At 59.5% G+C, this 56,627-nt stretch carries 51 protein-coding genes and 2 pseudogenes (1 of these 53 cut by a window edge); 27 read left to right on the top strand and 26 right to left on the bottom strand.

The window, feature by feature from the left end:
* Positions 1-43 precede the first annotated feature (43 nt).
* The 5 genes from PSEBG33_RS16825 to PSEBG33_RS16845 all read left to right on the top strand — a co-directional run bounded on the left by PSEBG33_RS16825 (position 44) and on the right by PSEBG33_RS16845 (position 6,015).
* On the top strand, positions 44-1,666 hold the full coding sequence (locus PSEBG33_RS16825; protein ID WP_005786943.1) for an MFS transporter: 1,623 nt from the start codon (positions 44-46) through the stop codon (positions 1,664-1,666).
* 166 nt (positions 1,667-1,832) lie between these two features.
* A complete protein-coding gene (locus PSEBG33_RS16830; RefSeq protein ID WP_005786941.1) occupies positions 1,833-3,782 on the top strand; it encodes a DNA topoisomerase III in 1,950 nt (649 codons plus the stop codon).
* Positions 3,783-3,912: 130 nt separating this feature from the next.
* Positions 3,913-4,353, top strand: a complete 441-nt coding sequence (locus tag PSEBG33_RS16835) for a CBS domain-containing protein (protein ID WP_005786938.1) — start codon at positions 3,913-3,915, stop codon at positions 4,351-4,353.
* Between the two features lie 8 nt (positions 4,354-4,361).
* Positions 4,362-5,216 carry an NAD-dependent protein deacetylase gene (locus PSEBG33_RS16840; protein ID WP_005786935.1) on the top strand — a complete coding sequence of 285 codons (855 nt, stop codon included), beginning with the start codon at positions 4,362-4,364 and terminating at the stop codon, positions 5,214-5,216.
* Between the two features lie 469 nt (positions 5,217-5,685).
* Complete coding sequence (locus PSEBG33_RS16845; RefSeq protein ID WP_003190335.1) at positions 5,686-6,015, top strand: hypothetical protein; 330 nt, start codon at positions 5,686-5,688, stop codon at positions 6,013-6,015.
* Between the two features lie 55 nt (positions 6,016-6,070).
* On the opposite strand, the gene PSEBG33_RS16850 is transcribed toward PSEBG33_RS16845, so the two are convergent.
* Positions 6,071-6,973: a LysR family transcriptional regulator gene (locus tag PSEBG33_RS16850; protein WP_005786932.1), complete on the bottom strand. Its 903-nt coding sequence runs from the start codon at positions 6,971-6,973 to the stop codon at positions 6,071-6,073.
* Between the two features lie 133 nt (positions 6,974-7,106).
* Between PSEBG33_RS16850 and PSEBG33_RS16855 the strand changes: the two genes are divergently transcribed.
* From PSEBG33_RS16855 to PSEBG33_RS16865, 3 genes are read left to right on the top strand one after another with little or no spacing between them, the layout of a single operon-like run.
* Complete coding sequence (locus PSEBG33_RS16855) at positions 7,107-7,805, top strand: CoA transferase subunit A (RefSeq protein WP_005786930.1); 699 nt, start codon at positions 7,107-7,109, stop codon at positions 7,803-7,805.
* A 31-nt stretch (positions 7,806-7,836) separates the two neighbouring features.
* Positions 7,837-8,496: a CoA transferase subunit B gene (locus tag PSEBG33_RS16860; protein WP_005786928.1), complete on the top strand. Its 660-nt coding sequence runs from the start codon at positions 7,837-7,839 to the stop codon at positions 8,494-8,496.
* 11 nt (positions 8,497-8,507) lie between these two features.
* On the top strand, positions 8,508-9,689 hold the full coding sequence (locus PSEBG33_RS16865; RefSeq protein WP_005786925.1) for an acetyl-CoA C-acetyltransferase: 1,182 nt from the start codon (positions 8,508-8,510) through the stop codon (positions 9,687-9,689).
* A 166-nt stretch (positions 9,690-9,855) separates the two neighbouring features.
* Here PSEBG33_RS16865 and PSEBG33_RS16870 read toward each other — a convergent pair whose 3' ends face one another.
* On the bottom strand, positions 9,856-10,275 hold the full coding sequence (locus tag PSEBG33_RS16870) for a PaaI family thioesterase (protein ID WP_005786923.1): 420 nt from the start codon (positions 10,273-10,275) through the stop codon (positions 9,856-9,858).
* A 157-nt stretch (positions 10,276-10,432) separates the two neighbouring features.
* Here PSEBG33_RS16870 and PSEBG33_RS16875 point away from each other — a divergent pair, with 157 nt between their 5' ends.
* Positions 10,433-11,227 (top strand): DUF4349 domain-containing protein, encoded by a 795-nt coding sequence (locus PSEBG33_RS16875; protein ID WP_005786921.1) that lies wholly within the window; start codon positions 10,433-10,435, stop codon positions 11,225-11,227.
* Here PSEBG33_RS16875 and PSEBG33_RS16880 read toward each other — a convergent pair whose 3' ends face one another.
* Positions 11,228-12,313: a DUF1615 domain-containing protein gene (locus PSEBG33_RS16880; protein ID WP_005786919.1), complete on the bottom strand. Its 1,086-nt coding sequence runs from the start codon at positions 12,311-12,313 to the stop codon at positions 11,228-11,230.
* A gap of 273 nt (positions 12,314-12,586) precedes the next feature.
* Between PSEBG33_RS16880 and PSEBG33_RS16885 the strand changes: the two genes are divergently transcribed.
* Together PSEBG33_RS16885 and PSEBG33_RS27160 are read left to right on the top strand one after the other, a co-directional pair.
* Positions 12,587-17,239: an RHS repeat-associated core domain-containing protein gene (locus PSEBG33_RS16885; RefSeq protein WP_232289414.1), complete on the top strand. Its 4,653-nt coding sequence runs from the start codon at positions 12,587-12,589 to the stop codon at positions 17,237-17,239.
* Complete coding sequence (locus PSEBG33_RS27160; protein WP_032803409.1) at positions 17,236-17,565, top strand: hypothetical protein; 330 nt, start codon at positions 17,236-17,238, stop codon at positions 17,563-17,565. Before PSEBG33_RS16885 ends, PSEBG33_RS27160 begins: the two co-directional genes overlap by 4 nt.
* 80 nt (positions 17,566-17,645) lie before the next feature.
* On the opposite strand, the gene hemB is transcribed toward PSEBG33_RS27160, so the two are convergent.
* From hemB to PSEBG33_RS16900, 3 genes are all read right to left on the bottom strand, one after another.
* The gene (gene hemB, locus PSEBG33_RS16890) at positions 17,646-18,620 is read right to left on the bottom strand and encodes a porphobilinogen synthase (protein ID WP_005786915.1); all 975 of its coding nucleotides are present in this window, start codon (positions 18,618-18,620) and stop codon (positions 17,646-17,648) included.
* Between the two features lie 116 nt (positions 18,621-18,736).
* Positions 18,737-19,579: a PhzF family phenazine biosynthesis protein gene (locus PSEBG33_RS16895; RefSeq protein WP_005786914.1), complete on the bottom strand. Its 843-nt coding sequence runs from the start codon at positions 19,577-19,579 to the stop codon at positions 18,737-18,739.
* Between the two features lie 3 nt (positions 19,580-19,582).
* Entirely contained in the window at positions 19,583-20,281 is a 699-nt protein-coding gene (locus PSEBG33_RS16900) for a glutathione S-transferase N-terminal domain-containing protein (RefSeq protein WP_005786912.1), read from the bottom strand.
* A 252-nt stretch (positions 20,282-20,533) separates the two neighbouring features.
* Here PSEBG33_RS16900 and PSEBG33_RS16905 point away from each other — a divergent pair, with 252 nt between their 5' ends.
* Positions 20,534-21,235: a hypothetical protein gene (locus tag PSEBG33_RS16905; RefSeq protein ID WP_005786910.1), complete on the top strand. Its 702-nt coding sequence runs from the start codon at positions 20,534-20,536 to the stop codon at positions 21,233-21,235.
* Between the two features lie 58 nt (positions 21,236-21,293).
* On the top strand, positions 21,294-22,349 hold the full coding sequence (locus tag PSEBG33_RS16910; protein WP_005786908.1) for a permease: 1,056 nt from the start codon (positions 21,294-21,296) through the stop codon (positions 22,347-22,349).
* Between the two features lie 109 nt (positions 22,350-22,458).
* Here the strand turns inward: PSEBG33_RS16910 and mnmH are convergent, their stop codons facing one another.
* From mnmH to PSEBG33_RS16930, 4 genes are all read right to left on the bottom strand, one after another.
* Positions 22,459-23,562 carry a tRNA 2-selenouridine(34) synthase MnmH gene (mnmH, locus tag PSEBG33_RS16915; RefSeq protein WP_005786906.1) on the bottom strand — a complete coding sequence of 368 codons (1,104 nt, stop codon included), beginning with the start codon at positions 23,560-23,562 and terminating at the stop codon, positions 22,459-22,461.
* Entirely contained in the window at positions 23,562-24,596 is a 1,035-nt protein-coding gene (selD, locus tag PSEBG33_RS16920; RefSeq protein WP_005786904.1) for a selenide, water dikinase SelD, read from the bottom strand. The genes mnmH and selD overlap by 1 nt, the downstream gene beginning before the upstream one ends.
* Before the next feature lie 94 nt (positions 24,597-24,690).
* Entirely contained in the window at positions 24,691-25,440 is a 750-nt protein-coding gene (locus PSEBG33_RS16925) for a TerC family protein (protein WP_005786902.1), read from the bottom strand.
* A gap of 31 nt (positions 25,441-25,471) precedes the next feature.
* The gene (locus PSEBG33_RS16930; protein WP_005786899.1) at positions 25,472-25,723 is read right to left on the bottom strand and encodes a hypothetical protein; all 252 of its coding nucleotides are present in this window, start codon (positions 25,721-25,723) and stop codon (positions 25,472-25,474) included.
* 134 nt (positions 25,724-25,857) lie between these two features.
* Between PSEBG33_RS16930 and nhaR the strand changes: the two genes are divergently transcribed.
* The gene (gene nhaR / locus PSEBG33_RS16935) at positions 25,858-26,760 is read left to right on the top strand and encodes a transcriptional activator NhaR (RefSeq protein WP_005786897.1); all 903 of its coding nucleotides are present in this window, start codon (positions 25,858-25,860) and stop codon (positions 26,758-26,760) included.
* Between the two features lie 22 nt (positions 26,761-26,782).
* On the opposite strand, the gene PSEBG33_RS16940 is transcribed toward nhaR, so the two are convergent.
* The gene (locus PSEBG33_RS16940; protein ID WP_005786895.1) at positions 26,783-27,937 is read right to left on the bottom strand and encodes an MFS transporter; all 1,155 of its coding nucleotides are present in this window, start codon (positions 27,935-27,937) and stop codon (positions 26,783-26,785) included.
* Between the two features lie 240 nt (positions 27,938-28,177).
* Between PSEBG33_RS16940 and sstT the strand changes: the two genes are divergently transcribed.
* Complete coding sequence (gene sstT / locus PSEBG33_RS16945; RefSeq protein WP_005786893.1) at positions 28,178-29,398, top strand: serine/threonine transporter SstT; 1,221 nt, start codon at positions 28,178-28,180, stop codon at positions 29,396-29,398.
* Between the two features lie 77 nt (positions 29,399-29,475).
* Here the strand turns inward: sstT and PSEBG33_RS16950 are convergent, their stop codons facing one another.
* The gene (locus tag PSEBG33_RS16950; protein ID WP_005786891.1) at positions 29,476-32,736 is read right to left on the bottom strand and encodes a hypothetical protein; all 3,261 of its coding nucleotides are present in this window, start codon (positions 32,734-32,736) and stop codon (positions 29,476-29,478) included.
* 177 nt (positions 32,737-32,913) lie between these two features.
* Positions 32,914-33,423, bottom strand: a complete 510-nt coding sequence (locus tag PSEBG33_RS16955; protein ID WP_005786889.1) for a DUF1993 domain-containing protein — start codon at positions 33,421-33,423, stop codon at positions 32,914-32,916.
* Positions 33,424-33,539: 116 nt separating this feature from the next.
* Between PSEBG33_RS16955 and PSEBG33_RS16960 the strand changes: the two genes are divergently transcribed.
* Positions 33,540-34,190 carry a YceH family protein gene (locus tag PSEBG33_RS16960; RefSeq protein ID WP_005786887.1) on the top strand — a complete coding sequence of 217 codons (651 nt, stop codon included), beginning with the start codon at positions 33,540-33,542 and terminating at the stop codon, positions 34,188-34,190.
* A 69-nt stretch (positions 34,191-34,259) separates the two neighbouring features.
* Here the strand turns inward: PSEBG33_RS16960 and PSEBG33_RS16965 are convergent, their stop codons facing one another.
* Positions 34,260-35,078: a shikimate 5-dehydrogenase gene (locus tag PSEBG33_RS16965; RefSeq protein ID WP_005786885.1), complete on the bottom strand. Its 819-nt coding sequence runs from the start codon at positions 35,076-35,078 to the stop codon at positions 34,260-34,262.
* Positions 35,079-35,234: 156 nt separating this feature from the next.
* Between PSEBG33_RS16965 and PSEBG33_RS16970 the strand changes: the two genes are divergently transcribed.
* The 3 genes from PSEBG33_RS16970 to PSEBG33_RS16980 all read left to right on the top strand — a co-directional run bounded on the left by PSEBG33_RS16970 (position 35,235) and on the right by PSEBG33_RS16980 (position 36,297).
* Positions 35,235-35,609, top strand: a complete 375-nt coding sequence (locus tag PSEBG33_RS16970; protein WP_087945233.1) for a hypothetical protein — start codon at positions 35,235-35,237, stop codon at positions 35,607-35,609.
* Positions 35,610-35,828: 219 nt separating this feature from the next.
* Entirely contained in the window at positions 35,829-36,023 is a 195-nt protein-coding gene (locus PSEBG33_RS16975) for a hypothetical protein (protein WP_003190284.1), read from the top strand.
* Positions 36,024-36,114: 91 nt separating this feature from the next.
* Entirely contained in the window at positions 36,115-36,297 is a 183-nt protein-coding gene (locus tag PSEBG33_RS16980; protein ID WP_005786881.1) for a hypothetical protein, read from the top strand.
* 3 nt (positions 36,298-36,300) lie between these two features.
* On the opposite strand, the gene PSEBG33_RS16985 is transcribed toward PSEBG33_RS16980, so the two are convergent.
* Positions 36,301-37,368 carry an AI-2E family transporter gene (locus PSEBG33_RS16985; RefSeq protein WP_005786879.1) on the bottom strand — a complete coding sequence of 356 codons (1,068 nt, stop codon included), beginning with the start codon at positions 37,366-37,368 and terminating at the stop codon, positions 36,301-36,303.
* A 172-nt stretch (positions 37,369-37,540) separates the two neighbouring features.
* Between PSEBG33_RS16985 and yegQ the strand changes: the two genes are divergently transcribed.
* On the top strand, positions 37,541-38,854 hold the full coding sequence (gene yegQ / locus PSEBG33_RS16990) for a tRNA 5-hydroxyuridine modification protein YegQ (RefSeq protein ID WP_005786877.1): 1,314 nt from the start codon (positions 37,541-37,543) through the stop codon (positions 38,852-38,854).
* 4 nt (positions 38,855-38,858) lie between these two features.
* Here the strand turns inward: yegQ and PSEBG33_RS30120 are convergent, their stop codons facing one another.
* The 3 genes and pseudogenes from PSEBG33_RS30120 to PSEBG33_RS17000 form a co-directional block, all read right to left on the bottom strand.
* Positions 38,859-39,614 carry a methyl-accepting chemotaxis protein gene (locus PSEBG33_RS30120; RefSeq protein ID WP_420066315.1) on the bottom strand — a complete coding sequence of 252 codons (756 nt, stop codon included), beginning with the start codon at positions 39,612-39,614 and terminating at the stop codon, positions 38,859-38,861.
* 102 nt (positions 39,615-39,716) lie between these two features.
* Positions 39,717-40,538, bottom strand: a pseudogene (locus PSEBG33_RS30115) (cache domain-containing protein); the annotation flags it as partial.
* A gap of 125 nt (positions 40,539-40,663) precedes the next feature.
* Complete coding sequence (locus tag PSEBG33_RS17000) at positions 40,664-41,983, bottom strand: Na+/H+ antiporter family protein (protein ID WP_164366002.1); 1,320 nt, start codon at positions 41,981-41,983, stop codon at positions 40,664-40,666.
* A 236-nt stretch (positions 41,984-42,219) separates the two neighbouring features.
* On the opposite strand from PSEBG33_RS17000, the pseudogene PSEBG33_RS30110 reads away from it, so the two are divergent.
* Positions 42,220-43,509 (top strand): annotated as a pseudogene (locus tag PSEBG33_RS30110) (HAMP domain-containing protein); the annotation flags it as partial.
* A 102-nt stretch (positions 43,510-43,611) separates the two neighbouring features.
* On the top strand, positions 43,612-44,367 hold the full coding sequence (locus PSEBG33_RS30105) for a methyl-accepting chemotaxis protein (protein WP_420066314.1): 756 nt from the start codon (positions 43,612-43,614) through the stop codon (positions 44,365-44,367).
* Positions 44,368-44,495: 128 nt separating this feature from the next.
* Here PSEBG33_RS30105 and PSEBG33_RS17010 read toward each other — a convergent pair whose 3' ends face one another.
* From PSEBG33_RS17010 to PSEBG33_RS17025, 4 genes are read right to left on the bottom strand one after another with little or no spacing between them, the layout of a single operon-like run.
* A complete protein-coding gene (locus tag PSEBG33_RS17010) occupies positions 44,496-45,809 on the bottom strand; it encodes a sensor histidine kinase (RefSeq protein ID WP_005786869.1) in 1,314 nt (437 codons plus the stop codon).
* Positions 45,806-46,474 (bottom strand): response regulator transcription factor, encoded by a 669-nt coding sequence (locus PSEBG33_RS17015; RefSeq protein ID WP_005786867.1) that lies wholly within the window; start codon positions 46,472-46,474, stop codon positions 45,806-45,808. The genes PSEBG33_RS17010 and PSEBG33_RS17015 overlap by 4 nt, the downstream gene beginning before the upstream one ends.
* Positions 46,474-46,785 (bottom strand): PepSY domain-containing protein, encoded by a 312-nt coding sequence (locus PSEBG33_RS17020; RefSeq protein WP_005786865.1) that lies wholly within the window; start codon positions 46,783-46,785, stop codon positions 46,474-46,476. Before PSEBG33_RS17020 ends, PSEBG33_RS17015 begins: the two co-directional genes overlap by 1 nt.
* Entirely contained in the window at positions 46,785-47,087 is a 303-nt protein-coding gene (locus tag PSEBG33_RS17025; RefSeq protein ID WP_005786863.1) for a PepSY domain-containing protein, read from the bottom strand. The genes PSEBG33_RS17020 and PSEBG33_RS17025 overlap by 1 nt, the downstream gene beginning before the upstream one ends.
* 159 nt (positions 47,088-47,246) lie before the next feature.
* On the opposite strand from PSEBG33_RS17025, the gene PSEBG33_RS17030 reads away from it, so the two are divergent.
* The 5 genes from PSEBG33_RS17030 to codA all read left to right on the top strand — a co-directional run bounded on the left by PSEBG33_RS17030 (position 47,247) and on the right by codA (position 52,158).
* Positions 47,247-48,326, top strand: coding sequence for a hypothetical protein (locus PSEBG33_RS17030; protein WP_005786861.1), 1,080 nt, complete (start codon positions 47,247-47,249; stop codon positions 48,324-48,326).
* Between the two features lie 84 nt (positions 48,327-48,410).
* Positions 48,411-48,767, top strand: coding sequence for a 6-carboxytetrahydropterin synthase QueD (gene queD / locus PSEBG33_RS17035; protein ID WP_003190259.1), 357 nt, complete (start codon positions 48,411-48,413; stop codon positions 48,765-48,767).
* Between the two features lie 63 nt (positions 48,768-48,830).
* Positions 48,831-49,454, top strand: a complete 624-nt coding sequence (locus PSEBG33_RS17040) for an NUDIX hydrolase (RefSeq protein ID WP_005786854.1) — start codon at positions 48,831-48,833, stop codon at positions 49,452-49,454.
* 149 nt (positions 49,455-49,603) lie between these two features.
* Positions 49,604-50,872, top strand: a complete 1,269-nt coding sequence (gene codB / locus PSEBG33_RS17045) for a cytosine permease (protein WP_005786852.1) — start codon at positions 49,604-49,606, stop codon at positions 50,870-50,872.
* Between the two features lie 50 nt (positions 50,873-50,922).
* Positions 50,923-52,158, top strand: coding sequence for a cytosine deaminase (gene codA / locus PSEBG33_RS17050; protein ID WP_005786850.1), 1,236 nt, complete (start codon positions 50,923-50,925; stop codon positions 52,156-52,158).
* Between the two features lie 8 nt (positions 52,159-52,166).
* On the opposite strand, the gene PSEBG33_RS17055 is transcribed toward codA, so the two are convergent.
* The 4 genes in view from PSEBG33_RS17055 to tssI are tightly spaced (at most 14 nt apart) and all read right to left on the bottom strand, a layout consistent with a single transcriptional unit that may run on beyond the window.
* Positions 52,167-54,311 carry a lipase family protein gene (locus PSEBG33_RS17055; RefSeq protein ID WP_005786848.1) on the bottom strand — a complete coding sequence of 715 codons (2,145 nt, stop codon included), beginning with the start codon at positions 54,309-54,311 and terminating at the stop codon, positions 52,167-52,169.
* A gap of 14 nt (positions 54,312-54,325) precedes the next feature.
* A complete protein-coding gene (locus PSEBG33_RS17060; protein ID WP_005786846.1) occupies positions 54,326-55,105 on the bottom strand; it encodes a hypothetical protein in 780 nt (259 codons plus the stop codon).
* Entirely contained in the window at positions 55,098-55,934 is an 837-nt protein-coding gene (locus PSEBG33_RS17065; RefSeq protein WP_005786844.1) for a DUF4123 domain-containing protein, read from the bottom strand. The genes PSEBG33_RS17060 and PSEBG33_RS17065 overlap by 8 nt, the downstream gene beginning before the upstream one ends.
* On the bottom strand, positions 55,934-56,627 hold the 3' portion of the coding sequence (gene tssI / locus PSEBG33_RS17070) for a type VI secretion system tip protein TssI/VgrG (RefSeq protein ID WP_005786841.1). The gene runs 1,322 nt beyond the window's last position; the window shows 694 of its 2,016 coding nt (coding positions 1,323-2,016); the start codon falls outside the window, past its right edge — the gene reads right to left on this strand; it ends in the stop codon at positions 55,934-55,936. The genes PSEBG33_RS17065 and tssI overlap by 1 nt, the downstream gene beginning before the upstream one ends.

Here is a 56,627-nt window from a genome sequence, read left to right as displayed (position 1 = left end):
CGACAGTGGGACAACAATAAATAATCACTGTGAGGGACACCCAATGTCAGAACATGCTCAACCCCTGGGCTCGGCGGCCAGTGCAAGCACTGCCAACGAATCAAGAAAAGTCATCTTCGCCTCGTCCCTGGGGACGGTGTTCGAGTGGTATGACTTTTTCCTCTACGGCGCCCTGGCGGCGGTGATCAGCAAGCAGTTCTTTGCCGGGGTCAACGACACCACTGCGTTTATCTTTGCCTTGATGGCCTTCGCCGCAGGCTTCGTGGTGCGCCCGTTCGGAGCATTGGTGTTCGGCCGCCTGGGCGACATGATCGGGCGCAAGTACACCTTCCTGGTCACCATCATTTTGATGGGCGTGGCAACCTTCTGCGTCGGGCTGCTGCCGACCTACGCCAGCATCGGCATTGCCGCACCGATCATCCTGATCGTACTGCGTATGTTGCAGGGCCTGGCGCTGGGCGGCGAGTACGGCGGCGCCGCCACCTATGTGGCCGAACATGCGCCACCCGGCAAGCGCGGCCTGCATACCAGCTGGATTCAATCCACCGCCACCCTCGGCCTGCTGCTGTCGTTGCTGGTGGTGCTGGCCTGCCGTTACTTCACAGGCGATCAGTTCGAAGTGTGGGGCTGGCGCATCCCGTTCCTGTTTTCCATCGTGCTGCTGGGCATCTCGACCTGGATCCGCATGAGTCTGCACGAGTCGCCGGCCTTCCTGAAAATGAAAGAGGAAGGCAAGGCCAGCAAGGCGCCGATCCGCGAATCGTTCGGTAAATGGGAAAACCTCAAGGTCGTATTGATCGCGCTGTTCAGTATCAACGGCGGGCAGGCCGTGACCTTTTACGCGGCGCAGTTCTATGTGCTGTTCTTCCTGACCCAGTTCCTGCGCATGGACCCGGCCCTGGCCAATATGTTGCTGATCATCAGCGTGGTGATTGGCGCGCCGTTCTTTATCCTGTTTGGCTGGCTGTCGGACAAGGTCGGGCGCAAGCCGGTGCTGATGCTCGGCCTGCTGCTGGCGACCGCGCTGTACTTCCCGATCTTCAAGGGCCTGGCGCACTACACCAACCCAGCGATGGACCAGGCCAGCCGACAGGCGCCGATTACCGTGCTGGCCGACCCGGCCACCTGTACTTTCCAGTTCGACCCGGTGGGCAAGGCGCGTTTTGACAGCCCATGCGACAAGGTCAAGACCTTCCTGGTCAAGCAGGGCCTGCCCTACAGTAGCGCCGCCGCTCCGGCAGGCAGCCCGGTGCAGGTGAGCGTGGGCGATGTGCGCATCGACGGCTTTGACGAGGCGGCACTGCGTGGTGCCGTGACCCTGGCCGGCTACCCGTCTTCGGCGGACGTGGCCCAGGTCAACAAGGTGATGGTGGTGGTGCTGATCGTCGTGCTGATCCTGATCGCGGCCATGTGCTACGGGCCATTGGCGGCGCTGATGGTGGAGCTGTTTCCGACGCGTATCCGCTACACCTCGATGTCCCTGCCCTACCATATCGGCAACGGCTGGTTTGGCGGGTTCCTGCCGACCGTATCCTTTGCCCTGGTGGTGTACACCGGCGATATCTTCTATGGCCTGTGGTATCCGGTGGTGGTGACTGGGGTGAGCTTGATCGTCGGGTTGTTCTGCCTCAAAGAAACCCGGCATGTGGATATCGATAACAACTGAGTTCGTTTGAACACCGAAGATCCCTTGTGGGAGGGAGCAAGCCCCCCTCCCACATTTTGGTTGTTGTTGCTCACACATATTGCTGTACATCCATACAGATAATGGTTGCTCAAATCCTTCTGACTAAGCATCCTGCAAGGCATCAACCCGATCTGATGTGATGACCATGCGGCTGTACCTCTGTGAAAAACCCTCCCAGGCCAAGGATATCGCGGCCGTGCTCGGCGCCACGCGCCGCGGCGACGGCTGCTGGCTGGGCAACGGGGTTACTGTCACCTGGTGCATCGGGCACCTGTTGGAAACCGCCCCGCCCGACGCCTACGACGCCAAATACAAACGCTGGGTGCTGGCCGACCTGCCGATCGTGCCGGACAAATGGAAGATGCTGGTCAAGCCCAAGACCGCCAGCCAGTACAAGGCGGTCAAGCGCTTGCTGGGGGAAGCCCAGGAGCTGGTGATCGCCACCGATGCTGACCGTGAGGGCGAGATGATTGCCCGTGAACTGGTGGAGCATTGCCGCTACCGTGGGCCGATCCAGCGGCTGTGGCTGTCGGCACTGGACGAGGCCTCCATTCGCAAGGCCCTGGCGGCGCTCAAGCCGGGTGCCGAAACCTTCAGCCTGTATCACTCGGCCCTGGGCCGCTCCCGCGCCGACTGGCTGATCGGCATGAACATGAGCCGCCTGTTTACCCTACTGGGGCGCCAATCCGGTTATCAGGGCGTATTGCCGGTAGGCCGGGTGCAAACCCCGACCCTGCGCCTGGTGGTGGACCGTGATCGCAGCATCGCCGATTTCGTACCGGTGGCGTATTGGGCCATTGATGTCGACCTGCGCCACGAGCGCATGACCTTTACCGCCCAGTGGCGCGCCCATGAAGATGCCTGCGACGACCAGGGCCGCTGCCTCAACCCGCAACTGGCGCGGGACGCGGCCGACGCCATGGGCAACGCGAACGCGGCGCGGCTGGTAAAGCTGCGCACCGAACGCATGCGCGAAGTCGCCCCCCTGCCCTTCGACCTTGGCACACTGCAGGAAATCTGTTCCAAGAAGCTCGGCCTGGGCGCCCAGGAAACCCTGGATATCGCCCAATCCCTTTACGAAACCCATAAGGTCATCACCTACCCGCGCAGCGATTGCGGCTACCTACCGCTGAGCCAGCACAGTGAGGCGCCGAAGATTCTCGCGGCCCTAGGCCGTGCGGATGCGGCGGTCAACGAATTGATGCCGCACATCGACCCGCAACGCCGCTCGCGGGTCTGGAATGACGCCAAGGTCAGCGCCCACCACGGCATCATCCCAACTGGGGCGGGCAAGGATTTAAGCCAACTGACCGGTAAGCACCGTGCGGTCTACACCTTGATACGCGCGCGTTACCTGGCGCAGTTCCTGCCCAACCATGAATACGACCGCACCCAGGCAGATTTCGACTGTGCCGGCCAGGCGTTGCGTGCGGTGGGCAAGGTCATCATCGAAGCGGGCTGGAAACGCGCCTTGCCCGAGGCACTGGCGCCCGCCAAAGGCCGTGAAGCACCCGCCCCCCAGGCCTTGCCGACGCTGGTACAGGGCCAGGACTACGCCGTGGCCAAGGTCAACCTCAAGGACCTGTGGACCCAACCGCCCAAGCCCTTTACCGAAGGCGACCTGATCAAGGCGATGAAAAACGTCGCCAAACTGGTGCAAGACCCGCTGCTCAAGCAAAAGCTCAAGGACACCACTGGCATCGGCACCGAAGCCACTCGCGCCGGGATCATTCAGGGCTTGCTGGACCGCGGTTACCTGGTGAAAAACGGCAAAGCCCTGTCGGCAACTCCAGCCGCGTTCAGCCTGATTGACGCGGTGCCCCGCGCCATTGCCGACCCAGGCACCACCGCCATCTGGGAACAAGCGCTGGACATGGTGCAAAGCGGCGAAATGAGCCTGGAAGAATTCGTTGCCAAGCAGGCGGCGTGGATGAGCAAGCAGGTGGCGCGCTGTAACGGTATGCGCATGACCATCACCGGCCCCGCCAGCCCGGCAGGTCGAGGTGCCACGCCCTGGAAGAAGAAACGCAAGAGCGCTCCACGCAAGGCTGCGGCCAGTCCAAAGCGCACAAAGAAACCGACAACTGTGGGCTAGAACACGTAAAAATCCGGCAAATGACGTTTTTCGACAGGTTTAACGCCGCTTTGGGTCTTGCCCTGCCGCAGGCCGTCTAGGATTCTTTAGGGGACCCTGACTACCTAAAAACAACACCGGAGTGGCCGCCATGAAAACCGTCGCACAATTGCTCAAAGCCAAGGATCAGAAAAACCAGGACGTCCACACCATTCAATGGGACCACACGGTGTTCGAAGCTCTGGTGCGGATGTCTGAGAAAAACGTCGGTGCCTTGCCAGTCGTCAAGGAAGGTGTGGTCGTAGGGATCATCAGCGAGCGTGATTACGCACGTAAACTCATTCTCAAAGGCCTGTCGTCGGTGACCACTCGGGTCGACGATGTTATGAGCTCTCCCGTCATCACCGTCGACACCCATAAAAGTGTCGAGGAATGCATGAACATCATGACGGACAGTCACCTGCGCCACCTACCGGTGGTCGAAGACGGCGAACTGTTGGGCCTGCTGTCCATCGGTGACTTGGTGAAGGAAGCCATCGCCGAACAGGCTGATCTGATCAAACAGCTGGAGCAATACATCCGCGGCGAATAGGAGACACCATGCTCGACACGCTGGAACATCAGGCAGACCACCTCGAAATCCTGCACCGGGCTATGGCTGAACGACGCTTTTTAGCCTTGACCGGCGCAGGCATCAGCACCTCGTCGGGCATCCCGGATTACCGCGACAGTGAAGGTGTACGCCGGGGCAAAGCACCGATGATGTACCAGGAATTTCTTGCCACCCCAGAGGCGCGGCGTCGTTATTGGGCGCGGGCGATGCTGGGCTGGCCAAGGGTACGCATTGCGCAGCCGAACAAGGCTCACCTGGCACTGGCGACACTGCAACACCGTGGCTATATCAGCGGGCTGATCACACAAAACGTCGACACCCTGCATGACCAGGCCGGCAGCCACGACGTGATCGAACTGCATGGCAGCTTGCATCGGGTGCTGTGCCTGGATTGCCAACTGCGCAGCGCACGCGATGTGATCCAGCGGCAGATGGAAGTCGATAACCCGCATATGGCGCAAGTCCACGCCGTGCAAGCGCCGGATGGCGACACCTTGCTCGATCCGGCGTTTGAACAACACTTCCAGGTGCCCCACTGCCCCCATTGCAACGGCGAGCGGCTCAAACCTGACGTGGTGTTTTTTGGCGAGAATGTCGCACCGGCGACGGCGCTAAAGGCGATGGCGGCGGTAGAACACGCTGAGGGCCTGCTGGTGGTGGGGTCGTCACTGATGGCCTATTCGGCGTTCCGATTGTGCAAGGCCATGGTCGAGCGGGGTAAGCCGGTGATTGCGATCAATCTGGGCAAAACACGCGGGGATAAGCTGCTGCAGGTTAAAATCCAGGCCTCCTGCGAGCAGCTACTGCCGTTGCTCGTCGACCGGCTCCTACAGGAGGGTTGAAACGCCCGACCTGCACCTCCAAAAAATGACGCCCAAGTCACGTTTTCCCGCATTCCCCAGCCCCCACAACAAATTATGTAGTGATAAAAAATAATCACTACATAATCGTTGACGTAACCTTTTTGTCCTTGCATGATCTAGACGTCTCCCGGATCGGGAGCGTTGGTAACAAGCGTTTTGAACAGGCTCGTCTGACCGCCGAGCTGTTTTTCCGGATGTGCACTGCCCACAAGGCAGATTGATGAAGCTGACCAGGCCCGAAAGGGTCCGGTACAAGGAGCTAAAACGCTGCTTGTCTTCGTTATGAAAGCGTTGCGTAGCAGTTCATCAGCAAGACTACATGCATCAGGTTCAAGACCCTGCCCGTATTCGGCAGACCGTCACTGACGCCCGGTTTTCGGAACCGGAGACAACTACGCAGTTTTAACGAATCAATTGATAGATCGCCAACTGGTCAAGGGGCTTACACATGAATCTGAACAACCAACCAACTATCGATGAATTGGCTGAGATGTTCGCAGCGCAGAAAGACACACTCGACGACCATATCCTGTGGATTGGCAAATCGGGCGAAGTGCAAATTGACTGCCTGGCGCCCCATACCGAAGAAGCCGAGTTCGACCGCAATAACCGCGAACTGGCGGCGCGCCTGAAGATGTACCGCCGTGGCCAGGGCTATGTCGGAAAGAAGGCTGCGGCTGATCGCAACTTTATCGAGCAGGTGTTCGATACACTCAACAATGCCTGGGCATCTTTCAAAGACAGCTCGCAAGTTAAAGTGATCGACCGCTACTACTAAGTATTACTCAATCAATGCGGGAGCTGGCTTGCCAGCTCCCGCATTTTTTATAACGTTAGAAAGTTGGAAACCTGCCCTTCCCCGCCTCATCCCGAAAAATATCGAACAACACTTGCGCCGCCGCCGACAACTCATGGCCCGGTTTGGTCAACACGCCAATTGGCCGCTCGATCACCGGGCCGGTCAAGGTAATGCAATGAGCACCCGCCTCCTCCATCTGCCGGGCACATAACGCTGGCACGGCGCTGACGCCCAGCCCGCTGGCGACCATCTTCCCCACGGTCGCCAGTTGATGGCTTTCCAACGCTACGGGCAATTTCATCTGCAAGGCGCCAAGGTGTTCTTCCAACATCACACGTACCGTGGAGGGGCGTTGCAACGTGATAAACGGCTGCTCCAGCAAGGTTTTCCAATCGATCTCGGCACGCTGAGCCAACGGCGAATCCACTGGCACCACGGCGATAAAGCGATCCAGATATAACGGCGTAAATGCCAACGATGACCCTTCGGACGGCTCGAATGCCACGCCCAACTCCACCTGACGGTCGCGCACCATCTCCAGCACTTGCTCGTTGATCAGGTCATGCACCGTCACGTTCACCTGAGGGTAACGTGCGCGGAAGATCTTCAGGATCGGCGGCAACAGGTTACCGGCAAACGACGGCATGGCCGCCACCGTCACGCGCCCGCGTTGCAGGGTAAAACGCTGGCGCAGTTCGTCCTCGGCGTTATCCCAATCTGCAATCAACCGGCGCGCCAGGGGCAACAGCGATTCGCCCTCGGGGGTCAGCGCGACGTTACGGGTATTGCGGCTGAACAGGCGCCCGCCCAACCCTTCTTCCAACCCCTTGATGGTCAAGCTCAGTGCCGACTGAGAAAGGTGCAGGCGCTCGCAGGCAGCAGCGAAACTCAGACTCTGAGCAACGGCGAGAAAGGCACGCATCTGTTTGACGGTCATGAGGCAGCTCCAGACAGCAGTTGGACTATGCTGTTTTCTAAATCAATCAACCTTAAAAAACAACTTAACAAATCAATCCACTGGCGCAACACTCAACGCACTGGCTGGACCACAAACAATAAAAGAGGTGCATATGGCAGGTTTCGATAAACGCGTGGCGTCCTATGAAGAAGCACTGGCAGGCCTGGAAGACGGCATGACCGTGCTCTCCGGCGGTTTTGGCCTGTGTGGCATTCCGGAAAACCTCATTGCCGAGATCAAGCGCAAAAGCACCCGCGACCTGACGGTGGTTTCCAACAACTGCGGCGTCGATGGCTTCGGCCTGGGCGTGCTGCTCGAAGAAAAACAGATCAGCAAGGTGATCGCCTCTTATGTGGGTGAAAACGCCTTGTTCGAGAAGCAACTGCTCAGCGGCGAAATCGAAGTAGTCCTCACCCCTCAGGGCACCCTCGCGGAAAAAATGCGCGCAGGCGGAGCCGGCATCCCGGCCTTCTTCACCGCAACCGGCGTCGGCACCCCAGTTGCCGAAGGCAAGGAGACCCGCGAATTCAACGGCCGCCCGTATTTGATGGAAGAATCGATCACCGGCGATTTCGCTATCGTCAAAGGCTGGAAAGCCGACCACTTCGGCAACGTCATCTACCGCCATACCGCCCAGAACTTCAACCCGCTGGCGGCCACCGCGGGCAAGATCACCGTGGTCGAAGTCGAGGAAATCGTCGAACCGGGCGAGCTGGACCCGGCGCAGATCCACACCCCTGGTATCTACGTCGACCGGATCATCTGCGGCACCTTCGAGAAGCGCATCGAACAGCGCACCGTCCGCAAATAATCCACGTCCAGAACAATAAGAGGAAACAACCATGGCTCTTACCCGCGAACAAATGGCTCAACGCGTCGCCCGCGAAATGCAGGACGGTTACTACGTGAACCTGGGCATCGGCATTCCGACCCTGGTGGCCAACTACATCCCCGACGGCATGGAAGTGATGCTGCAATCGGAAAACGGCCTGCTCGGCATGGGACCGTTTCCTACCGAAGAAACCATCGATGCCGACATGATCAACGCCGGCAAGCAAACCGTCACCGCGCGTATCGGTGCCTCGATCTTTTCTTCCGCCGAGTCGTTCGCGATGATCCGCGGCGGCCACGTCGACCTCACGGTACTCGGCGCGTTTGAAGTGGACGTACAAGGCAACATTGCCTCGTGGATGATCCCCGGCAAGCTGGTCAAGGGCATGGGCGGTGCGATGGACCTGGTGGCCGGTGCGGAAAATATCATCGTGATCATGACCCACGCATCCAAGGACGGTGAGTCCAAACTGCTCAGCCAATGCAGCCTGCCGCTGACCGGCGCCAACTGCATCAAGCGCGTGCTCACGGACCTGGCGTACCTGGAAATCGAAAATGGCGCTTTTGTCCTCAAGGAACGCGCACCTGGCGTCAGTGTTGAAGAGATTGTGAGCAAGACCGCCGGTAAACTGATCGTCCCGGACCACGTTCCAGAAATGCACTTCCAGTGAGGACAGATTCCATGCAAGACGTCGTGATTGTTGCTGCCACCCGCACCGCCGTGGGCAGCTTCCAAGGTTCGCTGGCGAACATCCCGGCCCCGGAACTGGGTGCCGCCGTGATCCGTCGCCTGCTGGAGCAGACTGGCCTGGACCCGGCCCAAGTCGATGAAGTGATCCTCGGCCAGGTGCTCACTGCAGGCAGCGGCCAGAACCCGGCGCGCCAGGCTTCGATTCTCGCCGGCCTGCCCCACGCCGTGCCGAGCCTGACCCTGAACAAGGTTTGCGGCTCGGGCCTCAAGGCCCTGCACTTGGGCGCACAGGCCATTCGTTGCGGCGACGCCGAGGTGATCATTGCCGGCGGCATGGAAAACATGAGCCTGGCACCCTACGTACTACCCGCCGCGCGCACCGGTTTGCGCATGGGCCACGCGAAGATGATCGACAGCATGATCACCGACGGCCTGTGGGACGCATTCAACGACTACCACATGGGCATCACCGCCGAGAACCTGGTAGACAAATACGGCATCAGCCGTGAAGCCCAGGATGCGTTCGCCGCCGCCTCCCAGCAAAAAGCCGCCGCTGCCATTGAGGCCGGACGTTTTGCCGACGAGATCACCCCGATCCTGATTCCCCAGCGCAAAGGCGACCCGGTGGCTTTCGCGGTGGACGAACAGCCCCGCGCCGGTACCACGGCCGAGTCCCTGGCCAAGCTCAAGCCGGCGTTCAAGAAAGACGGCAGCGTCACCGCCGGCAACGCCTCCAGCCTCAACGACGGCGCCGCCGCCGTGCTGCTGATGAGCGCCGACAAGGCCCGCGCCCTCGGCTTGCCAGTACTGGCGCGTATCGCCAGCTACGCCAATGCGGGCGTGGACCCAGCCATCATGGGCATCGGTCCGGTATCGGCTACTCGCCGCTGCCTGGACAAGGCCGGCTGGCAGTTGGCAGACCTGGACCTGATCGAAGCCAACGAAGCCTTCGCTGCGCAATCTTTGGCAGTGGGCAAAGAGCTGGAATGGGACGCCGATAAAGTCAACGTCAACGGCGGCGCGATCGCCATCGGCCACCCGATTGGCGCCTCAGGCTGCCGCGTGCTGGTGACCCTGCTGCATGAAATGATCAAGCGCGACGCCAAAAAAGGTTTGGCGACGCTGTGCATCGGCGGCGGCCAAGGCGTGGCCCTGGCGCTCGAGCGCAGCTGAATCGGATCGCTATTGTGGCGAGGGAGCTTGCTCCCGTTGGGCTGCGTAGTTGCCCCATGCCAATAAGAGCAACACAGAAAAGGCCCGGTTCCACGAAAAGCCAGGCCTTTTCTTTTATCGATTCCCTACCTGTAAGCACTCGGTCAGCCAGCTCCCACATTTGATCTCACTGCCTGTCAGCTTGCGGCACCGCGAACACCGCGCTCGCCCGTAGTACCACCCGCTCCTCCACTTGCAAACTCAGCGTCGCAAACGCCATCTGCCGCCCGCGCTTGTGGCTTTCCAAACGCACCACCATCCACTCCCCCACCTGCACGGCGCCCAGGTAGTCCACGGTCATGCTGGCAGTAATCAACGGCAGCGGTGGCTCACTGGAAAACGCCATGGCGTATCCCATACCAATATCGGCCAGCGTCGCCAGCACCCCGCCATGCACCGTACCGCGCCCATTGGCGTGACGATGATCGGCGCGCAGGCCGACTTCCAATTGCAAGCCTTCACCGCGGCAATACGCCGGGCCGAGCAATTCCAGCAAGGGGCTGCTGCGCGGCAATGGGACAAAACCCTGGGGTACGTGAGCGGTCATGGCGGAGGCTTCCCTGGTGTGAGGCTTGAGGTGTACGCCAGGCCCGCCCCGGCAGCCACCACCATCAGCCAGGCAAATCCCGGGCAATGCTTTGCGTTAATGGACCAGACCGGCTTTAATCGCGATCAATTTCTCCTGCACATTTCAAGGAAACGCAATGCGCCACCTGGACGGCAATTCCCACCCGCTTCGCGCGCTGCTGTTGATTTTGCTCGCTGGCCTGGCCTTGGCCGGTTGCTCACCCAAGGACCACTCTCGCGCCACGGTCATCAATGGCGAACAGGGCAAGGCCGGGGCGCAACTGGCCTATGAGCATGACTTGACCCTGGCCCTGCCCGGCGCTCTGCTCGCGCCGCGTATGCAGGCCACTCGTGAGGCGTGTGAAACGGCGCGCTTTGGTGCCTGCAATATCCTTGGCATTACCGAAGATGGCCAGGGTGGCCAGGTCATCCTGCGGATCGCACCCACGGGTGTGGAACCGATGGTCGCCCTCGCGGCTGAAGGCGGCAAACTCGGCCAGCGCATCACTACCGCCGAAGACCTGGCCGATGCGGTCGACGATGTGCGCCGCCGCCAGCAGCGCCTGCAAGCCCAGCAGCAACGCCTCGACGAACTGGCCAAGCGCAAGGACATCAACGTCAGTGACTTGATCGTTCTGAGTAAGGAGCAAGCAAGTATTGAAAATGAGTTGCAGGCATTGGCCCAGGTTGCCGCCGGCCAGCAACGCCGCCTCGATACCAATCGCGTGACCCTGAATTTCCGCTCTTCTGACGGTGCGAACCAAGCGTCACGTTTCAGCCGGATGTTCAGCCACCTGGGAGACAACCTGGTGAACGGCACGGCCGACGCCCTGGAGCGTGCCAGCTATGTGCTGCCATTTGTGATCCTGGCGTTCCCGGTGGTGTGGCTGTGGGTTGGGTTGTGGCGCCGCTTCGTCAAGCGCCGCAGCTGATCAGCGCTTGATACAGCGCTGATAGCGCTCATCCACACGCTTGGCAAACCAGGCCGTGGTCAGGTTGCGGGTGATCTTCGGGCTCTTGAGCACAATGCCCGGCAGGATCGCCCGTGGCAGCGGTTTGCCGGCCGCCTGGTCGGCCAGGCTGAAGACGCGCTTGTATAACGTAGTGTCCTCGAAATCCAACTGGTCGCCCTGCTCCAACTGGCTGCGGATGCTCGGGTTGCGCATGTCCAGCTTCGCCCCCAGTGAGCGCACTGCCAGTTCGGTGGTGCCGGGCAGCAGGGAGCCATAGCGGATCAAGTCCCCATCCAGCGCCAACTCTTTACCCGTCACGCGGCTGACCGCGGCCTGGAACGCAGCATTGCGGCTGGCGTACCAACCGGCATTGAAATCGGCAAAGCGGTACAACGGCTGGTCGTAGCTCACCGGGTAGCCGAGCAAATGGGCGATGCCGAAGTACATACCGCCGCGACGGGTGAACACTTCACGGCGAATCGTACCGTCCACCGTGTAGGGATAACCCCGCGCCTGTTTTTGTGCAAAGTCGATACTGACCTGCATCGGGCCTGCGGTGTGCACCGGGTTGAAGCCGCCAAACAAGGTATTACCCAGGGGCACCATGCTGATGAAGTCATCGAAGATCGCGCTCAAGTCCTTCTCCGTGCGTGCGGCATTCAAGCGGTCGGCGTAGGTTTTGCCGGTGGGCGAACGCAATTGCAGGGCGCTGCGTACCACGAACGCGGGCACATGCACCTTGCCGGCGCGACGCAGGATTTCATCCTGGGCGATCTTGCCCATGCCCGGCACAGGCGGGTCGACCTGATAGGTAGACTCCTGCTCGGTCACCGCCAGCACGGCGCAGATGTTTTCGGTGCTGGGGTAGATTTTCTGGGTGTCGAAGGCGGTGTAGATGTCCTGGGCCCAACCGTTGCGGTCCGACACCTTGGCCGGCAGCAGGCGCACGATCTGCGCCTTCACCTCGGCCTCACTGCGCTCGGGTTGCTGCGGGCCACGGGAGGTGGAACAACCGGCCAGCACCAGTAAAGGCATAAGGCAAAAGAGCAGACGACTTGTATACATGAGGCTTCCTTGGTTAACGACAGGCCGGGCAGTGCAGATATCGACAGGTAAGTCTAACCGGGGTTCGTCGGTGAGCCGAAGCGGATGCCTGGTCTTAGCTGAAACATCCCACATAACTGCCGGATAAGCGCTACTCCCCTGCCCTGTGAACCGCTGCAAAGTCCCTCGCCTGATCAAACAGTGCGAGGGATTGCAGATGGTTGTTTTCGTTACGCCCCCGATTCATGGGGTTGGCGCTTGAACCCGGTCATTGGCAGGCTGGCCCTAACCCCAATGAACGTGAAAACGGTCGACGTTGAAAGCGTCTTCCGTGACTTTCGCGATTGCCTGAACACCTTTGACGATTGGGCCGATAGCTTCTGGAGCTTCTCGGCGCTGGAGCTTGAGCAGGTGTTCAAGGTCGGCGATGAGGTAACGCTCGTTGCCCCGATCAATCGCTCCCTGTTTCCCAGCAGCACCGTCGCCACCTGCCAGGCCAACGGTACGTTGACCCTGGTGCATATGTTTCAGAGCACGCGGTTCGTGCCGATCGGCGACACGGCGGTGATGCTGCAACGCGTTGATCCAAACGGCGGCCCGTTGGGCGAGCCCATCCACAAGACCATCGGCCCGAGCGGCATCCTTGAGATCACCGAGTGTGATCGCAACCAGCAATATCGGGTGAGCTTTTACCCCAACGTTTCCCAGGATCACCTCAAGGCGCTGTATGCCTCCTACCAGTCGGTGATCGCAGCGCTGGAAGCCCGGCTGCGCAAAGAGTGGACCGACACTTTCCAAGCCCAGTGGAAAAGTTACGCAGACGCTCGCCCGCTTGAGCGGCGCCGCCTGCTGGAGGCGGCCTTTGCCAGCGGCATGGTCAAGGCGCTTTACAGCCTGTGGGACAACATTGGCGAGCTGTCGGCGCTGCTGGCGGACCTCAAGCCCAACAGCGAAAAACTGCTGCAATACCTTTCTCAAACTGAGCTCGATGAACTGCTGACACTGAGCAGTGACGCGATCGCCCAGGGCTTGCTGGTGCTCAGTGATGAACCGCTGTTGTTTATCTATCTATCGGCGCTGGTCAGCTGGATGCGCATGCTCCCGCCGCCGGAGATGGCTGAACTGTGGGGCGAAATTACCGGTGAGGTCCTGATCAATCTGCTGCTGATTCGCGTCTTGGGTGCGATGGGCGTAGTGGTGCGATTGGGGGCTGGTGTGCTCAGTCACGTCAAATCCGGGCGCGCACGAGCGTTGTTGGAATTGCTGGCCAAGCAAGTAGTGGGGCCAGGGTTGGGGCCGCATGTCGAGGTCGCCAAGCCGGTGTTACTGAGCAGTGCCGCGACACCGGTCAAGGCAGTGCCGGCGGTGCCGTTGAAGGCAGGCGACACGCTGGTTTCGAACCCGGTGTCGATGGTGCGCAGCAAGACCCAACGCACCACGTTGGTCCGCCAGGAATCGGTGGATGATGCGCCTGCCGTGGCGTCGAATCCGAAGGGAGATGCGGCGGCTACAGCAGATAAGACGGTCACTCATGGTTGCCCGGTGTCGATGTTCACCGGCGAGGAATTGCTGACCCTTACCGATGGCGCGCTGGACGGGATTTTGCCGTTTGATTGGACGCGGCTGTATCGCACCAGTGCGGTGGAACTGGATTGCGGGTTGGGGTTTGGCTGGAGTCATGCGCTGGCGCACAGGCTTTGTGTGTCGGGCGATTCGGTGGTGTGGACCGATCATGAGAACCGCTCGACTACCCTGCCCTTGCCGACTTCTGCTCGGCCTGCGATTACCAACAGCCTGGCGGAAGCGGCGATCTACTTGGACTCGGCTCCTGATGAGTTAGTGCTGGCCCAGGCGTCGCGGTTCTATCACTTTCGCGACGGTGTACTGACTGCGATCAGCGATGCGTATGACAACCGCCTGCGCATTTGCCGTGATCCTTCCGGGCGGATCGAGCGGCTGGATAACGGTGCTGGTCGCTCGCTGCTGCTGCGTTATGAGCTGGATCGAATCGTGGCGGTGGACTACCAGGTGCATCGCGCCAAAGGGCGTGAGCCCTACGTCTGGGAAACCGAGCAGAACGTTGTTTCCTACGCCTATGACGAAGACGGACGACTGGTTTGCGCGACCAATGCCGTCGGTGAAAGCGAGCGTTATCGGTACGACGATCAGCACGTCATTCTTGAGCGGCAGCTGGCCGGTGGGGCGAGTTTCTTCTGGGAGTGGGAAGGCTCCGGCAAGGCGGCGCGTTGCGTCCGGCACTGGGCGAGCTTTTCGCAGATGGACACGCGCTATGCCTGGGGGGATGACGGCCGTGTCACCGTGCATAACGTCGATGGTAGTCAGGAGGTGTATGTCCACGACGACCGGGCGCGGTTGGTGCAGCGCATCGATCCGGACGGCGCGCAGCATTTCAAATCCTACGATAAAAAGGGCCGGCTGACCGTCGAGCAAGACCCGCTGGGCGCGGTGACGGCGTATCAGTACGACGAAGCCGGACGCTTGGTGGCGTTGTTTCCGGGAGATGACGAGCCGACGTCCTACGAGCATGACAACGGTTTTGTTCGGGTTGTGAGGCGTGGGGAGGCAGTCTGGAAATACGAGCGTAATGAGCAAGGCGATGTTACGCGTAGGACCGATCCTGACGGCGAGGTTACCGATTACAGCTACAACAAACACGGGCAACTGACCGGGGTTTGGTACCCGGATCACAGCTGCCATCGGCTGGTGTGGAATGAGCGTGGGCAGTTGCTGGAAGAGCAATTGCCCAATGGCGGGATCAAGCGTTATCGCTATGACGATCTAGGGCGGCAGGTTGCACGTGAGGATGAGCATGGCGCGCGGACTCTTTATGAATGGGACGCCGTAGGACGTCTGCTGAAACTGACCCAGCCCGGCGGCGCTTGCCGGGAATTCAGCTACAACCCCTACGGCAAAATCATCGCTGAACGCGATGAACTCGGTCACGTCACCCGCTACGAATACGCCGATGGCCTGCACCTGATCAGCCGCCGCATCAACGCCGACGGCACCCAGGTCAAGTATCGCTACGACAATGTTCGGTTACTGCTGACCGAAATTGAAAACGAAGTCGGCGAAACCTACCAGCTCGCCTACCACCCCAATGGCCTGATCAAACAGGAAACCGGCTTCGACGGCCAACGCACCGCCTACGTCTACGACCTCAACGGCAACCTGCTGGAAAAGACCGAACACGGCGACGACGGCAGTCAGCTCATCACCCGCTACGAGCGCGACCACGCCGGTCGCCTCGTACGAAAAACCCTGCCCGATGCCAGCGTTGTCGACTATGGCTACGACCGTCAAGGCAATCTCCTCAGCGTCGAAGACGGCCACTGGGCGTTGGCCTACGAATACGACCGCCAAAACCGCCTCACTGCCGAGCACCAAGGCTGGGGCACCCTGCGCTATGGCTACGACGCCTGCGGCCAGCTGAAAAACCTGCGCCTGCCGGACAACAACCGTCTCGTCTTCAACCACGACAAAGGCGGCCACCTCGCCACCGTCGAACTCAATGGTGAAGTGCTCACCTCGCATCTCTTCAAGAGCGGCCGCGAACACCAACGCCAACAAGGTCAACTGCTCAGCCACTATCACTACGACGAGCAAAACCGCCTACACGCCCACGCCGTTACGCAGCAGCAAAACTACCTCTACCAACGCCAATACGACTACGACAAAAGCGGCACCCTCACCCGCCTGCTCGACACCCGCAAAGGCGAACACCTTTACCGCTACGACCCACTGAATCGTCTGACCCGCGCCGATCATTCCCAAGACGTCCAGGAGCGCTTTGCCCACGACCCAGCGGGCAACCTGCTGATGCAAGACCGCCCCGGCCCGGACATCGTTGCCGGCAACCGCCTGATGATCCAGGGCGACCGCCATTACGACTACGACGCCTTCGGCAACCTGATCCGCGAACGGCGCGGCAAAGGCCAGCAACTCGTTACTGAGTACCGCTACGACTGCCAGCATCGGTTAATCAGCATCACAAAACCGAACGGCGAAACCGCTAGTTATCGCTATGACCCGTTTGGGCGACGTGTCAGCAAAATCGTCGATGGCAAGACCACGGAATTTTTCTGGCAAGGCGACAAGCTGATTGCCGAGCACCATGCGGAACGCCATCGCAGTTACCTCTACGAGCCCAACAGCTTCCGCCCGCTGGCGCTGCTGGAAGGCTATGGACCACAAGCCACAACGCCCTACCACTACCAACTCGACCACCTCGGCACACCGCAGGAACTGACCAGCCCCGAGGGCGAAATCGTCTGGTCCGCCCACTACCGCGCCTACGGCCAGATTGCGCGGCTCGACGTAGGCAAAATCGACAACCCGCTGCGCTTCCAAGGTCAGTATTTCGACCGGGAAAGCGGCCTGCACTACAACCGCCATCGCTACTACAATCCGGATATCGGTCGTTACCTGACGCCGGACCCGGTGAAGTTGGCGGGTGGGGTCAATGGGTACCAGTACGTGCCCAGCCCTACTGGCTGGATTGATCCACTTGGCCTGAGTAGATGCCCTGGTGAATGCGGTCCCGCTGAAGGCGTCGAAGATCCTGCAACCAGTGCAAAAACCAAAGACAGCCAGCCGACGCTGCCTGCTCCTGAAGAAATTCAGTGGACCGCTCATGGTTATAAGCACAGCCCGTCTAAGAAAATGCCTTGGAAAGATATTTTGGCAACAACAAAGTCCGGCCCGGCAAAGTACAAACCGGGTATAAATATTGAAAATCTGGAAAGAGAAGCCTATAAAAATGGCAGAGCGACTACTAATGGAAAACCTTGGAAAGTGATGGAGTACTCTGAGAGCATTGGGGCCAGCGAAGGAGCATCCAGCCGCTGGATACGCATAGAGTTGAGTGCAAAAACCATTCACGGCCACCCTATTTCAGAAAGAGAATTTCGGAGGTTAACTAAATGATCTCGTTAGATTTCCTGAAAGGCAAAATCACTTACGATGAGCTATCAATACTGCAGAATTCCGGGATTGAGCACCAAGCCCATAACCTAAAGGAGGACATGCTTCAGGTTGAATATCCAGACGGCTTTCTTATTGATGTAGGTTGGTATCCTTCATTCGATGCAAAAGGGCATTTTCAAATAAAGGTGATTAAAGACTACGAATGGGACTCTCCCACTTTAAAACTTACCGCACAATCAATTAGCACACTAAGCGAGCTGCTGCTGCTCGCTCAAGACTCGATTAATACAAAACTTCAAAAAACCACCACTTCGTTGATCGCTTGATAACGTCTAACGAAGTGTATCTGCGCAAGCTCGCCCCTGTGAAAAGCAAACCCACTCACCACAGGGGATAAACGGCGCCGTTAGATCCCCGCCAACGCCAAATCCATCGCAAAATACGTAAAAATCAAATCCGCCCCCGCCCGCTTGATCGACCCCAAGGTCTCGCGCACCACCCGGTCCTCATCAATCGCCCCGGCCTGGGCGCCGAACTTGATCATTGCGTACTCACCGCTCACCTGATATGCCGCCACCGGCAGGCGTGACGCCTCGCGGATGTCGCGGATGATGTCGAGGTAAGCGCCGGCTGGCTTGACCATCAGCGCATCGGCACCTTCCTGTTCGTCCAGCAGCGATTCGCGCACGGCTTCGCGGCGGTTCATCGGGTTCATCTGGTAGCTTTTGCGGTCGCCCTTGAGGGCGCTGCCGCCTGCTTCGCGGAAGGGGCCGTAAAGGGCCGAGGCGAATTTGGTCGAGTAGGCCATGATCGGGATATGGGTGAAACCGGCGTCGTCGAGGGCGCGGCGGATGGCCTGGACCTGGCCGTCCATGGCGGCGGACGGAGCGATCACGTCGGCGCCGGCGCGGGCAGCGGCCACAGCTTGTTTGCCGAGGTTGACCAGGGTTGCGTCGTTGTCGACATGGGCACCGTGCATCACGCCGCAATGGCCGTGGTCGGTGTATTCGCAGAAGCAGGTGTCGGACATCACAATCATTTCCGGCACCGCGTCCTTGATGATCGAGGACATGCGCGAAACCAGGCCGCGCTCTTTCCAGGTATCGCTGCCGTTGGCGTCGAGGTGGTGGGACACGCCGAAGGTCATTACCGACTTGATGCCGGCACGGGCGTAACGCTCGATCTCGCCGGCCAGTTTCTTCTCCGGGATACGCAGCACGCCCGGCATACTGGTAATCGGCACGAAATCGTCAATTTCTTCTTCAACGAAGATCGGCAACACCAGATCGTTAAGGGTGAATTCGCTTTCCTGGAACAAGCCGCGCAGCTGCGGGGAGCGGCGCAGGCGACGTGGGCGGGCTTGGGGGAACTGACTGGTCATGGCTTTCCTGAAAAATGGCTGAAATCTTTGGGGCCAAAGCTTATGCCCCCAAGTCCCGGCAACACAAATGCCAAGGGGCCAATAGTGTATTGCCAGGCGCGTAACAATTTATTGATCTAGAGCTGTAGCTGCCCTTGGATACACAGCGCTACGACGCCGCCGACCCACACCTCATCGCCTTGGCGCTCGATGTGAATACGCCCTGCTCGCCCCATCGCCGTGCCCTGGCTGACCACATAACGGCTGGGCGCCAAGCCCTCGGCAAGCAGCCATTGGGCAACACCTGCGTTCAAACTGCCGGTGGCCGGGTCTTCAGGGGCGCCTTCGCCAGCGATAAAGGCGCGCACTTCAAATTGTGCGTCTACCGCGTCACGCAACGGATCACAGGGGGCGATCACCCCCACGGCCAGGCCCTGCAGTTGCGCATAGTCCGGTTGCAACGCGAGCACCGCGTCACGATCAGCCAGCATCACTGCCAGCCACCCGGCACCATTGTCGACCCACTGGCTGCGCACAATCGCCTCGGGCGCCAGCTTCAATGCCAGACGCACGCGTTCCAGCAACGGCGCCTCCACGGCCCCTGCACGCAACAACGGCGGCGCGATAAACGCCAGTTCGTCACCTTGGCGGCGGATGCGCACCAGACCGATTTCGCACTCCTGAACAATCTCCTCGCCTCGGGGTACGCCACCGGCCTGCAACCAGGCGTGGCAACTGCCCAACGTCGGGTGGCCGGCAAACGGCAGCTCCGTGAGGGTGGTGAAAATGCGTACGCGGTAGTCGGCCCGTGGATCCCTGGGTGTGAGCAAAAACGTGGTTTCGCTGAGATTGGTCCAGTTGGCAAAGTCCGCCATCTGTTGGTCAGTGAGGCTATCGGCGCTGAGCACCACGGCCAACGGGTTGCCTTTAAGCGGTACGCGGCTGAATACATCCAGTTGTTGGAACTCGAAAGTCGGCATGCTTCAGCTCGGAATATTCAGGCCACGGATGACCGCCGGACGTGCGACAAAGCCGTCCAATGCGCGCAGTACGTTAGGGAAATCGGCAATGCCCACCAGGTCGCCGGATTCGTAGAAACCGATCAGGTTGCGAATCCAGGGGAAAGTGGCGATGTCGGCGATGCTGTAGTCATCGCCCATGATCCAGGTGCGGCCCAGCAGGCGTTTTTCCAGAACGCCCAGCAACCGCCGGGCTTCAGCGGCGTAGCGGTCACGCGGGCGCTTGTCTTCATAAGCCTTGCCGGCGAACTTGTTGAAGAACCCCACCTGGCCGAACATCGGGCCGATCCCGGCCATCTGGAACATCAGCCACTGCAGGGTTTCATAGCGGGTGGCCGGGTCTTCGGAAAGCAACTGGCTGGTCTTTTCCGCCAGGTAGATCAGGATCGCGCCGGACTCGAACAGCGCCAGCGGTTGCCCGCTCGGGCCGTTAGGATCAATGATCGCAGGGATTTTGTTGTTGGGGTTCAGGGACATGAACTCCGGGGACATCTGGTCCTGAGTGTCAAAACTGACCTTGTGCGCTTCATAGGGCAGCCCCAGTTCTTCGAGCATGATCGACACCTTGACGCCGTTGGGCGTGGGCAACGAATACAACTGCAGGCGATCCGGGTGCTGGGCAGGCCATTTGCTGTTGATCGGGAAAGCGGCGAGTGCGTTCATCGAGAACCCCCTGGACGGAAAGCCCTCATGATAGTCATCTGCCCGCCACCGTGCATGGGTCATCGTTGCGCAACATTTGCCCGCTAGTATCCCCTCTGGGCGAACCAAAGCGCCTGATTGCACTCTTAAGAGCGCCCGAAGGGTAAATGGAAGCACCTTGCTATATCGACAGGGAATACCCCAGGACGCTTGCCGCGTCACTGGGGCCGGGCCTGTCCGCCTTAACCCGACGCACGAAGACTCGAACCTATAATGAAGATCAAGCCTCTGCGCCTTGTGCAACGATTCAAACGTTATTCATACATGATGTTGCCGCTGCTGCTGGTCAGCGCGGCCATCGTCACCGCTCTCGACGCCCGTGAAAGCCGTGCCCAACCCGTGGACGGCGTGCAAACCCTGGTATTCCTGCGCCACGGCGAAAAACCGGCCGGTGGCCTGGGCCAGCTCAATTGCCAGGGCCTGAACCGTGCCATGAACCTGGCTACTGTCCTGCCGGAGAAGTTTGGCAAGGCCAATTACGTGTTTGCCGCCAACCCGACACGCAATGTCGAGGAAGGTGAACTGGACAATTCCTACAGCTACATTCGCCCACTGATTACCATCAGTCCCAGCGCGATCAAGCTTGGCCTGCCGGTGAACATCGAATTCTCAGCGAATGACACCAGCGCCCTGGCCGAAGAACTGGTCGAGGACAAGTACCGCAACGCGACGATCTACACGGCCTGGTCCCATGGTTACTTGCCGGAACTGATCAACAAAGTCGCCAGCGAAGCGTCCGGCGAAAAGCACACCCTCACCGATGACTGGTCTGGCAATGACTATGACTCCCTGTACGTATTGACGCTGACCTGGCACAACGGCAAGGCCTCGCTGCTCAGTCGCAACTATAAGCAGGGGCTGAATAACGGCGATGAAACCTGCCCGGATCCGACCCAGGTCAGTGCAGATATCTGAAGCGTGAGCCGCAGGGGCGTATGATGCCCGGCTATCGACTCACCTGCGGATCCTCTTCATGTCCAACCTCGCGTCCTCCCAGCCCAATCGGGGCTGGTCGTTCTGGTGCAAGCCTGCCCTGTTTCTGCTGGTGGCCTGCATCGGCCTCTACTATGTGAAATGGTCGCCCTACTACCTCAAGGCGTTTGTAGCGGCGGACAACCACAGCATTGGCGCCTCGATTCTCAATGACCAGCAAAGCTCGCCCCTGGCGGCGGCGCTGGCCTACGCCCAAGTGTATTTCCTGGCGATCTGGAAAGCCGCTGTGCTGGCGGTGATCCTCGGTTCATTACTGCAAGTACTGATCCCTCGCGACTGGCTGCTGCGCCTGTTTGGCCGTGCCGGGCTGGGCTCGACCCTGCGCGGCGGGCTGTTTGCCTTGCCGGGGATGATGTGCAGTTGCTGTGCAGCGCCAGTGGCGGCGGGCATGCGCCGTCAGCAGGTGTCGGTGGGCGCGGCGCTGGCGTTCTGGATTGCCAACCCGGTCTTGAACCCGGCCACGCTGGTGTTCATGGGGTTTGTGCTGGGCTGGGACTTTACCGCGCTGCGGCTGGTGGCCGGGATTGTGCTGGTGGTGGGGGTGTCTCTGGTAGCGCAGCGTATCGCGCGCCCTGATCAAGTGCCGGAAGCGGCGCTGGAGGCTGTCGCCGAAGTCAGCACCCTGGAGTCGCAACCCTTCCTGAGCCGTTGGTTGCGCACCTTGTGGCAACTGTTCTGGAGCACCATCCCGGTGTACATCCTGGCGGTGTTAATCCTCGGTGCAGCAAGGGTGTGGCTGTTCCCCCATGTGGACGGGGCGATGGCCAACAGCCTGGTATGGCTGGTGCCGCTGGCGATCGTCGGTACGTTGTTCGTGATTCCTACGGCGGCAGAAATACCCATCGTACAAACCATGATGACCCTGGGCATGGGCACCGGCCCGGCCGTGGCCCTGCTGATGACCCTGCCGAGCGTGAGCCTGCCGTCGCTGTTGATGCTGCGCAAGGATTTCGATGCGCGGGTGCTGGTGACAGTGGCCGGGTTGACCATGCTGGTGGGGGTGGTGTGTGGGTTGATTGGGGCGGTGATTCTTTAGATTTTCAGTGGGGCTGATGGCCTCATCGCAGGCAAGCCAGCTCCCACCTTTGTATGTATTCACACTTCAAAAGGTGGGAGCTGGCTTGCCTGCGATGGCGTCCGAAAGATCACCCCACCCGAGATGCTCGTTCACGCAAATATTCCACCACCGCCTCTTGCTCCCCGGCAAACTCGATCCGTGCGCCTTTGCTCTCGCGCTGGAACGCATACATCGGGTCGTAATACTCGCGCAACAAGCCTTCGATCCACACGCAGTGCAGCTCCACTGCACCGCTGCGCGCCTGTTCCGCCAGGGCGTCCTGCAAAATCGCCTGCAGCCGCTGGAAACGTTCGCCGCCCAGACGCTTGTGAATATTGACCAGGCTTTGGGTCAGGCGCTCGGCAAATAATAGCTGGCCGCCTTCACCAAACACGTCAATGAACTCGGCGCACAGGTCGACCACGTAATCCTTCAGGATGCGCTCGACGCGGCCCTCAACGCTGTCTTCCAGCCACACCATCGGAAACGTCTGCATCCCCTTGTGCAATGGCAATGGCAGCGCACAGCTGCCGATCATGCGGCTCTCGTCTTCGACCACGAACTGGCCAATGCCCGCTGCGCGTTTCTTCAACAGGTCCACCGCCAGGCGATTCTCGAAGTCGATATTGGACGGTTGCGCGGTGGCACGCTTGCCGAAGCTGGAACCGCGATGATTGGCATGGCCCTCCAGGTCCAGGGCGTTGCGCAGTTGACCCAATACCTCGGTCTTGCCGGTACCGGTCATACCGCCAAGCAGCACGAAATCACACTGGGCGGTCGCCTGCTCCAAAGTATCCAGCAGGAAGGTACGCATGGCCTTGTAACCACCGCCGACCCGGGGATATTCGATCCCCGCTTCGGCTTTCAACCATTGCTGCACGATTTGCGAGCGCAGCCCACCGCGAAAGCAGTAGAGGTAGCCATCCGGATTAGCCTGGGCAAACTGCGCCCATTGCTCGATGCGCTTGGTCTTGATCGCTCCAGAGACCAGCTCATGGCCCAGGACAATTGCAGCTTGCTGGCCTTGTTGCTTGTAGCAGGTGCCCACCCGCTGGCGCTCGTCGTCGGTCATCAGCGGCAGGTTGACCACGCCGGGGAACGCGCCCTTGACAAATTCGACCGGCGCGCGGGTATCCATCATCGGCCGGTCATTGAGGAAGATGTCGCGGTAATCGGTGATGTCAGTTGCCATCAAATCACCTCTACCGCGTTGGTCTGTCGCTCAAGCAGTTCGCCGATTGGCTCAAGGTTCAGGCCCAGTTCGGCGGCTACCGCATGAAACTCGGCATCGCCTTCGGGGGTGACGGCGATCAGCAGGCCACCGCTGGTCTGTGGGTCGCACAGTACGCGCTTGTGCAACTCCTGCACGCGCCCGAGCTTGCTGGCGTAGCTGTCGAAGTTGCGCAAGGTGCCGCCCGGTACGCAGCCCTGGTCCAGGTAGTACTCAACCCCTGGCAGGCGTGGGACTTTTGCATATTCAATGCGGGCCGTCAGGCCACTGCCATCAGCCATTTCCACCAGGTGGCCGAGCAGGCCGAAACCGGTAACGTCTGTCATCGCAGTGACACCGGCCAACTTGCCGAAACGGCTGCCAGGCTTGTTGAGGGTGCACATCCAGTCACGGGCCAGGCCGACGTCGGCCTCGCGCAACTTGCCCTTCTTTTCGGCGGTGGTGAGGATACCGATGCCCAAAGGCTTGGTCAGGTACAGCTTGCAGCCGGCAGTGGCAGTGTCGTTGCGCTTCATGTGGCGCTTTTGCACGATCCCGGTAACGGCCAGGCCAAAGATCGGCTCCGGGGCGTCAATGGAATGCCCACCCGCCAGCGGGATACCGGCGGCGTCGCACACTGAACGGCCCCCGCGGATCACTTCGCGGGCAATCTCCGGCGCCAGCACGTTGACCGGCCAGCCAAGAATAGCGATGGCCATCAAGGGGTCGCCGCCCATGGCATAAATGTCGCTGATCGCATTGGTGGCGGCGATGCGGCCGAAGTCGAAGGGATCGTCGACTATCGGCATGAAAAAGTCCGTGGTGGAGACCACGCCGCGCTCGTCGTCAATGGCGTAAACCGCCGCATCATCACGTGAGGCGTTGCCCACCCACAGGTTGGGGTCCAGGTTCTGTGCGCCGCTGCCGGCAAGGATCACCTCCAACACCTGGGGCGAAATCTTGCAGCCGCAACCCGCACCGTGGCTGTACTGGGTAAGGCGAATCGGCTCGTTCATGGAAGACCTCAAGCTATCAAGTGGGCCGATTCTAGCAGACAGCAAAAGGCCGGCAGGGCTCTTGTGAGCGCAGCCGGCCTGTTTGGGTCAGGGGTTACTCGCGGGCAGCGAGCAAACGCTTGTGGCGGTTACGCCGTGCGATGTTCAGGCATTCGATAGCCGCCGAGAACGCCATGGCCGCATACACGTAGCCTTTTGGCACGTGGGCGCCGAAGCCTTCGGCGATCAGCGTCATGCCGATCATGATCAAAAAGCCCAGGGCCAGCATCACCACGGTCGGGTTGTCGTTGATGAACTTGGCCAACGGCTCGGCCGCCACCAGCATCACGATCACCGAGGTCACCACGGCAATGATCATGATCGGCAAGTGCTCGGTCATGCCCACGGCCGTGATGATGCTGTCGATGGAGAACACCAGGTCGAGCAACAGGATCTGCCCGATGGCCGCCGCGAAGCCGATGGCCACGGTGTTGCCAACCGTTGCTTTCTCTTCAGGCTCCGGGTCCATGCTGTGATGGATTTCGGTGGTTGCCTTCCACACCAGGAACAGGCCACCGGCGATCAGGATCATGTCCTTCCAGGAGAACGCCTGGCCGAACACTTCAAACACCGGCGCCGTCAACTGCACGATGAAGGCGATGGTGCTCAACAGGCCCAGGCGCAATACCAGCGCCATGCTGATACCGATGCGCCGCGCCTTGGCCCGGTGCTGCTCGGGTAGTTTGTTGGTGAGGATCGAGATAAAGATCAGGTTATCGATGCCCAGCACGATTTCCATGACGATCAAGGTAGCCAGTGCGACCCAGGCGGTGGGGCTGGCGGCCAGTTGTAAAAGGTAATCCATAGGTCAGTCCTGACGTGGTAGTGCTGGGAAATTAGGTTTCTTGGGTGTTCGATTCGGCGTCTTTTTCTTCCTGATCATCTTTCTTCTGCGGATTGATCAAGCCCTGGGTCGCTTCACTCAATGCCTGCTCGGCAGCCTTCTGGGTGTCATCGATCGCTTGCTTGGCCGATTCGCTGGCTTTGCCCAACACTTGCTGCGCGCTTTTCTCGACCTGATCACAACCGCCGATCATCACCAATGAAAGCGCAAGCAGCGACGCCGCGCCCAGGGAATTGAGTTTCATGCTGTATTCCTCATTAGAACCATTGGGTCCAAATAGTGGCCCCGCGATAGCGATGCATTCTATGCAGGTGAACAGTTCAGGAAAATTCGTATTTTTCTCGCGTATACTTCGATTTTTACGAAGTGTAGACCGCGATGCTCAATTATCGACAACTGCATTACTTCTGGGTGGTAGCCAAGACTGGGAGCATCGTGCGTGCCTGCGAACAACTGAACCTCACGCCCCAGACTATCAGCGGGCAGATCAGCCTGTTGGAACAGACCTTTGGCATTGCTCTGTTTCAGCGGGTGGGGCGCCAGCTTGAGCTGACCGAAGCCGGGCGCCAGGCGCTACCCTACGCCGAGCAGATGTTCCAGACCGGCAACGAACTTGAGGCGATGTTGCGCGCCCAGCCCGATGAGCAACAGATCCCGTTCAGGGTCGGCGTGGCGGATGTGGTGCCAAAATCCATCGTCTACCGCCTGATCGCCCCCACCATGGAGCTGAGCGAACCGCTGCGCATCACTTGCCGCGAAGACAAACTCGAACGTTTACTCGCCGACCTGGCGATCCAGCGTCTGGACCTGGTGATTTCCGACAGCCCGATGCCGAGCCATCTGGACATCAAGGGCTACAGCCAGAAGCTGGGGGAATGCGGCATCAGTTTTTTCGCCACCCAGGCGTTGGCTGACCAGCATGGCGGCGATTTCCCACAGTGTTTGCACGGTGCGCCGTTATTGATTCCGGGGGCAGAGACCGTAGTGCGCAGCCGATTGCAGCGCTGGTTTGCCGAGCAGCAGATTCAACCGCGGATCATCGGTGAGTTCGACGACAGTGCGTTGATGCAAGCGTTTGGGCAATCCGGCAGCGGAATCTTCATCGCCCCCAGCGTGATCGCCGATGAGGTGGTGCGCCACTACGGCGTGGTGCTGATCGGCCAGACCGACGCGGTGACCGAGTCGTTCTATGCGATCTCGGTGGAGCGCAAGGTCAAGCACCCCGGTATCGTGGCGATTACCGAAGGGGCAAGGCGCGAGTTGTTTACCGCCCTGCCCTGAAAAAACTGCGCGCCCCCTTTGATCAGGCGTTGGCCGCGGTAGGTTTGGCGGTCATCAACCACAGTGCGAGCAGGATCGACACCAGGATAAACCCCGATGCGGCAAAGCCAAGGCTGCCCAGGCCCAGGGTGTCAATCACATGCCCACCCACCATTGCACCCAGGCCAATGCCGAGATTGGCCCCGGCGATATTCAGCGAGGCGGCAAACGCCGGCGCGTGGGGCGCCGCCTTCATCAATCGCACATGGCTGACCAGGAACATCGCCGCCTGGGTCACGCCCCATACCGCCATCGCCGCCGCCAGGCCAATGGTCGAATGAATCGCCGGCACCACTGCCATCATGCCCGCGATCATAAACCCGCAGAACACCATGGACGCAATCAAGGGATGACGATCCACCGCGCGCCCGCCAAGGGAATTGCCGATCAGCCCGACCGCGCCGAAGCCCATCAGGCACCACCCCACCAGCGTGCCGTCGAACCCTGCCAAGCGCTCAAGGATATCCGCCAGGTAGGTATAGGCGGTGAACATGCCGCTGAAGACCAGGATCGACAACAGGATGTGGCCCTGCATCACCGGGCTGCGCAGGATCTTGAATTGCGAGCGCAAGGTGACTTGCTCGTTCTTTGCCTGGGTCACCGGCAGGTAAATGAACAGCAATAACGCCTTGGCCAGGGCAATCACCGCAAGCACTGCAAAGGCGGTGCGCCAACCGAACATATCGGAAATCAGCGTGCCTACCGGAATCCCGAACACGGTGGCGCAGACGATGCCGAAGCCGATTTTTTCAATTGCACGCCCGGCGAATTCAGGGCCGACAATGTCCACCGCCGTTTCGCTGGCCAAGGCCCAAAACACCGGCAAGCCCAACGCCGGAATCAAGCGAGCCAGGGACATTATCCAAATATTGGGCGCCAATGCCGCCACGGTATTGGCCACCGCAAACATGATCAGGATGCTGATAAACAGACGCTTGCGCTGGAACCGCGCGCAGTAGGCGGTCAGGAAGGGGCCGAACGCCGCCACGGTAAACGCGAAGAGCGTCACCAGCAGCCCGGCCTGGGACACACTGACATTCAGGTCCCGGGCGATCGAGGGCAACAAGCCGACGATCACGAATTCTGTGGTCAGCACGGTAAAACCGGCTGCCGACAGCAGCAAGATAGGGAACAACATGCAAACTCCAGAAACAGCGACATCAACGACAGCCCGAAGGGCTCGCTGATAGAGAGGAAAGATGAGAGGGGTGAATCTTAACAGAACATGTCCGGATTTGACCTAATCCCACGTATACAGGTGACGGAATGCCGCAGCGAACGAGACGCGTCCTACAGCATGCTAGACTTCGCGCCTGCTTCCTACAGTACTTCTGCCTGCAATGCTGTGCCCTACTAAAAAAACTAGAGACAACTCTTTATGACTGCTGCCCCTTCCCTATTACAACGTTTAATGCGCGTCAGCCTGGTCACCCAAATTGTCATCGGCCTGATTGCCGGGATCGTGTTGGCCCTGCTGTTCCCCGAGGCCGCGCGCGCCACGGGCTTTATCGGCAAGGTGTTTGTCACGGCGCTGAAGGCCGTCGCACCGATCCTGGTGTTTGTGCTGGTCATGGCCTCGATTGCCAACCATAAGCATGGCCAGGAAACCCATATCCGCCCGATCCTGTTCCTGTACCTGCTCGGCACCTTTTCCGCCGCCGTGGTCGCAGTGGTCGCCAGCACGTTGTTCCCCTCCTCTCTGGTACTGGCCACCCATGACGCCACGGTGAGCGCTCCCGGCGGCATTGGCGAGGTGCTGCAAAGCCTGTTGCTCAGCGTGGTGGATAACCCGGTCAGCGCACTGATGAATGCCAACTTCATCGGTATCCTGGCCTGGGCCATCGGCATGGGCGTTGCCATTCGCCATGCCGGTGAAACCACCCGCACGGTGCTGGACGACCTGTCCAACGGCGTGACCCTGATCGTACGCGTGGTCATCCGCTTCGCCCCGCTGGGCATCTTCGGCCTGGTGGCCTCAACCCTGGCCACCTCCGGTTTCGGCGCCCTGCTCGGCTATGCGCACCTGCTGGTGGTACTGATCGGCTGCATGGTGTTCGTGGCGCTGGTGATCAACCCTGCCATCGTGTTCTGGAAACTGCGCCGCAACCCTTACCCGCTGGTGCTGATGTGCCTGCGTGAAAGCGGCATCACTGCTTTTTTCACCCGCAGCTCGGCGGCCAACATTCCGGTCAACCTGGCGTTGAGCAAGCGCCTGGGCCTGCATGAAGACACCTACTCGGTGTCGATCCCGCTCGGTGCCACCATTAATATGGCCGGTGCGGCAATCACCATCACCGTGCTGACCCTGGCGGCTGTGCACACCCTCGGGATTGCCGTGGACCTGCCGACCGCCGTTCTGTTGAGTGTGGTCGCCGCGATTTGTGCCTGTGGTGCATCGGGAGTGGCAGGCGGCTCGCTGCTGCTCATCCCATTGGCGTGCAGCCTGTTCGGCATTCCAAGTGAAATCGCCATGCAGGTAGTGGCCGTCGGTTTCATCATTGGCGTCCTGCAGGATTCAGCCGAAACCGCGCTCAATTCGTCTACCGATGTGCTGTTTACTGCGGCGGCGTGCCTGGGCAAGGAAGAACAAACCGCTTGAATGAAAAAAGAAAAGCCCGAGCGGCTCATTGCTGAGCCGACTCGAGCCTTTTCTAACGAGGGTTGAAAGTATTGAGCTTAAGACGGGGAGTTTTCCGGAGTGAATCCCTGAAGAGGTGTCCCATATCGCTTGTTAGTTTTCGGATCGACTCGGTACCACTTACCGGTGATTTCATCTAACTGAGCCAAGATCTTTGATGTATCAACGCCCTGATAAATGCCTGCTATCACGTCTTTGGGCTTGTTCTGATACACCCTATCCACACTGGCAGTAGCCGCATACACTTTCCAGATAAGACTCCCTTTGCCCGCGAACGAGGAGAAAGCTGTGAGGCCTCTGGTTCCAATGGCAGCCCCCCCTGCAAACGGGTTGGCCGCACTGATAAATGCCCGACCCAACCTGCCTCCAACGCCTCCTTTTCCTAGCTTCTCGCCCACCTTCACTATCTTGGAAACTTTACCGAGCGCCCCGGCACCGGCGACAACGAAGCCGAATATATCGAATGCAAGAAACGCAAGCCCTTCACCCACTCTGCCCTGCTGAAAACTATGAAGCGCCGCTGCACCTGGTATCAGCGCACGGGTAACAGCTTGTATTTTTTCGAACTCCGTCACTTCAGTATCGAATGTGGTCACGCCTCTGGCTCCGCTAGCCAACTGTTCACGCTCTTTAGTACTGAAAAAATGGCTCGTAACTGCATCGGCTATGTGCTGTGTTCTCGCCGAGGTAAACGTGTGTGTGGGTGTTGAGGTTTGAGGCTTGGGTTCTCGTTCCTTAGTGTCTGTCGAGTTGTCGGCTTTCATTTCTCTAAGTGTGGTGTTTGAAATAGCTCTCACCCCTTCCTCACCCGTAGCAATGTCAGCCCAATCGCCCTGTAGACCAACCTTCAGGCCATCGGTCAAATCAGCTCGATGCCGCAGCCCCCCTGCCGATGGATTGAATTCATAAATTCGCTTACTGCCTTTATGCAGGGTTTCGAAAAATACGGAGCTGCTTTTGACGTCCTCAACTTTTTTGATACGGCGCTGAATACCAGTGCCTGTATCGGCAATGGTCCGAGTGATCATCCCTGCCCCATAAATTTTCAGCTCACCATACTGCAACGCCTCCTTATCCTCCGCAGGCAGCAGTGACATTTGGTGTTGTACGGTAACCTTCATAGCGCCTTTAAGCCCGTCGTAATAATCAACAACGTGCTTTTCAAACAGCTCATTGGGCGACGGCATAAACTTGAGCTCATGGAATATCTTTTCGATAGGAACGGCAGGGTCATTGGAATACCACTCCACATGCTGCTGCGGCTGCAAAAAGATATCCAGTATCGAGTAAGGGCCTTGTAAACCACGATCCCGTACTTTTGGATAGATTGCTTGCTTCTCAAAATCTATCACCCCGTATTCTTTTACGGGACACTTCTCCTTCAGCGCATTGAGCGCCAGTGCTTTACGGGTGGCCAACTCGGTGCGTTGAGCTTCTGAAGCTTGCATCAAGGTGTCGAAACGCTCACTGGCGAGGGTCGTAGCACGTTCAACTTCTTCTTCCGTGTAATTGTTATCTGCCCGTTTTTCAACGGCTTCATCCGCCACAGCCCAGTGAATCAGGCCCTCCTTCCCAGCCAGCGCTTCCACTTTTTTTTCGGCATCGGTAATCGGGGCCAGATCGTCTTTGAGCAGTGGCTCATAAGTTTTAGTCGCCGCCGCCCCTGGATTGCGCATCTCGGATTTGGCAACGATGGCTTTCAAGCTGACCCAGGCCGCAGAGCCGTAAGTCACACTGTCAGGGATGTTTTTGACCAATAACTCCGGAGCGTGATGCGACAACAGCAGGTAGGCTGCCACCGCAGCGTTGTTGCCATATGACTTGCGCAAATGCTCGGTTAGCCCCTCAAGGACAAAAGACAACGGCTTACCCCAATTTTCGCGCGCCGACAAATCAAACCCGGCCACCTTGTTCTTTTCTTCTGGCTTCCACAGTGCGTCCTGATTGAGGCCTATCTGAAGCGCCGCAAGCGCCCAATCTTCGGTACTGCCCGCGCCCTCGAACTTGCTGCGCAAGGCTTCGCCTATAGCCTGCGCAGTGGGGCCTTTCAAAAGCCTGAGGATCGCTTGCCGGGGATCTTTGAGCTCTGCTTCGGACCACTCGATGGTTTGCGTCAGATACCCAAAGGCGCTTTGGCTCAGCTTCAACTTGTCGAACTCAGGCAACTTCATCGAGTTATAACTGACGGCATCATAGATGGCCTGCTGTTGCTGTGAATCAAGCGCAGTTGGCCACGATAACCCGCCCCCGAGATCGCCATGCAGTTGCCGGTACTCGGTTGGACGGAGCAACTCCATGATCATGTTCTTGACCTGCGCTTGATCAAGCGGGTGATCCAAACCAGTGCCAGTCATGAACTGCAAGAGGTTCACTTGCTTACCTGCCATTGGTTGATTATCCAGATGGAAGCCAGAGTCAGGATCAAGTGTGATGTGTCGCGTTTGCAGAAAAATTTTCAGCTCGGCACTACGGTCATAAGCTGCAGCGTCATGGGGTAAGCTATTGAAGGCCTGCAATGCTTCTTGCTTATTCAGATAATCGTCCGCCTCCACATGCGCCACGAGCAGGGCATCCCTGAAGGTTTGCAGGTCGCGTTTATTAGCCAATTGTCGTTTTTGCTCCACCAGCGCTTCTTCACTGCGCTCCTTACCAGCTCCCGCCGTTGAGAATGCTTTGTTTTCTTGCAACGCTTGGGCGCGTTGTCGATCTTTGAATGATTCGTTATGGATCGTTTCGCCATAGAACTGGGCGACCCACTTGAGCGGCGCACTCTCCTCATACAGCGCCGACCAGGTGATCCCATCGGGGGCATAGGCTTTTACCGCCGCCAGAATCGGCCCAGCGAAAGTCGCCCAAGGGGAGTTATCTTGCAAAGTAAACAGCGTAAGCACCCCCTGTTTGTTCCTGACACTCAGGAACCCGTCCTCAGTAATCTTGAGGGAAGATGGATCCAAGCCATCCGACTTAAGCCAATCTAAAAACCCCTTGTCCTTAAGTGCATTACGCAACTGTGTACGCCACTGGCCGAAAGATGAAGCGTGTGGAATGTTCGCGATAACAGCGTCCTCATCACGGGTACGCTCCATCAAAACGTCGGCATAACTGGCTGCCAGGTCACTGTTGGCTTGTTCACGCTGAGAAGTTTGAGAGAATGCGCCATCGCCCGGCACCTCACGCTTGGTTCGGGTCACAGCATTGGACTTTGAAGAAGACAGGGTTTGACTGTTGGACGCCTCCAGTGCCGAGTCGAAATGAGCGTTTCCGAGAGGTTTAATTACCGCGGTGGAAGAAATATTCATATCGTTTGTAATCTCTAGGCACTTCAATTGAAGGTTGTTTAGGCGCTCCTAAGTGGGGAATATTCGAAAACGCGTTGCACAGAAATATGTAACGAAACATCAGACTGATGTAAAAACCCACACATAAAAAAAACCGGGGCTGTTCATTCAAGAACAACCCCGGGCTGTGTTTAGAGCTTAGAACGCGCCCATGTAATCGCGCTTGCCCACTTCAACACCGTTATGACGCAGCAGGGCGTAAGCGGTGGTGACGTGGAAGAAGAACTGCGGCAGGCCGTAGGTCAACAGGTAGGACTGGCCGCTGAAGCGCTTCTCTTTCGGGGTGCCTGGGCGGGTGACGATCTCGATACCTTCCTTGCCGTCAATCTGCTCGGGCTTGATGGTGTCGACAAACGCCAGGACCTTGGCGATCAACGCTTGCAGGTCGGCGAAGGTGACTTCAGTGTCTTCGTACTTGGGCACTTCGATCTCGGCCAGGCGTGCCGACACGCCTTTGGCGAAGTCGACGGCGATCTGTACCTGGCGCACCAGTGGGAACATATCCGGAAACAGGCGCGCTTGCAGCAGGGCATTGGGCTCGATGTTCTTTGCAGTAGCGTGGGCTTCGGCTTTGTTCAGCACATCGCTCAATGCGTTGAGCATTTGCTTGAAGACTGGGATAGAAGCGGCGTACAGGGAAATAGTCATGTCAGTCTCACGATAATGGCAGGGTTGGAACCAGCGGCGATTATAGCCATGCCCGGCGCTTGTCTTTTATTTTTTGAGGATTACGCTGGTGACCTTCACTGCATAGGGAACGCGCGATGACCGCCGAACATGACACCGACACCCCTGAGCCGCGCCTGAACAGCACGGAAATCCGCATCCTCGGCTGCCTGATCGAAAAACAGGCGACCCACCCGGAAACCTATCCCCTGACACTCAACGCCCTGGTGCTGGCCTGCAATCAGAAAACCAGCCGTGAGCCAGTGATGAACCTCAGCCAGGGCCAGGTCGGCCAAAGCCTGCGCGCGCTGGAGGGCCAAGGCTTTACCCGCCTGGTGATGGGTAGCCGTGCCGACCGCTGGGAACACCGTGTGGACAAGGCGTTGGAACTGGTGCCGGCCCAAGTGATCTTGACCGGGTTGCTGTTTCTGCGGGGGCCGCAGACGGTCAACGAGTTGCTGACCCGTAGCGGGCGTATGCATGACTTTGAAGATGCCGAGCAGGTCGTTCACCAGTTGGAACGCCTGATTGCCCGGGGGTTGGCGGTATTGGTGCCGCGCCAGGCGGGCCAGCGGGAAGATCGGTATACCCACGCGCTGGGGGATCCGGCGGATATTGAAGCGATCATGACCGCACGAGGCAATCCAGTAGAGCGTAGCGCGGGGGCTGTTTCGGTGGAACGGATCGAAGAGCTGGAGGCGCGGATTGCCGCACTGGAAGAACGGCTGGCGCAGTTGGAGCAGACCTGACACAGATAATAATCTGTAGGAGCTGGCTTGCTCGCTCCTACAGGCATTAGGGCTTGCCCCCTCCCACCATTAGCTTCGGGCGAAGGCTACTGCCGCCTCGAACTGCTCCTGCGTTGGGCGCACGCCTGTATAAAGCACAAACTGCTCCAGTGCCTGGATCGCGATGACCTCCAGCCCGGTAATCACCCGCTTGCCCTTGGCACGGCCACGCACGATCAATGGTGTTTCAGCCGGAATTGCCACCACATCAAAAACAGTTTCTGCCTGATCAATCGCGTCGGCATCGAACGCCAATGCATCCGCCTCGGCCCCGCCTGTCATACCAATGGGCGTCACATTGATCAGCATTTGTGGGCGCAGGTCGCCCAGGTCCGCCTGCCACTCATACCCCAGGTTGCTGGCCAATGCCCGGCCCGCCACCTCATTGCGCGCTACGATCACACCGTTGGCATAACCGCCATCACGCAAGGCGCTGGCCACCGCCTTGGCCATGCCGCCGCTGCCACGCAGGGCGAAGGTGGAATCTTTTGGCACGGCGTGCTTCTTCAGCAGTTGCTCGACAGCAATGTAATCGGTGTTGTAAGCCTTGAGATGACCGTTGGTGTTGACGATGGTGTTCAGCGAGTCAATGGCTTGAACCGAATCGTCGAGTTCGTCCACCAACGCGATGGCCGCCTCCTTGAACGGCATGGAAACCCCACAACCCCGCACGCCCAAGGCTCGGATGCCACCGATCGCGCCGGGTAAATCCTGGCTGCTGAAGGCTTTATAGTAGAAATTCAGCCCAAGCTGCTCATACAAATGGTTATGAAAACGCAGGCCAAAGTTCCCGGGCCGCGCCGACAGCGACATGCACAGTTGGGTGTCCTTGTTGGGGTGCATCTGCATGGGTAACTCCTTGAAGTAAGCAAATCGGTACAGACCTTACACAACCTTTACCTAATGGCCGTGCTGTTTTTTTGAAATACGTTGTCTTAAAAGTATCCCCGCGACAATCCTTGGGTCTATTGATTGCAGACCACAAGCGCAGGGGCTAACCGAGGAATGACCATGATGCGTAAAATCCCCAGAATCGCCTTGCTTATCGGCGCACTTGCGATGGCCGGCCAAGCCTCCGCCCACGGTGGTGGTTGGGGTGGTCCGGCAGTGTTGGGTGCACTTGTGGGCGCAGCTGTCGTCGGCTCCGTGGTTGCCAGCCAACCTCGTGAGGTCTATGTGCAACAGCCGGTGTATGTGCAACCGCAGCCGGTGTATGCCGCCCCACCCCCGGTCTATTACGCGCCACCACCACCGGTGTACGTGCAGCAGCAGGTTTACTACCGCCCGGCGCCGGTCTACTACGGGCCTCCCCGCGGCTATTATGGCCCGCCTCGCGGCTACTACGGCCCTCCCCAGGGCTACTACCGCCACGGTTGGTAATTTTCAATTGAGTTGAGTGGAACAGGCCCCGCCCACATACGGGGCCTTTTTTTGCCTGGAACGTCCGGTTTTATCCTGCCAATGTCGCTATGACGACAATCCCACAGTACAAGAGTCGCATATCCTCTTGATCGGCCCAGGCGTGCGCTGTCATGGTTGCGTCATAAAACAGTCTCACTATCGACCCGGTCCACCAATAACAATTAAGGACGAACGAACATGCCCACCCAGAATCCGCACCGCACCGCCGGCCTCTGCACGTCCAGCAAGGTCTACAGCGCCTTGACCGAGCTCAAGCACCTTGAAGGCCATCGCAGCGCGAAGTTCCTGGCGCTGTTGGCTGAAAACCTGGTGCGCAAGGGGCTGCTCAGTGAGCACGAAGTGGTGAACATGCTCGACCAGGTGGTGGATTAACGCCTGGCGTTGATGTCGACTATCGAGCCAGGTGATTTTTCCTGGATAGCGACACCCCTTAAGGTGACCTCCATAGCGATTGGAGGTCCTTATGCCCACTGTTCAAATCATGTCTGTCATCGGTAGCGCCGTTCCCACCCCTCTGCGCAAGCTCGGCTTGCTTGCCTGCTGGTACGTGGTACGTGATGGCGAGCCTATCAGCGGCCCGCTCACTTCGTTGTCTGACGCCGAAACACAACGCCGGCTGGCAGCCGACTTCAGGCTCCAGGCCTGAGACCTAAGGCAAGGGCAACTTGACCCGCGGCTTGGTTTCGGCGAACAACGCCCAGCACGACATGAACAAGGCCGCCACCAGCGGCCCGATCACGAAGCCGTTGAGGCCAAACACCGACAAGCCGCCCAGGGTCGAGATCAGGATCAGGTAGTCCGGCATCTTGGTGTCTTTGCCCACCAGGACCGGGCGCAGCACGTTGTCCACCAGGCCAATCACGAAGACGCCAAAAAGCCCCAGCACCACGCCCTGCCAGATGGCGCCGCTCAACAGGAAATAAACGGCCACTGGCGCCCAGACAATCCCTGCGCCCACCGCCGGCAGCAAGGACAGGAACGCCATCAGTACCGCCCAGAGCAACGCACTGGGGATATCCAGGAACCAGAAGATCAAACCACCCAGCGCACCCTGGGTCACGGCCACCAGTACGTTGCCCTTGACCGTGGCCCGCACCACCCGGTTGAACTTGAGTTGCAGGCGGCGCTTTTGCGGCTCGGCCAATGGCACCGCCGTGCGCACCTTGCGCACCAGCTCGGGGCCATCGCGCAGCAGGAAAAACAGCAGGTACAGCATGATGAAAAAGCTCACCAGGAAATCAAAGGTGCCCTGGCCGAAGCTGAACGCCTGGGAAGCGAAGAACTGACTGCCCTGCATCGCGCCCTTGACTACCTTTTCACGTAGCCCTTCCAGGTTGCCCATGCCAAAGCGATCGAGCAGTTGCTGGAAGTACGGCGGCAGGAAGTTCTTGAACTGCTCGATATAACCGGCCACGTCGAGCTTGCCGCTTTCGACGTTTTTATACAGCGTGGCCCCCTCTTGAACCAGCAACGCACTGGTAATGATCACGGGCAGAATCGCGATCACCAGGCACACCATCAAGGTGGTCAGGGAGGTCAGGTTGCGGTTCCAACTGAAGCGTTGCTGCAGGCGGCGCTGCATCGGCGCGAAGATGATGCCGAGGATCACTGCCCAGAACACCGCACCATAGAACGGCAGCAATATCCAGATAAAGGCGATGGTCACCAGCGCCAGCAATAGCAGCAGGGTTTTGAATTGCAGGTTGGTTTGATTCATGTCCGGTCCATATGAGAAAAGCCGGGCCGGTGTCAGCCCTGTTGCTTAGTCCGCGGCGAAACCTGGGAGTGCCCTTGTTTATCGAACAAGCATAGATCGGCTTGTTTAGACCTGGGTCAATAAACCGTGACCGCCCGTGCACTACCCTCGCGCCTTTTTGCGACCCACGCCCATGCCTCCGATGATTGCCCCCGAACTGCTCGCTCCCGCCGGCACCCTGAAAAACATGCGCTACGCCTTCGCCTACGGTGCCGATGCGGTTTACGCCGGCCAGCCGCGCTACAGCCTGCGCGTGCGCAACAACGAATTCGACCACGCCAACCTCGCCCTCGGCATCCAGGAAGCACATGCGCAGGGCAAGCGTTTTTATGTAGTGGTGAACATCGCGCCGCACAACGCCAAGCTCAAGACCTTCCTCAAGGACCTGGCGCCGGTGATCGCCATGGGCCCGGATGCGCTGATCATGTCCGACCCTGGGCTGATCATGCTGGTGCGCCAGCATTTCGCGCAGATGCCGATTCATCTGTCGGTACAGGCCAACACGGTGAACTGGGCCAGCGTGCAATTCTGGCAGCAACAAGGCATTGGCCGGGTGATCCTGTCGCGGGAACTGTCCCTGGAAGAAATCGGCGAGATCCGCCAGCACGTACCCACCATGGAACTGGAGGTGTTCGTACATGGCGCCCTGTGCATGGCCTATTCCGGGCGCTGCCTGCTGTCGGGCTACATGAACAAGCGCGACGCCAACCAGGGCACCTGCACCAATGCCTGCCGCTGGAAATACCAGGCCACGCCGGCAGTGGAGAACGCGACCGGCGACATCGTCCAGCACCATCAGCCGACGCTGGGGGTCGGTACACCCACCGACCAGGTATTCCTGTTACAGGAAGCCAACCGTCCCGATGAGCAAATGCCGGCCTTTGAAGACGAACATGGCACGTACATCATGAACGCCAAAGACTTGCGCGCCGTGCAACACGTGGAGCGCCTGGCGCAGATGGGCGTGCACTCATTGAAGATCGAGGGCCGCACCAAATCCCATTTCTATTGCGCACGCACCACCCAGGTGTATCGCCAGGCGATCGACGACGCAGTGGCCGGGCGCGCGTTTGATCGCGGCTTGATGACCAATCTGGAGTCCCTGGCCCAGCGCGGCTACACCGAAGGTTTCCTGCGTCGACATGTGCACGACGAATACCAGAACTACCAGAACGGCAGCTCGGTGTCCGAGCGCCAGCAGTTTGTTGGGGAATTGACCGGCGAACGTCGCGGGGAGTTGGCCGAGGTCAAGGTAAAGAATCGCTTTGCCGTGGGCGATCACCTGGAATTGATGACGCCCGCCGGCAACTTTCACTTTGACTTGGCCACCTTGCACAACGCCAAGGGGCAAGCCATTGAGGTGGCGCCGGGGGACGGGCACACGGTGTATGTGCCCTTGCCGACCGAGATGGACCTGCGTTTTGGCCTACTGATGCGCGATTTGTAGAACCTCAGATCCTGAATTGACCGACCAACTGCCCCAACCGTTGGCCAAGGTCCGCCAGGCTGCGCGAGGTCTGGGCGCCGAGCTGGGTTTCATCCGCTACGCTGTCCACCGCCACGGCAATCTGATGCACGCTGCGGTTGATCTCTTCGGCCACAGCAGTCTGCTCTTCGGCGGCGCTGGCGATCTGCGCATTCATCGAGTTGATGGTGCCGATCAACTGGGCCATGGTATCGAGGGACGCCCCGGCTTCGTTGGCCTGGGCCGAGGTGCCTTCGCCCGCATCGCTGGAGCGGCGCATGGCGTCCACGGCGGCTTCGGTGCCCTTTTGCAGGCGATCGATCATGCCCTGGATTTCCTGGGTGCTGGTTTGCGTACGGCTTGCCAGGGCGCGCACTTCGTCGGCGACCACGGCAAACCCGCGACCGGCCTCCCCGGCCCGCGCAGCCTCGATGGCCGCATTGAGCGCCAGCAGGTTGGTTTGTTCGGCAATCGAGCGGATTACGCCAAGCACACTGACAATCGACGACACATCCTGCTGCAGGCTGTCCAGGGACACACCGCTGCTGCGGATATCGTTCACCAGCGCGTGAATCTGCGCGATGCTGCCGTCCACCACGCGTTTGGCGGCCTGGCCCTCGGCGTCGGTCTGTTGCGCGGCGACCGCAGCGCCCTGGGCACTGCGCGCCACTTCATGGGCCGCGGACGACATCTGGTTGATCGCGGTGGCCACCTGGTCGGTCTCGTGGCGCTGGCGTTCCATGGCCTGTTCGGAGCGCTGGGCCTGGTCGGACACCTGGCTCACCAGCCCAGTAAGCTGGGCCGTCATTTCGGTGATCTGGCGCACCAGGCCGTGGATTTTATCGACAAACCGGTTGAACGCACCGGCCAGGTCGCCCAGTTCATCCTGGCTGGTGATGGCCAGGCGGCGGGTCAGGTCGCCTTCACCGGCAGCGATGTCGTCGAGGTTGGCTTTCATCAGGTTCAGCGGGCGCAGGATGGTATTGGCGACTAACATGCCCACCGCCGCAATCACCAGCAACACCACCACAGCCACGCCAAGGATGCTCAGCAGCACGCCTTGCATACGCTGTTCGACCTTGTCCTGGACCACCGCCACCTGGGCCTCGATGCCGTCCAGGTTCACAGAGGTGCCGATAACCATGTCCCATTTGGGCAGGTATTCGGTGTAGCCGAGCTTGGGCACCAGTTCGGTCTGGCCAGGTTGGGTCGAACTGTATTGCAAGTAGTGGGTGCCGTCCTTGCCGACCTTGACCAGGTCGCGATTGACGTAGACACCGTTGGGGTCACGGTTGTCCTTGAAGCTTTTGCCTACGCCGTCCGGGCTGTTGCCCTTGAACAGGCGGATGGTTTCGGAGTCGTAGCCGAAGAAATAACCGTCTTTGCCGTAGCGGGTGTTGGACAGCAACTTGACCACCTGCGCCCGCGCCGTGCTATCGCCGGGAGCAGCTGCGTCGTAGAGCGGCTTGATGGTGGTCATGGCCACTTCGACATAGCCTTGCAAAGTGGCCTTGGCGTCGTCGAGCAGGCGCTGGCGGGTTTCATCCACTTCGTTGCGGGCCTGGCCCTGCAGAATCCACACGGTGGTGAGGCTGATGACCACGGCAAACAGCAACACCGGCACAACGGCAAGGGCCAGGACTTTGGCCTTCAAACTCAGACGCATGGCTTTTCTCTCTTGTTAGTGGCGACTTGAGAGGTTAACGGCCAAGTAAGTGATTTCTGTAGGAGCGAGCTTGTGTGGCGAGGGAGCTTGCTCCCTCGCCACAGTGGAGGTGTGCAGTGCTTGCGTCAGAGCGTCATTGCAGCCAGCCAGCCAAATGCCAGCAACGGGATGTTGTAGTGCAGGAAGGTCGGCACCACGGTGTCCCAGATATGGTGGTGCTGGCCGTCGATATTCAGGCCGGAGGTGGGGCCGAGGGTGGAGTCCGATGCGGGCGAGCCGGCATCGCCCAATGCACCGGCGGTGCCGACGATGCACACGATGGCCAACGGGCTGAAGCCCAGTTGTACGCACAGCGGCACGAAAATCGCGGCAAGGATCGGCACCGTGGAAAACGACGAGCCGATGCCCATGGTGACCAACAGCCCCACCAACAACATCAGCAACGCCCCTACCCCGCGGCTATGACCGATAAACGCCGCCGAGGCTTCCACCAGTGAGCGTACGTCACCGGTGGCCTTGAGCACTTCGGCAAAGCCCGACGAGGCGATCATGATGAAGCCGATCATCGCCATCATCTTCATGCCTTCGGTGAACAGGTCATCGGTGTCGCTCCAGCGCACGATGCCCGACACCGAGAAGATCAAAAACCCGGCCAGGGCGCCGATGATCATCGAGTCCAGCCACAGCTGAATGATGAACGCCGCGGCAATCGCCAGGCCGGCCACCAGCAGGGTCAGCGGGTTGTACTGCACCGCCACTTGCTCGACGCGCTCGATTTTTTCCAAGTCGTACACGCGTTTTTTGCGGTAGCTGACAAACACCGCCACCAGCAGGCCGACCACCATGCCCAGTGCCGGCAGGCCCATGGCATGGGTGACGTTGACCTGGCTGATATCCACGCCACTCTTGGCCACGTTGGCCAACAGGATCTGGTTGAGGAAGATGTTGCCGAAGCCCACCGGCAGGAACATGTATGGCGTGATCAGGCCGAAGGTCATCACACACGCGATCAGGCGGCGGTCCAGTTGCAGCTTGGTCAGCACGTACAACAGCGGCGGTACCAGCAACGGAATGAACGCAATATGGATCGGCAGGATGTTCTGCGAGGCAATCGCCACCACCCACAACAGGCCGATCAACAGCCATTTGACGTGGCTGCCGCCGCTGGCTTCCTGGCGGTCCACCAGCAGCAAGGCTTTGTCTGCCAGCGCATGGGCCAGGCCGGACTTGGCAATGGCCACCGCGAAAGCGCCCAGCAGTGCGTAAGACAAGGCGACGGTTGCACCACCGCCCAGACCGCCGTTGAAGGCTTTGAGCGTGGCGTCGATCCCCAGGCCACCGGTCAAGCCGCCCACCAGGGCACCAACGATGATGGCGATGACCACATGCACGCGGGACAGGCTGAGCACCAGCATGGTGCCGACCGCGGCGATGACTGCGTTAATCATGGTTACCTCAAGCAAAAACATAAAAGACAGGCATACCCGCGCACGGCCCATGGGAACAGCTGCCGGCGTGCAGGCTTGAAAGAGGTCTTATTAGAGGGCGCGCACTTTGCAGCAGGCAGGCGCTCATGTCAAAAAACGACGCCGCTTTGAGGTTTAAATGGGCCGTTTGAATAAAGAACCACGGGCGCCGGCCGATAAGCTGTTTCCATGTGCTTTCAGGTAAGGATGTCCCGATGTCGCTCAGGCAGCTCTCCATTCAATGGAAAATCACCCTGCTGGCGGGCCTGTGCCTGCTGGGGATCGTGACCCTGCTGGTGGGTCTGTCGCTGTATCGCATGGCGCAGAGCTCGGAGCAGGTCAAGGCGTCCAGCATGAAGATGCTCGACGAAGCCGCCCAGGCGCGCATTGAGGCCCAAGGTGAAGTGCAGGCATTGGGCATTCGTCAGCAGTTCATGGATGCCTACCAGTACGGCCATGGGTTTTCCCGCCAGGTACTGTTTTTGCGCGAACAGGCGGAGAAACGCTTTCTCGATGCCTTCGACACCCGTGAAGACCTGACCCGCCAGGTCAAGGCCGCCTTACAGGCCAACCCCGACCTGCTGGGTTTGTCCCTGGTATTCGAAGCCAATGCGCTGGATGGCAAAGACGAGCTATTTGCCAACCAGGCGGAACTGGGCAGTAATGACAAGGGCCGGTTCGCCCTTTACTGGTCGCAACCCACACCCGGCAAAATCACTTCGATGGCGCTGCCTGAAAGCGACATGACCGACACCTCCATTAGCCCCAGCGGTGAAAAAGCCAACGCCTGGTTCACCTGCCCGCGCACGACCCTCAAGCCGTGTGTGATCGAACCCTATTTCTATGTGATCGACGGTCAGAACGTGCTGATGACCAGCATCGTGTTCCCGCTGATGGTCAATGGCAAAGTCATTGCCTCACTGTCGGTGGACATCAACCTCAACAGCTTGCAGGCCGTGAGCCAACAGGCCAGCCAGAAGCTGTACGACGGCCAGACCCAAGTCAGCATCCTCAGCCCCACCGGTTTGCTGGCTGGCTACAGCCCGGACGCGAGCAAACTCAGCCAGCGTCTGGAGCAGGTCGACACCGCCAGCGGCGCGCAGTTGGTCAGTGCCTTGGCCAACAGCACCCAGACCCACAGCCTGCGCACCGACCAGCAACTCAAGGTGCTGGCGCCGTTTGCGCCGATCCCAGGGGGCAAGTCGTGGGGCGTATTGCTGGATGTACCGGGAAAAGTTCTGGTAGCCCCCGCCGAGGCGCTGAAAACCCAGCTGGACGCTGACAATGCCAAGGGCACCCTGCTGGAACTGGGCCTGGGCCTGCTGGCCGCTGTGGTTGGCTTGGTACTGGTGTGGTTGATGGCGCGCAGTGTGACTCGGCCGATTCTTGGCGTGGCGCATATGCTCGAAGACATCGCCAGCGGCGAAGGCGACCTGACCCGGCGCCTGGCTTACAGCAAACAGGACGAACTGGGCCAATTGGCTGGCTGGTTCAACCGTTTCCTCGACAAGCTGCAACCGATTATTGCCGAAGTCAAACGCTCGGTGCAGGACGCCCGCGGCACCGCCGACCAGTCTGCCGAGGTTGCTACGCAGACCAGTGCCGGCATGGAACAGCAGTATCGCCAGGTGGATCAGGTGGCCACCGCGTCCCATGAAATGAGCGCCACCGCCCAGGACGTCGCCCGCAGTGCCGCTCAGGCGGCCCAGGCTGCGAAGGATGCCGACCAGGCGACGCGCGAAGGCTTGACCATCATTGACCGCACCACCGCCAACATTGGTGACCTGGCCGCCGATATGAGCACCGCCATGACCCAGGTGGAAGGCTTGGCCGCTAACAGCGAGAAGATCGGCTCGGTGCTCGAAGTGATTCGTGGCATCGCCGAGCAGACCAACCTGTTGGCGCTTAACGCCGCCATCGAAGCCGCCCGTGCCGGCGAGGCCGGGCGAGGTTTTGCGGTGGTCGCCGACGAAGTGCGCAACCTGGCACGACGCACCCAGGAGTCGGTGGAAGAAACCCGCGTGGTGATCGAACAATTGCAAAACGGTACTACCGACGTGGTCAGCTCCATGGGCAACAGCTATCGCCAGGCCCAAGGCAGCGTCGAACAAGTCGGCCAGGCCGTCACAGCCTTGCACCAGATTGGCAACGCGGTCACGGTGATCAGCGACATGAACCTGCAGATCGCCAGCGCCGCCGAAGAGCAAAGCGCGGTGGCCGAAGAGATCAACAACAACGTGGCGACCATTCGCGATGTGACCGAGTCGCTGTCGGAACAGGCCAATGAATCGGCGCGGGTCAGCCAGGCGTTGAACAGCCTGGCCAACCAGCAGCAGGGTTTGATGGATCAGTTTCGGGTCTGAATGCAGCCAGGCTTTTCTGTGGGAGCCGGGCTTGCCCGCGATGCAACACCTCGGTATTTCAGGCAAACCGAGTCGGTGCTATCGCAGGCAAGCCAACTCCCACATTTTTGAACTGGGGTGGGTCAGTGCTAGCGGCGTGGTAGCTCGATCAATACCTTGAGCCCACCCAGCTCACTTTCCTGCAACTGCAACACCCCGCCCCACACCTCAACGATGTCCCGCACGATCCCCAATCCCAGGCCATGGCCGACCCTCTGCTCATCCAGGCGTGCGCCGCGACTGAATACCTGGTCGCGCTGGGCCTGAGGAATGCCCGGACCGTCGTCCTCCACCGCCAACAGGTAGCCCCGGGGCGTCTCGCTGACGCTCAAGCGCACCTCGGCATCCGCCCACTTGCAGGCGTTGTCCAACAGGTTGCCCAGCAGTTCCAACAGGTCTTCACGGTCCCAGGGCAAATGCAGACCCGGCGCGACCTGATAGGCGAGGTCCAGGTGCTCACCATGGATCATGCGCAGGGTGGCCAACAAACCGGGCAGTTCCTTTTCACAGTCAAACAGCGCACCCGGCAGCGCATCGCCCGCCAGGCGGGCACGGTTAAGCTCGCGATTGAGGCGCTGCTGCACCTGTTCCAGTTGCTCGCGCAACAACTGGCTCAACTGCGGATGATCCTTGAGCGCATCACTGGAGGCTGCGCTCAACAGCACCGCCATAGGGGTTTTCAGCGCATGGCCCAGGTTGCCGAGGGCATTGCGTGAGCGCTTGAGGCTGTCTTCAGTGTGGGCCAGCAAATGGTTGATTTGCGCCACCAGCGGTTCCAGTTCCTGCGGCACCTGAGTGTCGAGTTGGGAGCGCTGGCCTTGCTGCAGTTGAGCGATCTGGTTGCGCGCCGTCTCCAGCGGGCGCAAGGCGCGACGCACGGTGACCCGTTGCAGCACCAGCACCAGCAGCAGCGCCACCACCCCCACCACCAGGCCCACCTGACGCATCAGGCGAAAGCTTTCCCGCACGGGTGTGTAGTCCTGCGCCACGCTGATGGAAATCAACTTGCCAAAGCGCTTGTAGTCCGAGCGCAACACCAACAACTGCTGACCTTCCGGGCCCAATTGCAGGTTGCCCTTGAGCCCCGCCTCCGGAAGCCTGGGCAGCTCCTGATCCCACAGTGAACGAGAGCGCCAATGGACATCGGCAAAGTCGATACGAAAATAATGCCCGGAGAACGGCCGCTGATAAGCCGGTGACAGGCGCTGTTCATCCAACTGGACGCCGTTGGGCCCGCGCACCAGCGCCACCAGCAGGTTCTCGCTGTCGTTGCGCAAGCCCGCCTCCAGGTAGCGCTGCAAGCCTGCTTCGAACAGCAAGAGGCTGGTCTGCGCCAGTACCACGCCGACGATCACCATCACGCTGATCAACCCCAGGCTCAGGCGCCGCTGGATCGACTTCATGCCGGGGTGGCGCCAAATCGGTAGCCCTGGCCGCGCCGGGTTTCGATGACGCTGCGCCCCAGTTTGCGGCGCAGATGGTTGACATGGACCTCCAGTACATTGGAGTCACGCTCGGTCTCGCCGTCATATAAATGCTCGGCCAGATGGCTTTTGGACAGAATCTGTTCGGGGTGCAGCATGAAATAGCGCAGCAAGCGAAATTCAGCGGCCGTCAGTTGGATCTCGGCGCCATCGCGCAGTACACACTGGCGACCTTCATCCAGATGCAGGCCGGCAGCTTGCAGCGTTGGCTGGTTGGCTTGGCCGTGGGAGCGGCGTAACAGCGCCTGGATGCGCAGGTACAGTTCTTCGGGGTGAAAGGGTTTGCTCAGGTAATCATCGGCTCCGGCCTTGAGCCCTTCGATACGCTCGGCCCAGGAATCGCGGGCGGTGAGGATCAGCACCGGGATGGCCAGCGCGGCGGCGCGCCATTGCGCCAGCACCTCAAGCCCGGGCAAGCCAGGAAGGCCAAGGTCAAGGATGATCAGGTCATACGGCTCGCTGCGCCCTTGATACACGGCGTCGCGGCCATCGGCCAGCCAGTCGACCGCATAGCCCTGGCGCTGCAGGCCGGCCAGCAGTTCGTCGGCCAGGGGTACGTTGTCTTCCACCAGAAGCAGGCGCATCAGTCTTCCTCATCTTTGATCAGCACACCATTGGTCGCGTCCAGCTTGATCTCGCGTACCACGCCTTCGGTGGTCACCAATTCCACTTCATAGGCGTATTGCCCGTGTTTCTTTTCCAGCTCGGCCTCCAGCAGCCGCGAGCCGGGATAACGCGCCATGGCTTGGTGCAGCAGCTGTTCCAGCGGCAGAATCACGCCCTGCTGGCGCAGGGCCAGGGCTTCATCCTGGTTGAGGTCGCGGGCCGCCAGGCTGGAGCAAAAAATCATGAGCACCAGCGCCACTCGACTGCCGACGCGTAAATTTACCTTCATTACGTATCCTGATGATTCTTGAGAACCTGCCCGGTGAGCGCGTTCAATTCAACGTCCCATTCAATGCCGTCGGCATCTTGCAGCTCGACTTCGTAGACGTACTTGCCGTATTCCTCATCCAGGTCGGTGTCCAGTAGCGTCGAACCGGGGTGAAGGGCCAGGGCCGTGGCTTCCAATTGATCGAAAGCGACAATAGTAACAGTGGCGGGCACGATCAGTGGCTTGTCAGGGTCCGCGGCGGCGGCTTGGGTCGCCGTAACGATGATGATAGCGGCGGCGCCCAGAACAGTGAGGCGCTTCATGATAAGTCTCCGTTACATGATGTTTTCCTACGCCGGTCACGGTACCTGTCGCAACTTAACTGAAACTGAATTGCCACCATGGCAATTTCCGAGCGGACCCTTTTCCCCACTGCCAGCGAGATTTTCTATAATGCCCCGCTTGCCTCACCAGAGACCGGTATGACTGCCATCCACATCAAGTTCCCTGCCTTGACCCTCAAGGCAGGCAAACGTGTGTTCAGCCGCATTCGCGAACAGGGACTTGCGCCTGCCGACGTGGGTATCCTCCCCGGTGCGGCCGGTGGCCCCAAGGCCCTGGGTATCCAAGGGCTGGACTTGGCGCTGTTCGGTGACTGGTTGCCGCGCGCACCAAGGGAACGCGCGCTGATCGGCGCCTCCATTGGTTCGTGGCGGTTTGCCAGCGCCTGCCTGCCCGACCCGGTGCAGGGCTTGCTGGACCTGGGCCGCTTGTATAACGAGCAGCGCTTTGCCAAGGGCGTGACCATGGCCGAAGTCAGTCAGAGCTGCCAACGGATGCTCGATGACCTGCTGGCCGGCCGTGATGCGCAGGTACTGGACAACCCCGACTACCGGCTGAACATCATGGTGGTCAAGAGCCACGGGCTGCTTGCCGATGACCACCGTGGGCGGCTGGGGCTGGGCTTGTCGTCGGTGATTGCCGATAACCTGCGGGGCCGCGCCCGGCTGTCGCGGCATTTCGAGCGGCTGATCATCCACGACCCGCGCCAGGCGCCGCCGGTACATCCGCTCAAGGACTTTGCCTCGCGCTTCATCGACCTGGAACTGGGCAACCTGCGCCAGGCGCTACTGGCATCCGGCTCAATCCCCATGGTCATGCAAGGCGTGCGCGACCTGCCCGGCGCCGGGGCCGGCACCTACCGCGACGGCGGCCTGCTGGACTACCACCTCGACCTACCCTATCTCGGCGATGACATCGTGCTGTACCCGCACTTCACCGATCGAGTCATCCCCGGCTGGTTCGACAAGGGCCTGCCGTGGCGACGCAGCAACCCGCAAGGCTTGCAGGATGTATTGTTGCTGGCGCCATCCAGGGACTACCTGGCCCGCCTGCCCCACGGCAAACTGCCAGACCGTAGTGACTTCAAGCGCTTTATGGGCGACGACCCGAGCCGCAACAAATATTGGCAAACCGCGATGAGCGAGAGCCGGCGGCTGGGGGACGAGTTCCTGGCATTGGCAGATAACGGCAAATTGGGCGAACACTTGCAAGCCCTTTGACCCTGGCGAGGGGCGGTATGCGCAAGGGTTGATCAAACTGTTAAACTCGCCGCCTGCCAGACACCTGACCGAGCTGAAAACACTGTGGAAATCTTCAAGGAATTTACATTCGAATCCGCCCACCGCCTGCCCCACGTACCGGAAGGCCATAAATGCGGGCGCCTGCATGGGCATTCGTTCAAGGTGGCCATCCACCTGAGCGGCGACCTGGATCCCCATACCGGCTGGATTCGCGACTTCTCGGAGATCAAGGCGATTTTCAAGCCGCTCTATGAGCGCCTCGACCACAACTACCTCAATGACATCCCCGGCCTGGAAAACCCCACCAGCGAAGTGCTGGCCAAGTGGATCTGGAATGAATTGAAACCTCTGCTGCCGGAGCTCAGTGCAATCCGCATCCATGAAACTTGCACCAGCGGCTGCATCTATCGCGGCGAGTAAGCGGTAGCGTGTCGAAAACCACCTACGGGTGGTTTTTTTTGGAAATGCCTACAGGAGAACGTGATGGAAAACACCTGGCTGGCCCACGCCAAGCGCTTGCAGGCACTGGCTTCCACGGGGCTGCATTTCTGCACCGATGATTTCGAGCGCGAACGTCTGGAAGAAATTGCCCTGATCGCCCACACCATGCTGGCGCAGTTGGGCAGCGTGCCGCTGGAGCGTATCAACGGCCTGGTCTCGGATTTTGCCCAGAGATATTCGACGCCGATGGTCGATGTGCGCGGTGCAGTGATCGAAGGTGAGCGGATTTTGCTGGTACGGGAATCGACGGATGGCTGCTGGGCATTACCGGGTGGTTATGCCGACATCGGTTTGTCGGCGGCCGAGAACATTATCAAGGAAATCCGCGAAGAAGCCGGGCTGACGGTCACCGCAAGGGCGTTATACAGCGTGACGCACAAAGCCAAGGGCTTGTACCGGCCGGATGTGAGGGATTTCTACAAGTTGTACTTCCTGTGTGACCGGGTGGACCAACTCGCGCCCATGGCAGGTTTTGAAACCACCGAAGTCGGGTTTTTTACACTGGATGATCTGCCGCCCCTGTCTCGCGGGCGCACGATTGAAGGTGATCTTGAGGCGGCCTTTGCGTTTCATCGGGGTGAGACCACGCAGACGCTGTTCGACTGAGCCAGTTTGGCTCACCGCTGCACTGCTTCTGCACCGGATTGGGCTGGGGTAACTTGAAGGGGCTTGCTTGCGCTAGCTGATATCTACCCGCCTCTGCGTTGGCACGCACGATGCAAACGAGCTGCGTCACCACTCAGGGAGCAGCCCCCATGACGCAGCAACCACCTGGCAACGATTACCCCCTCAGCGAAGTCCCCCTGCATGCGCGCAAAGGCCTTGCGTCCACGGCCATGGTGTTGCTGGGTTTTACCTTTTTTACCGCAACCATGTTTGCCGGCGGCAAGCTGGGGGTGGCGTTCAGTTTCATCGACATGCTCGGCGTCGTGGCCCTGGGTAACCTGTTGTTGGGTATCTATGCCGCAGGCCTGGGTTACATCGCGTTCAAGAGTGGCCTGAATTCGGTGTTGATGGGGCGTTTCTGTTTTGGCGAAGTGGGCAGCAAGCTCAGCGACTTGATCCTCGGTTTTACCCAGATCGGCTGGTATGCCTGGGGCACTGCCACGGCGGCCGTAGTATTGGGCAAGTATTTCCAGCTGAGCCCAGGCAGTGTGCTGGGGTTGATGATGGTGTTTGGCTTATTGTTCTGCGCCACCGCCTATGTGGGGTATCGCGGGCTGGAAATCCTGTCCTGGGTCGCAGTGCCTGCAATGGGGTTATTGTTGATCCTGTCGATGTGGGTCGCCACGGTGAAAGTCGGCGGGCTACCGGGGCTGCTGGCGGTGGTGCCGACCGCAGTGTTGGACTTGTCCACGGCGATTACCCTGGTGTTCGGCACCTTCGTCAGCGGTGCGACCCAGGCCACCAACTGGACGCGGTTTTCGCGCTCGGCCAAGGTCGCGGTGCTGGCCAGCCTGATCGGCTTTTTTATCGGCAATGGCCTGATGGTGCTGATCGGCGCCTATGGCGCCATCGTCTATCAGCAACCGGATGTGGTAGAGGTTTTACTGCTGCAAGGTTTCGCCATGGCCGCGATGGCGATGTTGCTGCTCAATATCTGGAGCACCCAGGACAACACCATCTACAACTTCGCCGTCGCCGGTTGCAACCTGCTGCGCACCCAGCGCCGCAAAACAGTGACCCTGGCCGGTGCAGTAATCGGCACCCTGCTCGCCTTGCTTGGCATGTACGACCTGCTGGTGCCCTACCTGATCCTGCTGGGCACCGTGATCCCGCCGATTGGCGGGGTGATCATGGCGGACTTCTTCTATCGTTATGGCGGCCAATACCCGCGTCTGGCGGATGCTCGCCTGCCGGCATTCAACTGGCCAGGTCTGGTAGCGTATGGGGTGGGTACCGTACTGGCGTTCAATTCGCCATGGGTCGCGCCGCTGGTGGGAATTGTTGCCGCATCGCTGACCTACGTGTTGCTCAGCGCCATACTACGCATCATGACCGCCGGGGCATCGGTATCGCCTTGAGGATCCGGCGGCTGCCTGCCTGATTGTTTTTAGCCAAGAGGAACTTGACCATGCACATCATCAATGCCCGCCTGCGCAACCGTGAAGGCTTGCATGATCTGCACCTGGAACACGGCCGGATCGCCAGTATTACTGCGCAAACCAGCGTGCCCACGCTCGCGGCCGGCGATCTGGACGCCGCCGGCAACCTGGTGATACCGCCTTTCGTCGAACCCCACATCCACCTTGATGCCACGCTCACTGCCGGCGAACCGCGCTGGAACATGAGCGGTACGCTGTTCGAGGGGATCGAGTGCTGGGGGGAGCGCAAGGCCACCATTACCCAGGAAGACACCAAGGCCCGGGCCAAAAAAACCATCCAGGCCCTCGCCGCTCATGGTATCCAGCATGTGCGCACCCATGTCGACGTCACCGACCCGGACCTCACCGCGCTCAAAGCCATGCTGCAAGTGCGTGAAGAAAGCACGCACCTGATCGACCTGCAAATTGTTGCCTTCCCCCAGGAGGGCATCGAGTCGTTCCGCAATGGCCGCAAGTTGATGGAGGAAGCCATTCGCCTGGGCGCCGACGTAATCGGCGGCATCCCCCACTTCGAATACACCCGCGATCAAGGGGTCAGTTCGGTGAAGTTCCTCATGGACCTGGCCGAACGCACCGGTTGCCTGGTGGACGTGCATTGTGACGAAACCGATGACCCTCACTCACGCTTTCTCGAAGTACTTGCCGAAGAAGCCCGCAGCCGCGACATGGGCACCCGCGTCACCGCCAGCCACACCACGGCCATGGGCTCCTACGACAACGCGTACTGCGCCAAACTGTTTCGCCTGCTGGGGCATTCCGGCATCAGCTTTGTGTCTTGCCCCACCGAAAGCATCCACCTGCAAGGCCGCTTCGACAGCTTCCCGAAACGCCGCGGCGTCACCCGTGTCAACGAGTTGCTCGAGGCCGGCATGAACGTGTGTTTCGGCCAGGACTCCATCGTCGATCCCTGGTACCCGTTGGGTAACGGCAACATCCTGCGCGTGCTGGAAGCCGGCCTGCACATCTGCCATATGCTCGGCTACCGCAACCTGCAAAGCGCGCTGGACCTGGTCACCGACAACAGTGCCAAGGCCATGGCCCTGGGTGACCGCTATGGTCTGGAAGCCGGCCGCCCTGCCAACCTGCTGATCCTGTCGGCCGACAGCGACTACGAAGTCATTCGTAGCCAGGGCCTGCCCCTGTACTCGATCCGCAACGGCAAGGTGCTGATGAAGCGGCAACCGGCACAGGTGGAGTTTATGTAACCCGGTGGCTAGACGATGGAGTCGATATCCAGTGTTTGCGCCCTTGCCAGATCATCGTGGGAAGGCGGTGGGATGCTGGCAAATTGAGCAGGCTCGCGATTCTCACGGTGGCTGAACCAGCGTTTGAGGCTGGCTTGCAGGTGCGCGGCCCCCGCATGACTGCCGTAGACATCGCGGGCTTGAAGGCGGCGCCAGCGCAGGCTGGCCAGACGCTCGCGACTGGTATGTAAACGGTCGATCTCGGCGTTCAAGGCATCGCTGGTTTCATGGCTGCGATCATTGGCAGGGCGTCGATGGGCGAACTCACGCCGTTTGGCCCGCAGTTGCGCGCGCATGTCCTCAAGCGCCTGGTCGAGCAGCTCAAACTCCCTTGGAGTCACCAAGGGGCCTTGGCTATCCAGGGTTTGTTGCCAGCGGCGCAATGTAGCCCAGGCCGCGGGGATGTAGCTGGTGGTCATGAAGTGTTGACCGGACTGAAAAAGCTGCCTCAATAGATTGTCTCGGTCGGGCATGTCGCCCTGCAGTTGCAATGCGCGATTACAACCTGCCTCTTCGATGGACTCACAGCCCGGCTTCCATAACACCGAAGAATGGGTGCCGTCCGGGAGCGTGATCGGCATGAAGTGATGTTGTTCACCATGATGTTGATAGGGGTTGCCCCCCATGCGCACCAACCCGGCGGCGAACAACAGGCCACCGGGTGCAGGAGCACTGAATAACGTGATGGCCCCGGGTATCCAGAGTTTGGCGGTGGTGTTCATCCACGGGGCGGGGACACTAGGCACGGGGTCGTTGTGATTGACGATGCGGTGGTGGACCAGTGATGAAGCGCCGGCAGTGAATTCGGAGTCAGCGGCACGGGGCGCCCCATAGGTGTAAAGGAGGATGTTGTAGTGGGCGTCCGGCGTTCGGCGCAGTCCTTCGGCCAACAGCAATGCAATGGCGCCGCCAAGGCTGTGGCCGCAAATTACAATGCGCTGGCCGGTGTGAAACCTAGCAAGATAACCGAGTATGAAATTTTGCATGGCCCGAAACGCTTGATAAAACCCGAGATGCGCTTTACCAACACCCTCAACAAGGGAGACCTGATGGGCATCCGCATCACGCAAGACGTCGGCGCCGCTAGCCGTGCCACGCACAGCGATGAGAACAACCTCATTGTGATGACAGATGAATGCTTGAGTATCCGTACCAGACTCAACATCGTTAAAAAAATGAAGTCGCTCTGGGTGTTCAGGACTACCCAAGGTGTCACCCTGTCCGTACAACGCGGGATCAAAAGGCAAAATCTCAAATCGACGTGAATAGGCCACCTCTTCATACACTGGGAAAAAACGCTGTACTTGCTCTGAGTCGAATCTCCACGCTTCCTTGTAGCAAGACAGGTATTCGACAAATAAATTTCCGATACTTGGATCCAGTGGAAAGCTGACCTTATCCTCAGGCGCTGTCGAGGGTTCTTGACCAAACTCGCAGTAACTTAATGTAGCCATTAAAGCCAATTGGTAAAGATTTAAAGCACAAAATTGATCATGTATTGAAATGGCGGGGCGTAACGCTCGCAGAGGACGAACCTCCAACACCGTAAACCTCTTGGGAAACAGTACCAATCCATTGGAAGATAGTTCTGGAGGCCCAAACCCAAGGTCTGCCATCAATTTTTGCACATGCCGCCTTGGGTGGCGGGTTTGCGACGATCGTGGCGGCAGGTGAGCGCTATGTCGAACCAGATCACTCACTTCAACTTGATAAAAATGATCTGCATTCTGCCGTGCAGGATTATTTTCGCCATGCTGATCGTGGCTAACAAGAAAATGTGTTTGCTCGGCACGTACTTGAAGCTCAGTGATAGGCAAAGCGTAAAAGGATCGCGACATCAGCGACTGATAAAGCTCCTCCTGTCCCGAATACCGCTCCTCCATCACAAGGATTACGGGGCCACAGGAAAAATCCGCCACTCTGGCGAAACCCTCCCCGTTCAACCGACCTCTGTACTGTTGCCCCGCACCATCATAGATTGTGTAAGGCAGCCCCCCATAACCCTTACCACTCCCGGTTTCATCCACTAAGCAAAACGTCAACCAATGCCCTTTCAATGGGCAAGCAGGCATCCTGTCGTTGAAGAACTGCTGCTTCCATGCATCGTGTTCCATGAGTTTCCTCCTTATTAATCACAGGTCGGATAAATACTGCAAAGGCGCCCATCTGGCATTTTGAAAGCCTTGAAGTCAGAGACATTGCCACGACAAAATGCAAACATATCCTCCTGACTTTCGCCCTTGCAGCGCTTCCAGCCACCCGACACTTTTACCCAGTTATCCTCCACGGCTGGCAACTCATCTTCGGTTAATGCAAGCACCATTCTCAATGTCTTCCCGGACAATCCGCTACGAGAAACATGTCCGCCGGCTCGTACCTTCGTGGGCTGTCCACTTGCATTCAACGAATTACATCGAAGCACCTTGATAACGGCATGTTCAGGGCCAACAGTACGAAATAACCATTGGCATTGCCCAGGGAGCTCTTGAGGCCGAGTACCAAGCACTGAAAATATGCCAGGTCCTTGATTATCCAGAAAATAGATAGCCGCATAATCCCGCCCGATATCCGACCAGCGCGTGCCCCACGTCGCATTAATTGCAAACACAAGTTTGCGTAAAACAAGCGGGCAGCCTTCCACCTGTTGTGTTAATGGCACATCAAAACTCACTCTATTTGCCACTGACTTGCTGGCAGCCTTGAATATCTTCAGATTCGGACGTTTACCGCCTCGCCGGGTCAGCTCGCACATTTCTCCCGATGCTGGTGTGTATGACGCATCGCCAACAAGGCTGAATTGCGCCGGCAAATCCACCTCCAATGTAAAACTATCCACCACCCGCCCCGCGCACCCCGGAATCCCCGCCCCCCCAAGAACAAGCAACACCGCTGCCATCCACCTATTCATCGTTTTCCACCTCCCTGTGCCACTGCTCCACGACCCGTTCAAAATGCACTTCAGGTGTTTCCCCAGCCCGAGGCGGCCAATGAATAACGCTGCTTCGGATCGTCTCTTCCAACCGGCGCACCACCAGGAACGCCAACTGCTCGGGGCTGCGCCATTGCCAGGTCCGCGCCTGTTCCAGTATTTGGCTGAGCCAGACCCTGGGGTCCTGGAATTCGACCAATGCCGCCAGGTCCTCACTGTGCTCCGCGAGCAGATAACGCAGGATATTGGCGTGCAGGATGGCTTCGGCCTGTGGGTTTGGCGTATCCAGCCAGGGCGCTGGATCCGGTGCCGAGTAATCGCCCGGAGCAGGGTTTTCGCTTTGGTGCCAGCGCCCTTCATGCCAATAGCACACGCTGACCAGCGGCCCGAGATAGACCGGCCAGTGCTCCTTTGATAGATGGAGCAAGGCGCGGGCCAGGGTGCGGTTGTCGTGAATACGATAGAGCGCCCGCTGCCCCGTCGGCCCCACCAGCAGCCTGTCGCGCCAATGTCGCGTTGCACCCGCCAAGTCGGCAGCGGATAGGCTAAAGAGCCATCCCCAGTTCGACTCGGGATGTTGCAGCAGGTCGATCAGTGCGGGCTCGTTCATTTGTTCCAGCAATAGGATCAGCGGGCCAGAACTCGCCAACTGCGCCGCATCGGTCTCGCTGTAGAGGTTGCAATAACGCGACAGATCGCGCCCTGCCAGCAGCGGTTGGCTAGCCTCATGACTCCCCTCAAGCATCAGGCATAGGTGGTAGCCTTGTTGCTGCTGTCGGGCCATCCATCGAGTGACCAGACTGTCCATCAAGCTGCCCTCCCCGCAATATCGTACTGACCTTCGCGGCAGCATTCGCACAGCGGGCAAAAGTCCGCACCCAGTTTTTTAGCCAAATCCATGATGACGCCTTGCGCTGCAGAAATTTGCGCGCCGGCAACTGGCGGGGGCGTTACCGAGCGCGTTGCGGACGGTGAACCGCCCAGGATGATGGGCCGGCTGCTGAAAATACCGCCGGCCTGAATCAGCAGGTGCTCTCCGCCAGCCTTCAGGCTCAGTTGCGCACCTGCATCAATCACCAGGTTGGCACCAGCCTTGAGATGAACCTGTTGTCCGGCTTCGATCACCAGGGTCTGAGCAACACGGGTCAGGCTATCGCCCTGTACGTCGAGGTGGTCGTGCGCCTCGAGCACAACCTTGCGAGCACCAAGAACATGGCGACGCTCCTCACTTTCCAACCGAACCGTACTGGTTCCCCGAATGACTTCATGCCGTTCCCCTGCCACTTCCAGGCGGCTGTCATGCCCCACCCGTTGTTCCAGATCACGCTGGGCGCGCAGGTAGATGAGCTCTTCGCCACTGCGGTCTTCCAGATGCAGCTCATTGCCACCGCTACCGCCTGGGGAACTACGGCTGCGCAGTACCGTGCGTGTCTTGTGCTGTGGCAAGGGGTAAGCCGGCAAGTGCAACGCATTGGGCAAACAGCCGTTGACCAAAGGTTGG

The organism is Pseudomonas synxantha BG33R (assembly GCF_000263715.2).
Taxonomy (GTDB): domain Bacteria; phylum Pseudomonadota; class Gammaproteobacteria; order Pseudomonadales; family Pseudomonadaceae; genus Aquipseudomonas; species Aquipseudomonas synxantha_A.
Note: the sequence above shows the minus strand (reverse complement) of the source record. Positions and strands in the feature narration are given on the sequence as shown.

Excerpts from the sequence above, each read along its gene's own strand:
- PSEBG33_RS16825 (WP_005786943.1), top strand. The coding sequence starts at position 44 with ATGTCAGAACATGCTCAACCCCTGGGCTCGGCGGCCAGTGCAAGCACT.
- PSEBG33_RS16830 (WP_005786941.1), top strand. The coding sequence starts at position 1,833 with ATGCGGCTGTACCTCTGTGAAAAACCCTCCCAGGCCAAGGATATCGCG.
- PSEBG33_RS16835 (WP_005786938.1), top strand. The coding sequence starts at position 3,913 with ATGAAAACCGTCGCACAATTGCTCAAAGCCAAGGATCAGAAAAACCAG.
- PSEBG33_RS16840 (WP_005786935.1), top strand. The coding sequence starts at position 4,362 with ATGCTCGACACGCTGGAACATCAGGCAGACCACCTCGAAATCCTGCAC.
- PSEBG33_RS16845 (WP_003190335.1), top strand. The coding sequence starts at position 5,686 with ATGAATCTGAACAACCAACCAACTATCGATGAATTGGCTGAGATGTTC.
- PSEBG33_RS16850 (WP_005786932.1), bottom strand. The coding sequence starts at position 6,973 with ATGACCGTCAAACAGATGCGTGCCTTTCTCGCCGTTGCTCAGAGTCTG.
- PSEBG33_RS16855 (WP_005786930.1), top strand. The coding sequence starts at position 7,107 with ATGGCAGGTTTCGATAAACGCGTGGCGTCCTATGAAGAAGCACTGGCA.
- PSEBG33_RS16860 (WP_005786928.1), top strand. The coding sequence starts at position 7,837 with ATGGCTCTTACCCGCGAACAAATGGCTCAACGCGTCGCCCGCGAAATG.
- PSEBG33_RS16865 (WP_005786925.1), top strand. The coding sequence starts at position 8,508 with ATGCAAGACGTCGTGATTGTTGCTGCCACCCGCACCGCCGTGGGCAGC.
- PSEBG33_RS16870 (WP_005786923.1), bottom strand. The coding sequence starts at position 10,275 with ATGACCGCTCACGTACCCCAGGGTTTTGTCCCATTGCCGCGCAGCAGC.
- PSEBG33_RS16875 (WP_005786921.1), top strand. The coding sequence starts at position 10,433 with ATGCGCCACCTGGACGGCAATTCCCACCCGCTTCGCGCGCTGCTGTTG.
- PSEBG33_RS16880 (WP_005786919.1), bottom strand. The coding sequence starts at position 12,313 with ATGTATACAAGTCGTCTGCTCTTTTGCCTTATGCCTTTACTGGTGCTG.
- PSEBG33_RS16885 (WP_232289414.1), top strand. The coding sequence starts at position 12,587 with ATGAACGTGAAAACGGTCGACGTTGAAAGCGTCTTCCGTGACTTTCGC.
- PSEBG33_RS27160 (WP_032803409.1), top strand. The coding sequence starts at position 17,236 with ATGATCTCGTTAGATTTCCTGAAAGGCAAAATCACTTACGATGAGCTA.
- hemB (WP_005786915.1), bottom strand. The coding sequence starts at position 18,620 with ATGACCAGTCAGTTCCCCCAAGCCCGCCCACGTCGCCTGCGCCGCTCC.
- PSEBG33_RS16895 (WP_005786914.1), bottom strand. The coding sequence starts at position 19,579 with ATGCCGACTTTCGAGTTCCAACAACTGGATGTATTCAGCCGCGTACCG.
- PSEBG33_RS16900 (WP_005786912.1), bottom strand. The coding sequence starts at position 20,281 with ATGAACGCACTCGCCGCTTTCCCGATCAACAGCAAATGGCCTGCCCAG.
- PSEBG33_RS16905 (WP_005786910.1), top strand. The coding sequence starts at position 20,534 with ATGAAGATCAAGCCTCTGCGCCTTGTGCAACGATTCAAACGTTATTCA.
- PSEBG33_RS16910 (WP_005786908.1), top strand. The coding sequence starts at position 21,294 with ATGTCCAACCTCGCGTCCTCCCAGCCCAATCGGGGCTGGTCGTTCTGG.
- mnmH (WP_005786906.1), bottom strand. The coding sequence starts at position 23,562 with ATGGCAACTGACATCACCGATTACCGCGACATCTTCCTCAATGACCGG.
- selD (WP_005786904.1), bottom strand. The coding sequence starts at position 24,596 with ATGAACGAGCCGATTCGCCTTACCCAGTACAGCCACGGTGCGGGTTGC.
- PSEBG33_RS16925 (WP_005786902.1), bottom strand. The coding sequence starts at position 25,440 with ATGGATTACCTTTTACAACTGGCCGCCAGCCCCACCGCCTGGGTCGCA.
- PSEBG33_RS16930 (WP_005786899.1), bottom strand. The coding sequence starts at position 25,723 with ATGAAACTCAATTCCCTGGGCGCGGCGTCGCTGCTTGCGCTTTCATTG.
- nhaR (WP_005786897.1), top strand. The coding sequence starts at position 25,858 with ATGCTCAATTATCGACAACTGCATTACTTCTGGGTGGTAGCCAAGACT.
- PSEBG33_RS16940 (WP_005786895.1), bottom strand. The coding sequence starts at position 27,937 with ATGTTGTTCCCTATCTTGCTGCTGTCGGCAGCCGGTTTTACCGTGCTG.
- sstT (WP_005786893.1), top strand. The coding sequence starts at position 28,178 with ATGACTGCTGCCCCTTCCCTATTACAACGTTTAATGCGCGTCAGCCTG.
- PSEBG33_RS16950 (WP_005786891.1), bottom strand. The coding sequence starts at position 32,736 with ATGAATATTTCTTCCACCGCGGTAATTAAACCTCTCGGAAACGCTCAT.
- PSEBG33_RS16955 (WP_005786889.1), bottom strand. The coding sequence starts at position 33,423 with ATGACTATTTCCCTGTACGCCGCTTCTATCCCAGTCTTCAAGCAAATG.
- PSEBG33_RS16960 (WP_005786887.1), top strand. The coding sequence starts at position 33,540 with ATGACCGCCGAACATGACACCGACACCCCTGAGCCGCGCCTGAACAGC.
- PSEBG33_RS16965 (WP_005786885.1), bottom strand. The coding sequence starts at position 35,078 with ATGCAGATGCACCCCAACAAGGACACCCAACTGTGCATGTCGCTGTCG.
- PSEBG33_RS16970 (WP_087945233.1), top strand. The coding sequence starts at position 35,235 with ATGACCATGATGCGTAAAATCCCCAGAATCGCCTTGCTTATCGGCGCA.
- PSEBG33_RS16975 (WP_003190284.1), top strand. The coding sequence starts at position 35,829 with ATGCCCACCCAGAATCCGCACCGCACCGCCGGCCTCTGCACGTCCAGC.
- PSEBG33_RS16980 (WP_005786881.1), top strand. The coding sequence starts at position 36,115 with ATGCCCACTGTTCAAATCATGTCTGTCATCGGTAGCGCCGTTCCCACC.
- PSEBG33_RS16985 (WP_005786879.1), bottom strand. The coding sequence starts at position 37,368 with ATGAATCAAACCAACCTGCAATTCAAAACCCTGCTGCTATTGCTGGCG.
- yegQ (WP_005786877.1), top strand. The coding sequence starts at position 37,541 with ATGCCTCCGATGATTGCCCCCGAACTGCTCGCTCCCGCCGGCACCCTG.
- PSEBG33_RS30120 (WP_420066315.1), bottom strand. The coding sequence starts at position 39,614 with ATGGAACGCCAGCGCCACGAGACCGACCAGGTGGCCACCGCGATCAAC.
- PSEBG33_RS30105 (WP_420066314.1), top strand. The coding sequence starts at position 43,612 with ATGGAACAGCAGTATCGCCAGGTGGATCAGGTGGCCACCGCGTCCCAT.
- PSEBG33_RS17010 (WP_005786869.1), bottom strand. The coding sequence starts at position 45,809 with ATGAAGTCGATCCAGCGGCGCCTGAGCCTGGGGTTGATCAGCGTGATG.
- PSEBG33_RS17015 (WP_005786867.1), bottom strand. The coding sequence starts at position 46,474 with ATGCGCCTGCTTCTGGTGGAAGACAACGTACCCCTGGCCGACGAACTG.
- PSEBG33_RS17020 (WP_005786865.1), bottom strand. The coding sequence starts at position 46,785 with ATGAAGGTAAATTTACGCGTCGGCAGTCGAGTGGCGCTGGTGCTCATG.
- PSEBG33_RS17025 (WP_005786863.1), bottom strand. The coding sequence starts at position 47,087 with ATGAAGCGCCTCACTGTTCTGGGCGCCGCCGCTATCATCATCGTTACG.
- PSEBG33_RS17030 (WP_005786861.1), top strand. The coding sequence starts at position 47,247 with ATGACTGCCATCCACATCAAGTTCCCTGCCTTGACCCTCAAGGCAGGC.
- PSEBG33_RS17040 (WP_005786854.1), top strand. The coding sequence starts at position 48,831 with ATGGAAAACACCTGGCTGGCCCACGCCAAGCGCTTGCAGGCACTGGCT.
- codB (WP_005786852.1), top strand. The coding sequence starts at position 49,604 with ATGACGCAGCAACCACCTGGCAACGATTACCCCCTCAGCGAAGTCCCC.
- codA (WP_005786850.1), top strand. The coding sequence starts at position 50,923 with ATGCACATCATCAATGCCCGCCTGCGCAACCGTGAAGGCTTGCATGAT.
- PSEBG33_RS17055 (WP_005786848.1), bottom strand. The coding sequence starts at position 54,311 with ATGGAACACGATGCATGGAAGCAGCAGTTCTTCAACGACAGGATGCCT.
- PSEBG33_RS17060 (WP_005786846.1), bottom strand. The coding sequence starts at position 55,105 with ATGAATAGGTGGATGGCAGCGGTGTTGCTTGTTCTTGGGGGGGCGGGG.
- PSEBG33_RS17065 (WP_005786844.1), bottom strand. The coding sequence starts at position 55,934 with ATGGACAGTCTGGTCACTCGATGGATGGCCCGACAGCAGCAACAAGGC.